The following is a 56,244-nucleotide window of genomic DNA, read 5'->3' as shown; positions in this document are numbered from 1 at the left end:
CAACCAACGATGTGCGCTTTATCCGGAAGGAAGACTACGAGGCCCACGAAACCCGTGTGTGCATCGGTGAGGGGCGGGCCCTTGACGATCCGCGCCGTTCGAAGAACTACAGCGAAGAGCAATACCTCAAGACTGCCGAAGAAATGGCCGAGTTGTTCAGCGACTTGCCCGAGGCGCTGGAAAATACCGTCGAAATTGCCAAGCGTTGCAATATTGACGTGAAGTTGGGCAAACACTCTTTGCCCAACTTCCCGATTCCCGATGGCATGACCATCGATGAGTATTTCCGCAAGGTTTCGTTCGACGGCCTGGAAGAGCGTCTGACCGTTCTCATGCCCAAGGACACTACCGAGGATTACGAGGCCAAGCGCCAGGTCTATGTCGATCGGCTGAATTTCGAGCTGGATATCATTATCCAGATGGGATTTCCCGGTTACTTCCTGATCGTTATGGACTTTATCCAGTGGGCCAAGAGTAACGGCGTGCCGGTAGGTCCAGGTCGTGGGTCGGGTGCCGGGTCCCTGGTGGCCTATGTGCAGAAGATCACCGACCTTGACCCGCTGGAATATGACCTGCTGTTCGAACGGTTCCTCAACCCGGAACGGGTCTCGATGCCCGACTTCGACGTTGACTTCTGCATGGACGGTCGCGACCGCGTGATTGAATACGTGGCCGAGAAGTATGGCCGCAACGCGGTAAGCCAGATCATCACCTTCGGTTCCATGGCGGCGAAAGCGGTTATCCGTGACGTGGCCCGGGTGCAGGGCAAGTCCTACGGCCTGGCTGATCGCCTGTCGAAGATGATTCCCTTCGAAGTCGGCATGACCCTGGAAAAAGCCTACGAGCAGGAAGAAATCCTGCGGGAATTCATCAAGGTCGATGAAGAGGCTGCCGAAATCTGGGACATGGCCCGTAAGCTTGAAGGTGTGGTGCGTAACGTCGGTAAACACGCCGGTGGTGTGGTAATTGCCCCAACCAAGCTGACTGACTTTTCGCCGATCTATTGCGATGAAGAAGGCGGCGGCCTGGTTACCCAGTTCGACAAGGACGATGTGGAGGCCGCCGGTCTGGTGAAGTTCGACTTCCTGGGCCTGCGGACCCTGACGATCATCGATTGGGCGCTGAAAACCATCAACCGTGAACGTGCCAAGGTCGATGAAGCGCCGCTGGACATTGCCTTTATCCCGCTGGACGACAAACCGACGTACCAGTTACTGCAAAAAGCTGAAACCACCGCGGTGTTCCAGCTTGAATCCCGCGGTATGAAAGAGCTGATCAAAAAGCTCAAGCCCGACTGCCTGGAAGACTTGATCGCCCTGGTGGCCCTGTTCCGTCCGGGCCCATTGCAATCGGGCATGGTGGATGACTTCATCAACCGTAAGCACGGCCGCGCCGAGCTGGCCTATCCGCATTCCGATTACCAGTATGAAGGCCTCAAGCCGGTACTGGCACCGACCTACGGCATCATCCTGTATCAGGAACAGGTGATGCAGATTGCCCAAGTCATGGCCGGATACACTCTGGGCGGCGCGGACATGCTGCGCCGCGCCATGGGTAAGAAAAAACCCGAGGAAATGGCCAAGCAGCGTGGCGGTTTCATTGAAGGTTGCGCGACCAACAACATTGACGCTGACCTGGCCGGTAATATTTTCGACCTGGTGGAGAAATTCGCCGGTTACGGCTTTAACAAATCCCACTCCGCCGCCTACGGGCTGGTGTCGTATCAGACCGCCTGGCTGAAGGCTCACTATCCGGCGCCGTTCATGGCGGCGGTACTCTCGGCGGATATGCACAACACCGACAAGGTCGTGACCTTGATCGAAGAAGTGCGAACCATGAAGCTGCGTCTCGACGCACCGGATGTGAACGCTTCCGAGTTCAAGTTCACGGTGAACGACGAAGGCCGCATTATTTATGGCTTGGGTGCGATCAAAGGCGTGGGCGAAGGCCCGGTGGAGGCGATTACCGAGTCGCGTCAGGACGGGCCGTTCAAGGACTTGTTCGACTTCTGTGCTCGGGTTGACCTCAAACGCATCAACAAACGCACCCTCGACGGCCTGATCCGCAGCGGCGCTCTGGACCGACTGGGTCCGTACTTTCATGACGAGCCGAAGGCTTACCAAGCCAATATCGACCGTAATCGAGCGGTGTTGCTGACGGCCATGGAAGAGGCGATCAAGGCGGCAGAGCAGACTGCCCGAACCCACGACAGCGGCCACGCCGACCTGTTTGGCGGCCTGTTTGTCGAGGAAGACGCCGATGTCTACGCCAATCACCGCAAGGCCAAGGAACTGACCCTCAAGGAACGCCTGAAAGGTGAGAAGGACACTCTGGGGCTGTACCTTACCGGTCACCCGATTGACGAATACGAAGGAGAGATCCGTCGTTTTGCCCGTCAGCGCATCATTGACCTGAAGCCGGCGCGTGACACCCAGACTGTCGCCGGCATGATCATCGCCCTGCGAGTCATGAAGAACAAAAAGGGCGACAAGATGGGCTTTATCACCCTCGACGACCGCTCCGGCCGAATAGAGGCCTCGCTGTTTGCCGACGCTTTCCATTCCGCCCAGTCACTGTTGCAGACCGATGCGATGGTGGTGGTGGAAGGAGAGGTCAGCAACGACGACTTTTCCGGCGGCTTGCGCCTGCGGATCAAGCGGGTGATGAGCATGGAGGATGCGCGAACCAACCTGGCAGAAAGCCTGCGCCTGAAAGTGCGCACTGAAGCGCTCAAGGGTGATCAGCTACGCTGCCTGGGCGAGTTGCTCAAGCGCCATCGTGGTGCCTGCCCGGTAACCATGGAGTACACCGGCAGCGATGCCAAGGCCATGTTGCAGTTCGGCGAGACCTGGCGAATCGACCCGGGGGATGGCTTGATTCAGGCATTGCGTGACCAGTTCGGGCGTGACAACGTCTTCCTCCAATACCGTTGATGGTCAGGGGCATGGAAAAAGCCCTGATCTCGACTAAACATTTAATCTCGACCTTGACGCGCCTCTCCCTTAAGGTGGGCGCGAATAGACAACCGGCTGGCCAGGTACTCCTTGGCCGTCGACCCAAGACGGACGCTTATGAACCCGAATTTTCTTGATTTCGAACAGCCGATTGCTGACCTGCAAGCCAAGATCGAAGAGCTGCGCCTGGTCGGCAATGACAATTCGCTGAACATCGGCGATGAAATCTCTCGCCTGCAAGACAAGAGCAAGACGCTGACCGAAGAAATCTTCGGCAAACTGACTAGCTGGCAGATCGCGCGCCTGGCCCGCCATCCACGCCGTCCGTATACCCTGGACTACATCCAACACATCTTTACCGAGTTCGACGAACTGCACGGCGATCGTCACTTCTCCGATGACGCCGCCATCGTCGGTGGCATTGCTCGCTTGGACGACCAGCCAGTGATGGTCATCGGCCACCAGAAAGGCCGTGAAGTACGCGAGAAGGTTCGCCGCAACTTCGGCATGCCTCGTCCGGAAGGCTATCGCAAGGCCTGCCGTCTGATGGAGATGGCCGAGCGCTTCAAGATGCCGATCCTGACCTTCATCGACACCCCGGGCGCTTATCCGGGTATCGATGCTGAAGAGCGTAACCAGAGCGAAGCGATTGCCTGGAACCTGCGGGTCATGTCGCGCCTGAAAACCCCGATCATCGCCACTGTTATCGGTGAAGGCGGTTCTGGCGGTGCGCTGGCTATTGGCGTTTGCGATCAATTGAATATGCTGCAATATTCAACTTACGCGGTGATCTCGCCGGAAGGCTGTGCTTCGATCCTGTGGAAAACCGCCGACAAGGCTCCGGATGCCGCCGAGGCCATGGGGATCACCGCTGATCGCCTCAAGGGCCTGGGCATTGTGGATAAAGTGATCGCCGAACCACTGGGCGGTGCCCACCGCGACCCGGCTGCGGTTGCCGCGACCATTCGTGCAGAGCTCGGCTCGCAACTGGCAACGCTCAAGAAGCTCGACAACGAGGCGCTGCTGACCCGTCGTTACGAGCGCCTGATGAGCTACGGTCTCTGATCAAATGAGCATTCCCACGCTCTGCGTGGGAATGCTGTTTAGGACGCTCTGCGTCCCGCTGGTGACGCAGGGCGTGGAAACGATCAGGTTCAGGGTGTTGTGATGAAACCAGCTCTGTCCGCCAAACTTCTGCAATCCTTGGCCTCCTGGCGCAATGCCCCGGCTTGGCATATCGCATTCTCCGGTGGCCTCGACTCCACTGTCTTGCTGCACCTCCTCGCTACCCTGGCCAAAACCGAATCGCTCCCGCCACTGAGTGCTGTCCATGTTCATCATGGCCTCCAGGTTGCGGCTGACGTTTGGCCGGCTCATTGCCAGGCAGTCTGCGATAGCCTGGGTGTGCGACTACAGATCATGCGCGTTCAGGTCCAGCCTGGCGCCAGCGTTGAGCGTGCAGCCCGTGAGGCGCGCTACCAGGCGTTTATTGAACTCGCCGGGCCTGGGAGCGTACTGCTGACGGGTCAGCACCGTGATGATCAAGCCGAAACCCTGCTGTTTCGTTTGCTGCGTGGGGCCGGGGTGCGGGGACTGGCTGCCATGCCCGTCCACCGTTCGCTGGGGGAGGGCCGTCTGGTACGGCCGCTGCTGGATGTCTCTCGTGCCGAATTGGAGGCCTACGCCCGCGAGCAGCAACTGGCCTGGATCGAAGACCCGTCAAACGCCGACCCGCGTTTTTCGCGTAATTACCTGCGCGGGCACGTGTTGCCGCTGCTGACCAACCGCTGGCCCCAGGCCGTCAATACCCTGGCCCGTACTGCCGAACATCTGAGTGAGGCCCAGGGCTTGCTTGATGAGTTGGCGCAGATGGACCTGCTGGCCGCCAGCGCGCCGTCGGCGTTTCCCTGGCTGTCACTGCCGTCATTGTCCCTGGCTCCGCTCTGTGCGCTCTCAGAGGCTCGCCAGCGTAACGCTTTGCGGTACTGGCTGACATCACTGACGCGTTTGCCTGATAGCAACCACTGGGCCGGTTGGAACGCATTGCGTGATGCCAAGTGCGATGCACAGCCATTGTGGCCCCTGGCTGACGGCCAACTGCACCGTTGCGCTGATCGAATTTGGTGGCTGCCGATGGCATGGTCGGACTTTTCCGACACGCCGCAGGGCTGGCTGCATCCGGAAAACCCACTACAGTTACCCAGCAATGGGCATGTGTATTTCACTGGTCAGGCCCCTAAGGGTGCCTTGAGCATCCGCTACCGTCAGGGCGGTGAAATCATGGAAGTGCCAGGTCGAGGTCGCCGCGATCTCAAGCGGTTGCTTAATGAAAGCGGCTTGCCAGGCGTGGTCCGTGGCAGATTGCCGCTGCTGTATCAGGGGCAGCAATTGCTGGCGGTGCCCAACCTGCCGGGGCTGGCGGTCGAGGCCCATGGCGATTGGCAATTACATTGGATGCCGCCAACCTGCGATCAAGGTTTGAGCTGATAGCGCCTTTCCGGTAGACTACGCTCCCTTCTTGATACAACTTCTGTGGATTCGCCTGAATCGCAGCAGTTGCCGATTACCAAGCAGTCTTTGCTGGGCGATTCCAAAAAATGTGTAGCGATCAACGTACCGGTGTTCCATTGCTGGTCTGTCACAACGCGGCGGTTTTTTTGAAAGGTGCACTGTGATTAATGCAGGTGATCGGGGGCTTCGGCCTTCCTTCGCTTTCCCCGGCGGCTCGGACCGCTTTAACGCAGACTTCTAGGGTTTTTCATGACGCGCTACATATTCGTCACGGGCGGTGTTGTTTCTTCATTGGGGAAAGGCATTGCCTCCGCTTCATTGGCGGCCATCCTGGAGGCGCGGGGACTTAAGGTCACCATGCTCAAGCTGGACCCGTACATCAACGTTGACCCGGGCACCATGAGCCCGTTCCAGCACGGTGAAGTGTTCGTCACTCACGACGGCGCCGAGACCGACCTGGACCTGGGCCACTACGAGCGGTTCATCCGCACGACCATGACCCAGAACAACAACTTCACCACTGGCCGTGTCTACGAGCACGTGCTGCGCAAGGAGCGTCGTGGTGACTACCTGGGTGCAACCATCCAGGTGATCCCGCACATCACCGACGAGATCAAGCGCCGGATCATCAAGGGTGCCGGCGATGCCGACGTGGCCATGGTCGAGATTGGTGGCACCGTGGGTGACATCGAGTCCCAACCGTTCCTTGAAGCCATCCGTCAGTTGCGCTTCGAAGTCGGCGCCAAGCGCGCGATGTTGATGCACCTGACCCTGGTGCCGTACATCGCCACCGCGGGCGAAACCAAAACCAAGCCTACCCAGCACTCGGTCAAGGAACTGCGTTCCATCGGCCTGCAGCCGGATGTGCTGGTGTGCCGTTCCGATCACCCTATCGATATCTCCTCGCGTCGCAAGATCGCCCAGTTCACCAACGTTGAAGAGCGTGCGGTGATTGCCCTGGAAGACGCCGACACCATCTACAAGATCCCGGGCATCCTGCACTCCCAGGGCCTGGATGATTTTGTCGTCGAGCGTTTCGGCCTGCAGTGCGGCGGTGCCGATTTGTCCGAGTGGGAAGCGGTAGTCGACGCCAAGCTCAACCCTGAGCATGAAGTCACCATCGCCATGGTCGGCAAGTACATGGAGCTGCTGGATGCCTACAAGTCGCTGATCGAAGCGATGAGTCACGCCGGCATCAGCAACCGCACCAAGGTCAACCTGCGCTACATCGACTCCGAAGACATCGAGAACCAGGGCACCGCGCTGCTCGAAGGCGTTGATGCGATCCTGGTTCCGGGCGGTTTCGGCCTGCGTGGCGTGGAAGGCAAGATTACTGCCGTGCAGTACGCCCGTGAAAACAAGGTGCCATACCTGGGTATCTGCCTGGGCATGCAAGTGGCGGTCATCGAGTTCGCCCGTAACGTGCTGGGCTGGAAAGACGCCAACTCCACCGAGTTCGACCATACCAGCGGCCATCCGGTCGTGGGCCTGATCACCGAGTGGGAAGATGCCACCGGCGCCGTTGAAACCCGTACCGAAACTTCCGACCTGGGTGGCACCATGCGCCTTGGTGCGCAGGATTGCCTGCTGGAATCGGGTTCCCTGGTGCATGATTGCTATGGCAAGGACGTGATCGTCGAGCGTCACCGTCATCGCTACGAAGTGAACAACAACCTGCTGCCACAACTGATGGAAGCCGGCCTGAAAATCTCCGGTCGCTCCGGTGATGGCGCGTTGGTTGAAGTGGTCGAGTCGCCGGATCATCCATGGTTCGTCGCGTGTCAGTTCCACCCTGAGTTCACCTCGACTCCGCGCGATGGTCACCCGTTGTTCAGCGGTTTCGTCAAAGCGGCACTGACGCAACATCAGAAGAAGGCGTAAACCTGATGGCCCAGAAGATCATTCGCGTAGGCAACATCGAGATTGCCAACGACAAGCCCATGGTGCTGTTTGGCGGCATGAACGTGCTGGAAAGCCGTGACATGGCGATGCAGGTCTGTGAAGAGTACGTACGGGTCACCCAGAAATTGGGTATCCCTTACGTGTTCAAGGCCAGCTTCGACAAGGCCAACCGTTCGTCTGTGACTTCCTATCGTGGCCCGGGCCTTGAAGAAGGCATGCGGATCTTCCAGGACATCAAGCAAGCCTTCGGCGTGCCGATCATCACCGACGTCCACGAGCCTGAACAGGCGAGTGTGGTCGCCGAGGTGTGCGACATTATCCAGTTGCCGGCTTTCCTGTCGCGCCAGACCGACCTCGTGGTCGCCATGGCCAAGACCGGCGCAGTGATCAACATCAAGAAAGCCCAGTTCCTCGCACCCCAGGAAATGAAACATATCCTGAGCAAGTGCGTGGAAGCGGGTAACGACCAGTTGATCCTCTGCGAGCGTGGTTCGAGCTTCGGCTACAACAACCTGGTGGTGGACATGCTCGGTTTTGGCATCATGAAACAGTTCGAATACCCGGTGTTCTTCGACGTGACCCACGCGCTGCAAATGCCCGGTGGTCGCTCCGATTCCGCTGGCGGCCGCCGTGCCCAGGTCACTGACTTGGCCAAGGCCGGCATCAGCCAATCCCTGGCCGGCCTGTTCCTGGAAGCTCACCCGGATCCGGACAACGCCAAATGCGACGGTCCATGCGCCTTGCGCCTGGACAAGCTGGAGCCATTTCTGGCCCAGCTCAAGCAATTGGACGAACTGGTCAAGAGTTTTCCGACGGTAGAGACCGCGTAACCGCCGTTTCTCCGGTAAAGTATCCCACGCTAAATGCTCAGGCCCTCGGGCCTGAGCCTTGTCGCCTGCAAGCCTGCCCCGTTGTTCCACCCTTGCGGTCGGTCAAAAAATTTCCTACAGCTGCGTCGTTTTCGTCAACTTTGGAGTGTTTACAACAATGGCAAAAATCGTCGACATCAAAGGTCGTGAAGTTCTCGACTCCCGTGGCAACCCCACCGTCGAAGCCGACGTGCTTCTCGATAACGGCATCATCGGCAGCGCCTGCGCGCCGTCCGGTGCTTCCACCGGTTCGCGCGAAGCGCTGGAGTTGCGTGATGGCGACAAGAGCCGTTACTTGGGCAAGGGCGTACTCAAGGCTGTAGCCAACATCAACGGTCCAATCCGTGACCTGCTGCTGGGCAAGGATCCCCTGGACCAGAAAGCCCTCGATCACGCGATGATCAAGCTCGATGGTACTGAAAACAAAGGTAGCCTGGGCGCCAACGCCATCCTCGCTGTGTCCTTGGCTGCTGCCAAGGCTGCTGCACAGGACCAGGACCTGCCGCTGTATGCGCACATTGCCAACCTGAACGGCACGCCGGGTGTCTACTCGATGCCAGTTCCGATGATGAATATCATCAACGGCGGCGAGCACGCCGATAACAACGTCGACATCCAGGAATTCATGGTGCAGCCCGTTGGCGCCAAGACCTTCTCTGAAGGCCTGCGCATGGGTACCGAGATTTTCCATCACCTCAAAGCCGTACTGAAGGCTCGTGGCCTGAGCACTGCGGTCGGTGACGAAGGTGGTTTCGCACCGAACCTGGCGTCCAACGAAGATGCACTGAAAGTCATCTCCGAAGCGGTGGCCAACGCTGGCTACAAGCTGGGCACCGACGTGACCCTGGCCCTGGACTGCGCGGCCAGCGAATTCTACGAAGATGGCAAGTACAACCTGTCCGGCGAAGGGCAAGTGTTCACCGCCGAAGGTTTTGCTGACTACCTCAAAGGCTTGAGCGAGCGCTACCCGATCATCTCCATTGAAGATGGCCTGGACGAGTCCGACTGGGACGGTTGGAAAATCCTCACCGACAAGATCGGCGAGAAGGTCCAATTGGTAGGCGACGACCTGTTCGTGACCAACACCAAGATCCTGAAAGAAGGCATCGATAAAAAGATCGCCAACTCGATCCTGATCAAGTTCAACCAGATCGGTACCCTGACCGAAACCCTGGAGGCCATCCAGATGGCCAAGGCTGCGGGCTACACCGCCGTGATCTCCCACCGCTCCGGCGAAACCGAAGACTCCACCATTGCCGATCTGGCCGTGGGTACGTCGGCGGGCCAGATCAAGACCGGTTCCCTGTGTCGCTCCGACCGGGTGTCCAAGTACAACCAATTGCTGCGTATCGAAGAGCAATTGGGCGGTAAAGCCACATACAACGGTCGCAGTGAGTTTCGCGGCTGATCGTTAAATGGTAAAAAGTCAGCATTCTGTGTCGGAAAAATCACTGGAAGGTGAATTTTCGCACTAATCTGATGCCTATCAAGCACAAGCCTGGTTTTTCCAGGCTTCGTGCTATCAGTTGCTGCAAAAGTCTTTGCACGGCTGTCTTTTTTCACTGGATACCCGATATTCGATGCGCAGTCCCAATTGGTTGTTCCTCGTCTTGCTCTTGCTGCTGGCTGGCCTGCAGTACCGCCTATGGGTGGGAAGTGGCAGCCTGGCGCAGGTGAAGGACCTGACCCAGCAAATTGCCGAGCAGCACGCTGAAAACGAGCGTCTGCTGGAGCGCAACCACGTGCTCTATGCCGAAGTGCTTGAGCTGAAAAAGGGCACGGAGACCGTGGAAGAGCGGGCTCGTCATGAGTTGGGCATGGTCAAGGAGGGTGAAACCCTCTACCAGTTGGCCCAATGAGCAGCAGCTTGCCGGCCTTCTGGGCCGTGATTCCTGCTGCGGGCGTGGGTGCCCGCATGGCGGCAGACCGTCCCAAGCAATACCTGCAACTGGGCGGGCGCACTATTCTTGAACACAGCCTTGGCTGTTTTCTCGACCACCCCAGCCTCAAGGGGTTGGTGGTCAGTCTTGCCGTTGATGATCCCTATTGGCCGACCCTGGAGTGTGCTGGCGATCCGCGTATCCAGCGGGTGAGCGGTGGCGACGAGCGTTCTGGCTCAGTACTCAGTGCACTGCTGCACTTGCATCAGCAGGGCGCGAGTGACGAAGACTGGGTGCTGGTGCACGATGCGGCACGACCCAACCTGAGTCGCGATGACCTGGACACGTTACTGGCGGAACTGGCGGATGACCCGGTGGGTGGTTTGCTGGCTGTTCCGGCCCGGGACACCCTCAAGCGGGCCGACAAGCGCGGACGAGTGGTCGAGACCGTCGATCGCAGCCTGATCTGGCAGGCCTATACCCCACAGATGTTCCGTCTGGGCGCTTTGCATCGAGCGTTGGCCGACAGCCTGGTGGCCGATGTGCTGATCACCGATGAAGCTTCCGCCATGGAGTGGTCTGGCCAGGCGCCACGCCTGATCGAGGGGCGATCGGACAATATCAAGGTGACCCGGCCTGAAGACCTTGAATGGCTCAGGTTGCGGTGGACGAACCGCAGGTAACCGCTGCACTCCCACGCAGAGCGTGGGAACGATCAGCCCGCTGTCTCGTACTCTGGCCGTTCGGCTAACCCATCCTTCAAAAAGTCCACCAACTTCCTGACTTTCGGCGATAAATGCCGTTGCTGTGGATACAGCGCCCAAACAGCCGTGTTCGGTGGCTGATGCGCTTCAAGCAGCGACACCAGCGCCCCGCTGTGCAAATGTTCCAGCGCGTAATAATCCGGCAGTTGGCACAACCCCACCCCTTGCAGCGCCGCATCCAATACTGCCTGCCCACTGTTGCAGCGCCAGTTTCCTTGCACCCGTTGGGAAAACTCCCGCCCATCCTGAGCCAACTGCCAGATGTCCGAGCTGCCGATCAGGCAGTTATGCCGACTCAACTCCGACAAGCTATGTGGTCGACCATACCGTTCAAGGTAAGAGGGTGACGCACACAGGTACATGCGTCGGGGTGCCAGGCGGCTGGCGACCATCCGTGAGTCTTGCAGTCGGCCCAGGCGAATGGCCAGGTCCAGGCCTTCATGGACCAGGTCCAGTTGGCGGTTGGTCAGCTCGATGTCCACCCGCAGTTGCGGGTAAAGGCCCATGAAGCGCGTCACCAGTGGCACGATAAAGCGTTCACCATAGGCCACCGCGCAGGTCATGCGCAGCATGCCTTTGGGCTCACTCGTGAGATCGCCCACTGCTCGCAGGGCTTCTTCGCGGCCATCCTGCAAGCGCTGGCAGTGCTGGAGAAAAGTCTGGCCGGCCTCGGTCAGGGTTACGCGCCGAGTACTGCGATACAGCAAGCGGGTTTGCAGTCGCTCTTCCAGGCGCGCCACCTGGCGGCTGATATGGGATGAAGAGACGCCGAGGCGCTCGGCGGCCGCGGTAAATTGACTGCACTCGGCGACGGCGACGAATTCATCGATGCCTTCCCAGCGGCTCTCCAGCATGATGATTATCCCTGTATGGCAATAAAGTTTTGCTTTTCGCTGGATTATTAATCAAACAGGCATGTTTTACACTCCCGGTCTTAGTTTTTACTCCATGGAGAAACCGGATGATCAAGTCCCGCGCTGCCGTAGCCTTTGAGGCCAAGAAACCTCTCGAAATCGTTGAAGTGGACGTCGCCCTGCCGAAGGCCGGAGAGGTGTTGTTGCGGGTGGTTGCCTCCGGCGTATGTCATACCGATGCCTACACGTTGTCGGGTGCGGACCCGGAAGGCATCTTTCCGTCGATCCTCGGCCATGAAGGCGGGGCGGTGGTTGAGGCCATTGGCGAAGGCGTGACTTCGGTGGCTGTGGGCGACCATGTAATCCCGCTGTACACCCCGGAATGCGGCAAGTGCAAATTCTGCCTGTCAGGCAAGACCAACCTCTGCCAGGCCATTCGCGCCACCCAGGGCAAGGGCCTGATGCCAGACGGCACTACTCGCTTTTCCTACAAGGGCCAGCCGATTTTCCATTACATGGGTACGTCGACCTTCTCCGAGTACACCGTGCTGCCGGAAATCTCCGTGGCCAAGATTCCTAAAGAGGCGCCGCTGGAAAAAGTCTGCTTGCTGGGTTGTGGCGTCACCACCGGCATCGGTGCGGTGATCAACACCGCCAAGGTCAAGCCGGGAGATACCGTGGCGATCTTCGGCCTGGGTGGCATCGGCTTGTCGGCAGTGATCGGTGCGGTGAAAGCCAAGGCAGGGCGCATTATTGCGATCGACATCAACCCGGCCAAGTTCGAGATCGCCAGGCAGTTGGGGGCTACCGACTGCATCAATCCGAAAGACTACGATCGCCCGATCCAGGACGTGATCGTTGATCTGACCGATGGCGGTGTGGACTTTTCCTTTGAGTGCATCGGTAACGTCCAACTGATGCGTGCAGCGCTCGAGTGCTGCCACAAAGGCTGGGGCGAGTCGGTGATCATCGGCGTCGCCGGTGCCGGACAGGAAATCTCTACCCGTCCGTTCCAACTGGTCACCGGCCGCGTCTGGCGCGGTTCGGCGTTCGGTGGCGTGCGTGGTCGCAGCGAGTTGCCAAGCTACGTGGAAATGGCCCAAACCGGAGAAATTCCGCTGGATACTTTCATCACCCACACCATGGGCCTGGAAGATATCAACAAGGCGTTTGACCTGATGCATGAAGGCAAGAGCATTCGTACCGTCATTCATTTTTGAAGCAGCGGCAAGTTGCAAGCTACAAGCGGCAAGAGGATGCGCATTCCACTCTTGTCGCTTGTAGCTTGCAGCGTGTAGCTGGGAGCATTCCCATGACCCTGGAAAATATTTCCTGCCAGAAGAGTTTTGGCGGTTGGCATAAACGCTATAAGCACCACTCCGATACCTTGGGCTGTGACATGACGTTTGCCGTATACCTGCCGCCGCAAGCGGAGCAGGGCGGTAAGCTGCCGGTGGTGTACTGGCTGTCGGGGCTGACCTGTACCGACGAGAACTTCATGCAGAAGGCTGGCGCGCAGCGTATCGCTGCTGAGCTGGGGCTGATCATCGTGGCGCCGGACACCAGTCCCCGTGGGCCGGGTGTATCGGATGACCCGGAAAATGCCTATGACTTCGGCCTGGGCGCCGGCTTCTATCTGAATGCCACCCAGGAACCCTGGGCCAAGCACTATCGGATGCATGACTACGTGGTGCAGGAATTGCCGGCGTTGGTTGAGGCACATTTCCCGGCATCGGATAAACGCGGTATCAGCGGCCACTCCATGGGCGGCCACGGTGCGTTGGTGTGCGCCTTGCGCAACCCTGGGCGCTACCAGTCGGTGTCAGCGTTTTCGCCGATCAACAACCCGATGGATTGCCCGTGGGGTCAGAAAGCCTTCTCCGGCTACCTGGGCGAAGAGCGCTCGAAGTGGCGTGAATGGGATGCCTGCGTGCTGATCAGCGAAGCCTCGGAAAAGCTGCCGTTGTTGGTGGATCAGGGCGACCGCGACGATTTCCTTGCGGTGCAACTCAAGCCTGAGGCCCTGAGGCAAGCCGCTAAGGCGGCCGACCATCCGCTCGAACTGCGCCTGCAACCGGGCTATGACCACAGCTACTTCTTTATCGCCAGCTTCATCGAAGATCATTTGCGACATCATGGACGCGCTTTGCTCGGTTAATGTCCGGCAAAAGTAGGTAGAATCACGCCCTGAATTAAATCGGGGCGTTTTTTTATGCGTATTGGCCACGGCTACGATGTGCACCGTTTCGCTGAAGGCGATTTCATCACCCTGGGTGGCGTGCGGATCGCGCATCACCATGGGTTGCTGGCTCATTCCGACGGCGACGTTGTCTTGCATGCCTTGAGCGATGCCTTGCTCGGCGCGGCGGCGCTGGGTGATATCGGCAAGCACTTTCCGGACACCGACCCTACCTTCAAGGGCGCGGACAGTCGTGTGTTGCTGCGTCATGTGGTCGGACTGATCCATGCCAAGGGCTGGAAAATCGCCAATGTCGATAACACCATCGTGGCCCAGGCACCGAAAATGGCCCCGCATATCGAATCGATGCGCGGGCTGATCGCTGCGGATCTTCAAATTGAGTTGGATCAAGTGAACGTAAAAGCTACCACCACCGAAAAGCTCGGATTTGCCGGTCGCGAAGAGGGTATTGCCGTGCACTCCGTTGCTTTGTTGCTGCGCGCATGAATGATCTGCAACTGTTGGGCCCACGTGCCTATGGCGATGCTTTGGGCAGCGCGGTACTCAAGGCCACGGCCGAAGATTTCCAGGTTGACGAGGTTCTGGATATTCCGTTGTCCGGCGAAGGTGAGCATCTGTGGCTATGGGTGGAGAAGCGCGGCCTGAACACCGAAGAGGCGGCGCGGCGTATCGCCAAGGCCGCCGGTGTGCCGTTGCGCACCGTCAGCTATGCCGGGCTCAAGGATCGCCAGGCGCTGACCCGTCAGTGGTTCAGTGTGCAATTGCCGGGCAAGGCCGATCCTGACCTGAGTGCTGCGCAAAACGACACCCTGAAGATTCTGAAAGTCGTCCGTCATAAGCGCAAGCTGCAACGTGGCGCGCATTCGGCCAACGGTTTCACCCTGCGTCTGACCCAGTTTGCCGGGAACACCGCCGCCATCGAGGCTCGCCTGCAACTGATTGCCAAACAGGGCATCCCCAACTATTTCGGTGCCCAGCGTTTCGGCCACAACGGCGGTAATGTCATCGATGCCCGTGACTGGGCAGCCCGCAAGGCCTTGCCAGAGCAGCGCAACGTGCGTTCGCGTCTGCTGTCCACCGCCCGTAGCTTGCTGTTCAACAAGGTCCTGGCGGCCCGGGTGGCGGACGGCTCCTGGCAACGCGCCCAGGTCGGCGATTTGTTGGCGTTTACCGACAGTCGCAGCTTTTTTCCGGCGGGGGAGGCTGAGTGCAGCGACCCGCGATTGGCTATCCTGGATTTGCATCCTACTGGCCCGCAGTGGGGGGAAGGCGATTCTCCGACCTCGGGGGCCACACAGGCTTTGGAGCAGGCGGTCGCCGCCAGTGAAGTGGACCTGCGAGATTGGCTGGTCAATGCCGGCATGAGCCACGAACGTCGCATTCTGCGACTGCCCATTAGCGGGTTGACGTGGCATTATCCCTCGCTGGACATTCTGCAATTGGAATTCGTCCTGCCGGCCGGATGCTTCGCCACTGTCTTGGTGCGCGAGCTTGTAGATCTGGTGCCGGTGGGGCAGACGGACAGCCCATGCGTATTCTGATATCAAACGACGACGGGGTCACCGCCCCCGGTCTTGCCGCGCTTTATGCTGCGCTGGCGGATTACGCCGAGTGCGTGGTAATTGCCCCGGACCAGGACAAAAGTGGCGCAAGCAGTTCGCTGACGCTCGACCGTCCGCTGCATCCGCAGACTTTGGCCAACGGCTTTATCAGCCTGAATGGCACCCCAACCGATTGCGTGCACCTGGCGATTAACAGCCTGCTGGAGCATGAGCCGGATCTTGTGGTTTCCGGTATCAACCTGGGCGCCAACCTGGGGGATGATGTGTTGTATTCCGGCACGGTAGCGGCAGCTCTCGAGGGCCGATTCCTGGGGCGAACCTCGTTCGCCTTTTCGCTTGCCTCCCGTCAACTGGACAACCTGCCGACGGCGGCCTATTTCGCCCGCAAGCTGGTACAGGCCCATGAATTCCTGGACCTGGCGCCGCGAACGGTGCTCAACGTCAATATTCCCAACCTGCCCCTGGATCATATTCGCGGGATCCAACTGACCCGCCTGGGTCATCGCGCTCGTGCTGCCGCTCCGCTGAAGGTGGTCGATCCCCGTGGCAAGGAAGGCTATTGGATCGCGGCGGCGGGCGACGCCGAAGACGGTGGCGAGGGCACTGACTTTCATGCGGTGATGCAAGGTTATGTTTCGATTACTCCGTTGCAACTTGATCGCACCTTCAGTGATGCCTTCAGTGGTCTCGATGGCTGGCTGGAGGGGCTGCGCTGATGGCTCGTGAACAAGACGACCTGCTGCGCCGGGGCATCGGGATGACCTCCCAACGCACCCGCGAGCGTTTGATTCAACGACTTTACGAAGAGGGCTTGTCCAACGCCCAGGTGTTGGAAGTCATTCGGCGTACTCCACGGCATCTGTTTGTCGATGAAGCCCTGGCGCACCGAGCTTATGAAGACACGGCCTTGCCGATCGGCCACAACCAGACCATTTCCCAGCCTTATATGGTGGCACGGATGAGCGAGTTGCTGCTGGCGGCTGGTCCTCTGGACAAGGTGCTGGAAATTGGCACCGGCTCCGGTTACCAGACTGCCGTGCTCTCGCAACTGGTAGAGCGGGTGTTCTCGGTGGAGCGGATCAAGGTATTGCAAGACCGGGCCAAGGAACGCTTGGTGGAGTTGAACCTGCGTAATGTGGTATTCCGCTGGGGCGATGGTTGGGAAGGCTGGCCGGCATTGGCGCCTTACAACGGTATTATCGTGACCGCTGTTGCGACCGATGTACCTCAGGCGCTGTTGGATCAGCTTGCACTGGGCGGGCGCCTGGTGATTCCAGTAGGGGCCGGTGAGGTACAACAGTTGATGTTGATCATTCGCGAAGAAGAAGGCTTCTCTCGGCATGTATTGGGTGCTGTGCGTTTCGTCCCGCTACTTAATGGCCCGCTGGCCTGATCATTTATTGGCGTGTACTGAATTCTATTGCCGGGTATGTGTCTTACAGCGAAGTCTATTGAGTCAACATCTTTGATAAGGGCGGTTAAGCACGATGAGGGTCGTGTTTCCGGTAAAAGCCTGACTGCCCGTTATACTTGCAACATATTTCAAGCCTGATCCAGGCGTTCATGTTCAGCCACCACAAAGGGAGCGGCGGGTGAGTCTCACGGTCATTGCACAGCGTATGAGTAAAACAAGCATTCAGCGACTGGTGATTGGCCTTGTCTTGGGTTCCTTATTGACGGCTTGCTCCAGCTCGCCCGGCGGCGGCGCGCGAGTGGTTGATCGCAATAATGCGGCACCCAAAAGGCCGACAGTCACCACGGGGCAATATGTGGTGCGCAAGGGCGATACATTGTTCTCGATTGCCTTTCGTTATGGCTGGGATTACAAGGCACTGGCGGCGCGTAACAACATTCCTGTGCCTTATACGATCCATCCGGGGCAGACCATTCGCTTCGATGGGCGTAGCGGCTCAGCACCGACGGCGATCGTCAAGTATTCGGGTTCTTCACCGTCTTCTTCGAGCAAAACCACCCTCATTACCCGGCCTGCTGGCAGCGCCGCGCCTGCGCGCGTGAGCAAGCCGGCACCTGCGCCCCTGCCGCCTGCGGGGCCTGCACCCAAGGGTTGGGGGTGGCCTTCAAATGGCATTCTTATTGGGAAATTCTCTTCAAACGGTAGTTTGAATAAAGGCATTGATATCGCCGGAGATTTGGGACAGCCTGTTTTAGCTGCGTCTAATGGGACAGTGGTGTACGCCGGGAGTGGTTTGCGGGGCTACGGCGAGCTGATCATCATCAAGCACAGCGATACCTACGTCAGTGCCTACGGTCATAACCGCAGGCTGTTGGTTCGGGAGGGGCAGCAGGTCAAAGTCGGACAGACAATTGCCGAAATGGGGTCGACTGGTACAGACCGGGTGAAGCTTCACTTTGAGATTCGCCGCCAAGGTAAACCCGTTGATCCACTGCAATTCCTTCCCCGGCGTTGAAATGTTTCCAGCCTGTTCCCTCACGTAGAAGGAACAGGCTCCAGCGTTGCCAAGGATAAAGGCGCCGCTTGAGCTTGAGGTCGAACTCACCAAAGGACTATAACAATGGCTCTCAGTAAAGAAGCGCCGGAGTTTGACATCGACGATGAGGTTCTCCTTATGGAGACCGGTGTCGGTATGGACTCGATGTCGAATAATGAAGGACCTGCTACACCTTCAGTTCGTACCAAATCCAAGAACTCCACTGCGTTAAAACAGCATAAATACATTGATTACACGCGGGCGCTCGATGTGACCCAGTTGTACCTCAATGAAATCGGTTTCTCTCCATTACTGACTCCCGAAGAAGAAGTCCATTTTGCTCGCTTGTCGCAAAAGGGTGATCCGGCCGGGCGCAAGCGCATGATTGAAAGTAACTTGCGGCTGGTGGTGAAAATCGCCCGGCGCTACGTCAATCGTGGGCTGTCCCTGTTGGACCTGATCGAGGAAGGCAATCTCGGCTTGATCCGTGCGGTGGAGAAGTTCGACCCGGAACGGGGGTTCCGCTTTTCGACTTATGCTACCTGGTGGATTCGTCAGACCATCGAACGGGCGATCATGAATCAGACCCGTACGATCCGGTTGCCAATCCATGTGGTCAAGGAGCTCAACGTCTACCTGCGGGCGGCGCGTGAGCTGACACAGAAACTCGATCATGAACCTTCGCCTGAAGAGATCGCCAACCTGCTGGAAAAACCGGTAGGAGAGGTCAAGCGCATGCTTGGTCTCAATGAGCGGGTGTCTTCGGTCGACGTCTCGCTGGGTCCTGATTCGGATAAAACCCTGCTGGATACTCTGACTGATGATCGTACTACGGACCCTTGTGAGCTGTTGCAGGACGTCGACTTGTCCCAAAGCATCGATCAATGGCTTTCAGAACTGACGGACAAGCAGCGTGAGGTAGTGATACGCCGCTTCGGACTGCGTGGCCATGAAAGTAGCACCCTTGAGGATGTCGGCCTGGAAATCGGCCTGACCCGTGAGCGTGTGCGGCAGATCCAGGTAGAGGGGCTCAAGCGCTTGCGCGAGATCCTGGAGAAGAATGGCTTGTCGAGTGAGTCGTTGTTTCAGTAACGATCTATAACGCAGCTATGAAGGCGCCTGGTACGGGCGCTTTGCTGTGAGCCTATCGTTTCCACGCAGGGCGTGGGAACGATACCACGGTATTTCATCTGGCTATTTCCCAAACCGCAGGCATTAAAAAACCCCGCTTTTAAGGGCGGGGTTTTTTGACTGGATCAGTACAAGTTAGATAACTTGAACTTCTTCAGCTTGCATGCCTTTCTGACCGCGGGTAGCGATGAAAGAAACCTGTTGGCCTTCTTTCAGGCTTTTGAAGCCGTCGGATTGGATAGCTTTGAAGTGAACGAACAGGTCGTCACCGGATTGTGGAGTGATGAAGCCGAAGCCTTTTTCATCGTTGAACCACTTAACGGTACCAGTTTGGCGATTAGACATGGTGTAACTCCTTGGACAAAGTTAACTGCGACTCAGGAAAAGCCCTGGCCGAGACTGAGTGCAAAGAGCAGGAAAAATTCTTGGAGATGGTTGGATCGAAATTCAACATATCGTGTAGAGATTCTCAGTGACACAAGCAGCACAGTGGCGCCACCTTAACCCTTTTTCCGGGACGTGCCAATGATATTTCCGAAGGTTTCTCTATTTTCGTGACTGACGGCAACCTGATACCGCATCGGGAGCCAGTAATTAAAGGTGCGCTCCACACAGTGTGGGCGGCATGGTATCAAGAAAAAAAACCGGCCCTTTGAACCACGGCTCCGGCCCCGGTAAGATGCCCAACAGAATTTTTCCACCTCGCTATTCAGGACACCCGCCATGAGCATCAAATCGGACAAGTGGATTCGCCGCATGGCGCAAGAGCACGGCATGATTGAGCCCTTCGTAGAGCGCCAGATGCGCGGCGAGGGCGCCGACCGCCTGATTTCGTTCGGGGTTTCCAGCTACGGTTACGACGTACGTTGCGCCGATGAGTTCAAAGTCTTCACCAACATCAATTCGGCCACCGTCGATCCGAAAAACTTCGACGAAAAAAGCTTCGTCGACGTCCAGAGCGACGTTTGTATCATCCCGCCAAACTCCTTTGCCTTGGCGCGCACTGTCGAATTCTTCCGTATTCCGCGCAATGTCTTGACCATCTGCCTGGGCAAGAGCACCTATGCGCGTTGCGGCATTATCGTCAACGTGACGCCCCTTGAGCCCGAGTGGGAAGGTCATGTGACCCTGGAGTTCTCCAACACCACCACCTTGCCGGCAAAGATCTATGCCAACGAAGGCGTGGCACAGATGTTGTTCTTCGAGTCCGATGAAGAGTGTGAAGTCTCCTATAAAGACCGAGGGGGCAAGTACCAGGGCCAGCGCGGCGTCACCTTGCCACGCACCTGATCCAAGCCTCTTGCACGCTAAGGGAATTTGTCAGCGGGCAGAGACTCTATTGGGTGTACTGCCTCGGATTGTGAAAAAACGATCCGGGCCACGCTTGAGGAGTCTTTTATGAAGCTCGATCCGCGAATCAGCGCCGAACTTGCCCGGCTTGAACCCAACCAGGTTGGCGTTCTAGCCTGGTCCTTGATGGCTGATCCTGCGTTTGCCGGGGGTATTCCCGGCCAGCCAGGTCCTGATGACCCTTGGCCTACCGAGCCTGAAGAGCCAGGTGAGCCCACCCTTCCAGACGAGCCGCCTCCTGTTCCGATGGCTTGATTTTCCGTATCGGGCCCATCATGCAGGGTGTCTTCTGCAGTCTGGGAGCAGGATCTGTGGGTCGTATTGCTTGAACACTCCAAAGAACAAACTGCTGGATGCCTGGACTTGTCGGGTACTTCTCGGCGCCCCGGGATAATCCCACGCAAAGCGTGGGATCGATCGCTGGGGGTTATTTGCCGGGCACCAGGGTCAACCTTGTCTTCCCGTATACCTTGTCAAAGTTCTGCTGTTGCATCGGGAAACTCAGGTATTGCGCCTTGAGCCAAGGATCTATGCCGTTCGCGTAGTTTGGGCTGGCCGGGTTGCCGGAGTGACCAATACCGTTTTGGCCCATCATCGGCTCCACCTGGCTGAAGTCGACAATCATTCGCAGGGCTGGCACCTGGGTGGTTTCGAAGTCCTGGCCCCAGCGGTACGGCGAGCTGTTCAGGGTGCTGTGATCACCACCCGCCGCCAGTGGCCCGCGCACAATCTGGCCGTTGGCGTCTTTCCAGGTGTAGCTGTGGAGCTTGCCCCACTGCCAGGCTTTGTGATCCGTACCTAATTGGCTGTCGCCCGCAGTAATCGCGGCGGCCAGGCTGTGGGCAAGAATCGTTGGTTTGTCTTCAGTTTGCGGGGTGCGCAGGTCATCCCAGAACGGGCTTTCTTCGCGTCCCAGCAGGTGATCGGCCTGGGCCGAGTACGACAGGCTGGCATTGCCGACAAAGGCATTCCAGGTGGCACTGGTTTGCGGGCCGAGTTCGTCGAGGAAGATCTGCTTGGCACTTTCCTGCAGGAAGAGCTCGTAAATTGCCGCATCGCTGGAGGTTGGTGCCAGGCGCCCGTCGAACGCCATCAAGCGATTGAAGGCTTTCTGAGCCTTGCTCCGTTCGGCGGCGGGCAAGGCATCGATGGCCTGTTTCAGAGGCTGGGCCATGCCTGGGGCCTTGAGCATGGACTTGAGCTTGGCGGCAAAGGGAGTGGTCTGGTCGTACTGCATGGCGATCAGGCTGCGGGTATCGTGTTTGCCGGCGCCGGCCAGTTGCGCCAGGCGCTCACTGCGCTCCGGGGCATCCCAGGAGTTGGACAACTGCATGCCATAACCACGGGGGGCAGTGCGTTGGTTGGCGGTGCCGAGCCAGCCCTGGGCCGGGTCCTGGTCATAGGGATGCAGCATTGCGTCGGCGTAACCGTCCCAGTCAAAGCGTGCATCCCAGCCCGGCGATGGCAGCAGGCCTTCGCCTTCGCGACGATTGGGGAAGCGGCCGGTGACTTGCCAGCCAATATTGCTGGCGTCGGCGAAGATCATGTTCAGGGCGATGGCGCGGATTTCCCGGGTAGCGTCCGACGCCTTGCCAGCGCTCTGGGCCCGGGACAGATCGAAGAACGCATCCAGGCTCTTGTCGTCCTTGAAGCTCGCGGCCTGTAAGGCGAGACCGTAGCCGCTATTCAGGGATTGAGCACTGTTAAGCAAGGCGCCGTGGCGGGTTTCATACATCACCTCGCGAATCGGCCGTTGACCTTTGGCAAAGAAGGTTTCGTTGCGGGCCACTGCTGGCAGCCATTTCCCGTTGTTCTCGTAGTACAAGGCACTGCCTTGGCGCCTGACTTTTTCCAGAAACAGGTCCTGGGTATCGCCTTTGACTGCGCTCATGCTCCAGGCCACTTTACCGTTGAAACCGGAGAGTAAGATTGGCATGCCGGCCACCGAGACGCCGGCGGCCTGGTATTTCGGGGCTCGAATCTGCACGTAGTTCCACGGTGATGGGGCTTGAGGCTTGGCCGACAGGTCATTGGCCAGCAGGCTTTTACCGCTGCGACTGCGTTGTGGAGCGATCGCCCAGTTGCTGGAAGTGCTCACTGCGAGGTTATTGAGGGTGCTTGCTTGTTGGCTGACCGCGTTCAGTACGCTCAGGCCGGCAATCTGACTCAGATTTACACCCTTGAGTTTGTCGGTCTCGCCCAGGGGCAGCGGCTCGTCCGGGGTGCTTGGGGTCAACCAGGCGAGTTTGTCGGCACCGATTTTTTGCGCCAGCACGAGCGATGATAATTCCTCCTGTACGTTGGCCGACTCGCTGAAACTCAGCAGGCAGAACAACAGCGCTGAATCTTCTGGTTTCCAGTATTCCGGCTTGTAGCCGGTCTGGGCCAGGTCCGGCGGCAGCTTGTCGCGGTAGCGGAACAGGTAGGCGTTGACCCCGCGGGCATAGACTTCAAAGAAGCGCTTGAGGCGTGGCGACGAGGCGGTGTACAGCTCGCCGGCGCTTTTTTTCAGGTTGACCGCGCGCATGAAACGGTCGACATCCAGCGCCTGCGGCCCGGACATTTCCGCCAACCGGCCTTGGGCCAGCAGGCGCAGGGTGACCATTTGGTTGATGCGATCGCTGGCGTGTACATAACCGAGGGTGAACAGTGCGTCATGGAAGGTGCTGCTTTCAATCAGGGGCATACCCTGGCTGTTGCGGCGCACGGAAACGTTTTGCGCCAAGCCCTTGAGCGGCTGTACCCCGGAAACCGGGGGCAGGGTGTCCTGGGTATTCAGTGACTGGCAACCCGCCAGGCCCAAGGCACTGGCTACTGCCGCGGCAACGCCGAACCGGGGGAAAAAGTGTGAGAGGGCTGGCGAGGCCATGGCAAAGCTCCTGCGGGGTAGCGTCAGTAAAGGCGCTACGTTAGTGAGCGTGGCGAAACGGCGCAAGCGGGAGGGGATGGTTATTTTTTGGATTTGAACATTCCCACGCAGCGAGTGGGAATGATCGGTGTATGTCAGGCCTTCGGTGGATTCACTTTCGCCACCAGTTCATACGCCCGCACCGTCGCCGGGCGTTCCTTTATGTGGTTGAACCAGCGCTGCACATGTGGGAAGTCTTCAAGTTTCTGACTTTGCCACTTGTGGGAAACGACCCACGGGTAGATCGCCATGTCGGCGATGCTGTATTCCTCGCCCGCTATAAAGGAACGGTCCGCCAGGCGCCGATCCAGCACACCATACAAGCGGGCGGTTTCGTCGACATACCGCTTGATGGCGTAGGGGATCTTTTCCGGGGCGAACTGACTGAAGTGGTGATTCTGCCCCGCCATCGGCCCTAACCCCCCCATTTGCCAGAACAGCCACTGCAGGACTTCCTGACGAGGACGCAGGTCTTGGGGAATGAACTTGCCAGTCTTTTGCGCCAGGTAGAGCAGGATTGCACCGGACTCAAAGAGAGGAATCGGCGCGCCGCCGTCGCTCGGGTTTTGATCGACGATGGCCGGAATGCGATTATTGGGCGCTATTTTCAGGAAGTCAGGCTTGAACTGGTCGCCCTGGCCAATGTTGATCGGATGCACCTCATAAGGCAGGCCGGCTTCCTCCAGGAACAACGAAACCTTGTGACCGTTGGGGGTGGTCCAGTAGTACAGATCGATCATGACGCTCTCCAAAAGTGGTAACGCTTGAGCGGATAGCAAACAGATGCGTGGACTGTTTTACTCCCGATGACTTGCCTGTAGGAATAGGTGATGTTCAAGTATCGAAAATTCAACAAAACATTTGGATCTATCGATATGGAGATTCGAGCCCGCGCCGCCCTGATCATTATTGATCAGCAAAAAGGTATTCATCACCCCAGGCTGGGGCGGCGCAATAACCCCCATGCCGAAGAGCGCATGTTGGCGTTGTTGGCTTATTGGCGGCTTACTGGTCGACCGGTTATCCATGTTCAGCACTTGTCCCGCTCGCCAGACTCGGTGTTCTGGCCTGAACAATCAGGTGTGGCGTTCCAGGATGCGTTTGTTCCGCAGGCGGGGGAGCAGTTGATTCAGAAGCGGGTGCCGGATGCGTTTTGCGGTACGACGCTGGAAGTGAGTTTGCGCGCAGCCAATATCGGGCAACTGATGTTGGTGGGGGTGGCGACGAACAACTCGGTGGAATCCACCGCTCGTACCGCCGGTAACCTGGGATTTGAGACCTGGGTGATCGAAGATGCCTGCTATACCTTTGATAAAGCGGATTTCTTTGGCCAGTTGCGCTCCGCCGAGGCGGTGCACGCGATGTCCCTGGGTAACCTGCACGGTGAATACGCGACGGTTATCTCTTCCGGGCAACTGTTGGCTTAACGGGGCTTGTTGCTTTGAGCACAATCCCGGTGGCGGGCGTGTTGTGGCGAGGGAGCAAGTTCCCCCGCCGCAGAGTCATCAAGCGCCGTGGCACTTCTTGAATTTTTTCGCACTGCCGCACGGGCATGGATCATTGCGACCTACGTCTTTCAAGGTATTGCGCACCGGCTCCTGGTGAGCGTGGCCGCAGTTCGGGCCGTGGACATGGCCGTGGTCGTGATCATGGTGATCGTGGTTGCAATCAGGACCATGAACATGAGGTTGTTGAGTCATTTATGTCGCTCCGGGATAAAGTCGCCGGGGATTATCTCGCCATTACGTAGCACGTGCACGTCGTTACCGATGAATAATCCGGTTTTCAGCTCACCTTCCAGGCGGTACGGGATGGGTTGGCTCGGTTTTTTCAGCATCGCGACCACCTCACGCACCTGAGGCCACAGGTTGGTGCGTACCGATACCTTGAAAAAGGCATGGCTGCGGGGTGCAACGGTGAGCCACTCGTTGGACTCGCCTTCGGTCAGCAGCAGATCGTCCAGGGTGATCTTGTAAATCAGGCCGCGTACCGTCAGGTCGGCGTCGTCGCGGTTATCGACGCGAAAGTACAGTTTGAATTTCTGCTCCAGCAGCTTGGCCCGGACCACCTCTATCTTGACCAGATGCACCTGGGGTGGTGGCGCACCGTCTTCGAACCAAGAGGCGCAGCCGGTCAGGCCAAGGGTCAATGCCAGCATCAAACTGTAAATCCGTAGCATGGCGTTAATCCCTGTGGCCCTGTAGAAGCGAGCTTGCTCGCGAAGGTCGTCAACGATGACGCTTACAGCCTGACACACAACGGCGCTCTCAGGTTTTTCGCGAGCTGGCTCGCTCCTACAAGTGGGCTCGCCTGCAGTCAGAGGTAGCTTGCGCAACACTTCTTGAATTTTTGCCCGCTGCCACACAAGCAGACGTCGTTACGTCCAGCCGTCACCTCCACCGTCGGATCGATGAAGTACCAACGTTCGTGATTCTGTACGAAGGATGAACGTTCCCTGTGGCTGTGTTCACCCATGCTGTCATGCCAGCGGGCAGTGAAGGTAACGAAGGCGTGTTCGGGTTGCCCACCGAACACCTCTGAACTTTCCACCTCCAGGCCCAGCCATGTGCTTTGGGCACTCCAGGTACTAATGGCTTCCTGGTCCAGGCCAGCCTGTTGCGCTGGCAGGGTAGTGGCTACCAGATAGTCCACCAGGCCCAGCACATAGGCGCTGTAGCGCGAGCGCATCAGTACGGTGGCGCAAGGTGCGGGGTGGCCGGCGTGATAATGGCCACAGCAGGCATCCAGTAGGTTGCCACTGCCGCAGGGACAAATGGATGTGCTCATCGGGTCACCACCAATACTTTCCAAAGTTTTCCGGGTTGGCCCAGAAGCGGGCATTCAGCCAGTCCGGCACCTGTTTATAGTCAAGCAGATCATAGGTAAACAGCGTCAGAACCTGCTCATCACGCTGGAACCGCTCGCCGGCTTGCAGGGCCAGGGAGAAAAAGTCCGTTTCCTTCCAGTCGCAGGCACCCAGGTCCACCAGCACCGCAATGCGGCTGGCATTAAGGTTACGAATGCCGCCGAGCAAGGTCAGGCCTTGCGGTTTTGGCAGGTGCTCCAGGCAGTCGACCACCAGCGCCAGGTCAAAACGTTGCGCTGCCAACTCCGCCGGCAAGGGCCCGGGCGGGGCGACAGACACCTGGGTGTCGGGATGCGCCGCTTGAAAGGCATCCAGCGCCGGGAGTTGGTGGGCACTCAACAGCAACAGGCGCTTGGGCTGATGCAGATCCAGCAAGGCAGCCAGGGCTTGCTGGGGCGTACGAGAAGAAATACCAACGCTCATCAGAGATCCTCACATCAGGACCGTAGAGACTAACGCGGCTGAGCGTGCGGGCCTAGAGCGGGCGGCTGAGAAAAGTCCGGAATGCACCGTTATCCTCAATGAATACGGGGGTGTGGCGTACTAGCGCAGATGAAAAGAGCCGTCTTTACTCCATCCATCGGCTCCCGGCCGATTCCCTCAGGAGAAATCAGATGAGCATCATGCGGACAGCTCTACCCTTGGTTCTGCTAACCGGAGTATTGACAGGTTGCGCAGGCTTGCAAAAAACCGACTGGCCCACCTGTGCCGCCCTTGGCGGTGTGACTGGCGCCGCCCTCGGCGCTACCGAAAGCTCTGCATGGGCTGGCGGTGGCGCGTTGTTGATTGGTGGTATGGCTGGCGCTTATTGCTGGGTCCATGGCGACGGTGATGAAGACGGCGATGGTGTGCCGGACAGCCGCGACAAGTGCCCTGGCACCCCCCAAGGCGTACAGGTTGATGCCAATGGCTGCCCACCGGCACCGACTGCGGTGGTCGAGGAAGTGGTGGTGGTTAATGAAGAAACCATCGTGATTCGCGACGTCCACTTCCAGTTTGACTCGGCCAGGCTCACGGCGGCAGACAAAACCAAACTCGACGTCATCGCTACTCGTCTGAAAACAGAGGCCCCGGGCGCGCAGTTGCGTGTCAGCGGCCATACTGACAGCGTCGGCAAAGACGCCTACAACCAGGCCCTCTCGGAAAAACGCGCCCATTCGGTGACGGATTACCTGGTGGGTGCCGGGGTGCCGCGCAGCAGTTTCGTCTCGATAGCGGGGGCCGGTGAAAGCCATCCGGTGGCTGACAACAAAACAGCCGAAGGTCGTACCTTGAACCGTCGGGTGGAAATCCAGATCAACCGCTGAAAAATCCATCGCCCCTGTGGGATCCACAGGGGCATTCCTGGCTCTTGTGGCGCTTGCCCTTCATCAAGTTTTTTATCCTTTACTGGCAAATCGCTTGTAGAAGTCGTTACTGTGCGCCCAAAGAATAATGTGCCAGGGGAGTGCGCGCGATGAGGGTGTTTTGGGGGTTGGGGAAGTTTCTGACGCTGCTGTTCTGGGGCGTGGTGGTGATCAATCTGTTCAAGCCGCTGATCAATCCGTTTCACCTGTTGGTCAATCTGGCGGGCAGTTTGTTGCTGCTGACTCATTTGCTAGAGCTGCTGTTATTCAACGCCAGCGTGAAGAACCGTGTCCATCCCTGGCGTGACCGCTTGCAGATTCTGCTAGTAGGCATGTTCCACTTGCAGGGCCTTGCGGGGCCCGCGCGCGCGACTGATCAAACGAAGGCGGCCAATCATGCATAAGGTTTGTCTGTTGACCCTGTTGGTCAGCCCCCTGGCCATGGCCCAGAGCGTCAGTGTCGAGACTCACTCTTTAATGCGCCTGCCCACCAGCAGCAGCGTATTGCAATTGGAGCGGCTGGAAGTGGCGGATTATGGCACTTTGCTGATTCCTTCCAAGGTCACCCAGGTCAATGTCGATGAATTGCACCTGGGCCGCGAAGCCCGGATTGCCATCGTGCCCGGTGGCACCGGGCTGCAGATGCAGGTACGCCATGCACAGCTGGATCATGGCAGCCAAATTACCTCACGCGGAGCCCCCGGTACCCACGAAAAACCGGCCAAGCCAGGGCGTGACCTGACGTTGCGCATCCAATCCTTGAATGCCGGTGAGCTGTCGGTGGACGCCCGTGGCGGCGCCGGGGCCCAAGGTTATGCTGGCCTTGACGGTGCCAATGGCGAAGATCCGGGTTGCACCTGGGGCTCGGCCGGGCGTGGCGCCAATGGTGACAATGGCGGTGATGGATTGTCGGGTGCGGCGGGCGCGCAAGTACGGCTCGAGCTGCCTCGGGATTATCCGGGCGAGCAGATCAAGGTCTGGGTGGGCGGTGGTGCCGGTGGCTTGGCGGGCACGGCTGGCAAACCTGGAAAGGGCGGGCAGTCCAAGGGCTGCCTGGTTTACCGCGCCGCTGGCGGCGAGAAGGGCCGGCCTGGGCTGGAAGGGCAGCCGGGTGTGGCGGGGCCTGCGGGTTCAGTGACCGTTCAGCCGTTGTAGGAGAGGGGCCGCTTTAAGGCATAAGCTGCAAGCTTCAAGCAAGAAGCTTGCAGCTGCCGCTCTCTGCTAAAACATCGGTCGTGCCGACGCCACGGCCACCAGCACCAACCCGACAATCAGGTTGATTCCCACCAACTTGCGGATTTGCCCCAGCGCAACAGCACCGGCCGGCCAGTCCTCGGCCGCCACTGCGGTGCGCAGTTCCGGTAGCTTCAGCGCCTGGATGCGGATAAACAGTGCGGTCATCACCACATACAAGCCCATCATGATTTGCACATAACGTGGCGCGGTCTCAAACCCGTTGAAGCGCAGTTGCAGCAGGCCGACGCCACTGATCGGCAAGACCAGCACGGCCACCCAGATCCACACGAAAAAACGTTGAAACACATTCACCCACAATTTCAGTCGGGCAGGGCCCTCAAGCGCAGCCATGGCGGCCGGCCGCAGGATCATCCAGGAGAAAAACATACCGCCGACCCAGATCAGGGCGGCCAATACATGCACGGTGTAAGTGAGGCTAAAGACGGTCATTGAGGTACTCCGTTCTGCGCGGGATTAATTAGCGGGGTATGATAGCGGCCGATCCGAACCACTGAAAATTTATCCAGCGTTTTTTGCGCCCGACTATCCATGATCAGCACTGAACTCAAAACCACGATCCAGGGCGCCTACACGCGTTTTCTCGAAGCCAAGAGCTTGAAACCGCGGTATGGCCAGCGCCTGATGATCGCCGAAGTGGCCAAGGTCCTCGGGGATATCGACACCGACGACGAAGGCCGGCGCAGTGGCGACCCTGCGGTCGTGGCCGTCGAGGCTGGCACCGGCACCGGTAAAACCGTGGCTTACAGCCTGGCCGTGATTCCCACTGCCAAGGCTGCCGGTAAGCGGCTGGTGATTGCCACCGCCACCGTCGCCCTGCAGGAGCAGATCGTCTACAAAGACCTGCCGGACCTGATGCGCAACAGCGGCCTGAGCTTCACCTTCGCCCTGGCCAAGGGGCGTGGTCGCTATATGTGCCTGTCCAAGCTCGACGTACTGTTGCAGGAAGGTCACGCGCAAACCGCCACTGCCCAGTTGTTCGAAGAAGAAGGCTTCAAGATCGAAGTGGATGAGGCCAGTCAGAAGCTGTTTACCAGCATGATTGAAAAGCTGGCCGGCAATAAATGGGACGGTGATCGCGACAGTTGGCCCAATGCCCTGGAAGATGCCGATTGGGCACGCCTGACCACCGATCACAGCCAGTGCACCAACCGCCATTGCCCCAACTTCGGCCAGTGCGCCTTCTACAAGGCCCGTGAGGGCATGGGCAAGGTCGACGTTATTGTCACCAACCATGACATGGTTTTGGCAGACCTGGCCCTGGGTGGGGGCGCCGTGCTGCCGGACCCGCGCGACACCCTTTACGTGTTCGACGAAGGTCACCACCTGCCGGACAAGGCCATCGGCCACTTTGCCCATTACACCCGCCTGCGCTCCACTGCCGATTGGCTGGAAACCACCGCCAAGAATCTCACCAAGCTGCTGGCCCAGCACCCGCTGCCCGGCGACCTCGGTAAGTTCATCGAGCAGGTCCCGGAGCTGGCGCGTGAGATCAAGACCCAGCAACAGTTCATGTTCAGCGCTTGTGAGCAAGTGGCGGACTTCAAGCCCGGCGAAGACGTGGAGGGGCGTGAGCGTCCGCGTCATCGTTTTGTCGGCGGGATGATCCCCGAGCATATGCGGGAAATGGGTATTGAACTGAAGAAGGGCTTTTCCCGCTTGACCGACCTGTTCACCCGCCTCACCGATCTGCTCAAGGAAGGCATGGATGGCGAGGTCAATATCGGCATCGCCAGCAATCAGGCTGAAGAGTGGTACCCGCTGTTTGGCAGCCTGTTGTCTCGCTCCCAGGGCAACTGGGAACTGTGGACGGCCTTTACCGCCGAAGACCCGGAAGACAACCCGCCCATGGCACGCTGGCTGACTTTGTCGGAAAGCGGTGCGCTGTTCGATATCGAGGTCAATGCCAGCCCGATCCTGGCGGCGGAAATGCTGCGGCGCAACCTGTGGAATGTGGCCTACGGTGCCCTGGTCACCTCGGCGACGCTGACGGCACTGGGTACTTTCGAGCGCTTTCGCATGCGTGCCGGACTGCCGAAAAAGGCGGTCACCGCTGTGGTGCCGAGCCCGTTCCATCACGCTGATGCCGGCGTGCTACGGGTACCGGACCTCAAGGCCGACCCACGGGACGCGCCGGCACACACGGCGGCGATCATCCGTGACCTGCCGTCATTGGTGGAAGGATCCAAAGGCACCCTGGTGCTGTTCTCATCACGCAAGCAGATGCAGGACGTGTTTGACGGCCTGGACCGCGACTGGCGCAAGCAGGTGTTTATCCAGGGCAACCTGTCGAAACAGGAAACCCTGAACAAGCACAAGGCGCGAGTTGATGGCGGTGACTCCAGTGTGCTGTTCGGCTTGGCAAGTTTCGCCGAAGGTGTGGACCTACCCGGAGCCTACTGTGAGCACGTGGTGATCGCCAAGATCCCGTTCTCGGTGCCGGATGACCCCGTAGAAGCGGCATTGGCCGAATGGATCGAAGCCCGGGGCGGTAATCCGTTCATGGAAATCTCGGTGCCAGACGCGTCCTTGAAGCTGGTCCAGGCCTGTGGTCGCCTGCTGCGTACCGAGCAAGATCGCGGCACCATCACGTTGCTCGACCGCCGTTTGGTCACCCAGCGCTATGGCAAAGCCATCCTTAACGCGCTACCGCCGTTCCGCCGCGAAATATCTTGAACCACAGTGGGCGAAATCGCCCGCTGCGTGGTCTATCTCACTGTTACTGATTCAAGTCGTCAGGCCATTCATCGGCCGCTTGGGAGAACCTTGTTCGTATGATTCGCACGCTGCCCGTTCTTTGTGCCCTGTTGTTCGCCGCGCCGTTGCTGGCCGCGCCTGTCGGGCAGCAAACGCTGTTCAACTTTGTCCGGCCTACCGACGTGGTCAACGTGGCGACCCGGGACGCCAGTTTGCCGCAATACAATGCTGAGCAAACCCCGGAAGGCGAAGTGCTGCGCCGAATCACCTTCAACCCGGCGGCAGAACCGAGCCTGGTGCTCAGCCCGCATAGCGGCGCATGGGACTGGTCCCAGTCCAGTGCCATGAGCTTGCGTATCCAGAGTGCGATGGATTGGGCGCTGACTCTCTACGTCAAGGTCCAGAGCAACGATGGCAAGACCCTGGTCAGCCGCATCGACCTGCCGGCAGGCCCTGCCCAGACCCTGCTGATTCCACTGCACGCCAACTCCCCAATCAGCCAGGGCATGAAGGCGGGCCCGCCGATGCCGATGATGGTGGATGGCCAGCGCGTGCTGCTGGGCAGCAGTGCAGGAGAAATTGATCTCAGCAAGGTGGTGTCGGTCACGCTGTCGATGATCAAACCCAATGCTGCCCAAAGCATCCTGTTGGAACGATTCGGCGTGCAGGACAGCGAACCGGTTTTCAAGGCCGCCTATAGCGACCTGGTGGATGCCTATGGGCAGTCCACGCGGGGCAAATGGCCGGAGAAAGTCAGCAGTGACGAGCAGTTGAAAGTCGTCGCGGCCAAGGAACAGCAAGAACTCAAGGGTTGGCTCACCGAGCATGATCGTTCTTCCCTGGACACGTTTGGCGGATGGAATAAAGGCCCGGCCTTTGAAGCCAGTGGTTTTTTCCGTACCGAGAAGCGCGATGGCCGCTGGTACCTGGTGACCCCGCAAGGTCATCCGTTCTATTCCCTGGGGGTTAACACCGTCGCCCCGGATAACAACCAGACCTACGTGACGGGGCGCGAATGGATGTTTACCGCGCTGCCCAAGGCCGGTGAGCCGTTCGACAAGTACTACGGCAATGGCGACAACCGGGGCGGCAACGGTGCCGACCAAGGGCGCGGCTTCTATGGCGGCCGCTGGTACGACTTCTATGGCGCCAACTTGCAGCGCACCTACGGCCAGCCCTGTGTGCCGGCCACGCACAAGGCCGAGGATACAAAAACCGACCCCGTTGCGCCTTGCCCGCCAGAGGGTTTTGACCAGCAACGTTGGGTCGGCCACACCCTGGATCGCCTGCAAGCCTGGGGCTTCAATACCGTTGGCAACTGGAGTGCTCCCGAGCTGGGAACGGCAGACCGCGTGGCTTACACCTTGCCGTTGTCGATCGTCGGCGATTACGCCAGCATCAGCACCGGCACTGATTGGTGGGGAGGTATGCCCGACCCGTTTGACCCACGCTTTGCCATGGCTACCGAACGTGCAGTGGCTATTGCTGCCCGCGACCATCGTGACGACCCGTGGCTGATCGGCTTTTTTGCCGATAATGAATTGGCCTGGGCCGGTCCGGGAGACGACGCGAAGTCCCGTTACGCCCTGGCCTACGGCACCTTGCGCATGACCACTGACGTACCGGCCAAGAGGGCTTTTCTCAAGCAACTACGGGACAAGTATCGCAACCAGGAAGGCCTGTCGCGGGCCTGGGGCATTGACTTGCCCGCTTGGGAACTGATGGAAGACCCGGGTTTTGTACCGCCGATGCCAAGCCCAGAGCACCCGGAAATCGAAGCGGACTTCAAGTATTTCCAGAAGACCTTCGCCGATGCTTACTTCAAGACCATCTCCGATGCGCTGAAATGGCACGCTCCCAACCAACTGTTACTGGGTGGGCGCTATGCCGTGAGCACCCCGGAAGCGGTGGTGTCCTGTGCGCAGTATTGCGACGTCTTGAGCTTCAACATGTACACCCTCAAGCCTCAGGACGGTTATGACTTCGCCGCCTTGCGGGCACTGGATAAGCCGGTGCTGATCACCGAATTCAACTTTGGCTCGAACGACCGTGGCCCGTTCTGGGGGGGTGTGACGCAATTGGCCCGGGAAGAAGACCGGGGGCCCGCGTACGCCAACTTCCTCAAGCAGGCCATGGCTGAGCCGTCGATTGTCGGTGTGCATTGGTTTCAGTATCTCGATCAGCCTGTCACGGGGCGGCTGCTGGACGGTGAAAATGGCCACTTCGGCTTGGTGGGCATCACCGACGTACCCTTCCAGGGTTTCATCGAGAGCGTACGCAAAAGCAACCTGGCGGCGATCGATCAGTTGGGCAAACAGGCCGCAAAAGCCAAGGTGAGCAGCGTCAGCCGCGCCGGTGAAGGCGGTAAGCCTGGCCATGAAGGCAAGGGCGCAGGGCCAGGGGCTGGGCATGCCGGCGGGCATTCGGGGAATGGGCATTGATTCAACGCGTACGGGTTTCCAAATCCCACAATCGCTGGAACAATGCTCGCCACTTTTATGCAGGACTTTTTCGAGGGGGCTTAGGTGCAGATTCAGGGTCATTACGAGCTTAAGTTCGAAGCGGTGCGTGAAGCCTTTGCCGCGCTGTTCGATGACCCTCAGGAGCGCGGCGCCGCGTTGTGCATCCAGATAGGCGGAGAAACGGTCGTCGACCTTTGGGCCGGTACTGCCGACAAGGATGGTGCCGAAGCCTGGCACAGCGACACGATTGCCAATCTGTTCTCCTGCACCAAGACCTTTACTGCCGTCACGGCGCTGCAACTGGTCGCTGAAGGCAAATTGCAACTCGATGCGCCGGTCGCCAAGTGTTGGCCGGAATTCGCCGCAGCCGGCAAAGAGTCCATCACCCTGCGCCATCTGCTTTGCCATCAGGCTGGGTTGCCAGCGCTGCGCGAGACGCTCCCCGCCGAAGCCCTTTACGACTGGCAGTTGATGGTCGATACCCTGGCCGCCGAAGCGCCGTGGTGGGCATTGGGCGAAGGTCATGGCTATGCCGCGATTACCTATGGCTGGTTGGTAGGAGAATTGCTGCGCCGGGCTGACGGTCGCGGACCGGGGGAGTCCATTGTGGCCCGGGTTGCTCGGCCATTGGGGCTGGACTTTCACGTCGGGTTGGCAGATGAAGAATTTTATCGAGTTGCGCATATTGCCCGGGGTAAGGGCAATATGGGCGATGAGGCGGCCCAGCGTTTATTGCAAGTAACAATGCGTGAACCCACGGCCATGACTACTCGGGCATTTACCAATCCACCGTCTATTCTAACCAGCACTAATAAACCTGAGTGGCGCCGCATGGAGCAGCCAGCGGCAAATGGTCACGGTAATGCCCGTAGCCTGGCGGGTTTTTATAGTGGTTTGCTGGACGGTAGTTTGCTGGAGGCCGATATGCTCGAAGAGTTGACCCGTGAACACAGTATGGGCGTGGATAAAACTTTATTGACTCAAACCCGGTTTGGCTTGGGCTGCATGTTGGATCAACCCCAGGTACCGAATGCGACTTTCGGCCTTGGCTCCAGGGCCTTCGGGCATCCGGGCGCTGGCGGTTCGGTAGGTTTTGCCGATCCAGAACATGATGTAGCCTTCGGTTTTGTGACTAATACTCTAGGGCCTTATGTATTGATGGACCCAAGAGCGCAAAAGTTAGTAAGAATATTGGCCGGTTGTCTGTAAATAGCTTGCGGTTGGGCATTTTTTTGTTACAAAGGCCTCTACAAAACGTTGGTAAAAAGACGTTCAGCGAAATGTTGTAACTTTAATGCTCTAGAAGCGTCTGTTTAACGGGTCATCCTGGCCCTATGGTTTTTCTCTCATTTTGTGGATATCTCATGTTATCGAACAAGTCCTTGGCATTGGCGCTATGCCTCACTCTTACCGGTTGTGCGCAAACTCCACAGAGTGATACGGAAGGTGGGCATTGGTGGGCATTCGGTACTGATAAGACGGCTTCCAAGGATGAATCAGCCGTAGTGGCAGCCACATCGGATGCCAAGACTTCGGTCGCGGCCAACGTTGACGCGCCTGCCCCGGTTACCACGGCAGATACCGGCTCCAACTGGTGGCCTTTTTTCTCGAAAAGCGCCGATGAAAAGGCCGCCGATGCCAAGGCTGACCTGAAGGCCGACCTCAAGGCTGCCACCCCGGCATCGACCGCAGCACCCGCCGTGGCCAAGGCTGATACCGAGACCCATTGGTGGTGGCCGTTCGAAAGCAAGCCAGCGTTTTTGTCCAAGGTCGACGTAACCAACGTCCCGATGCCTGATCCGAAAATTACTCAAGCCTGGCTGGACGACTACGAGCCGCGCCTGCGCACAGCCATCGAGGGCAGCAGCCTGCAACTGGAACGTCGTGACAACGTTCTGGTGGTGATCGCCCCGGTTGAGGGTTTCTACAACCCGAAGCGCCCAGCCATGTTGCTGCCAGTGACCCTTGGTCCTTTTACCCGAGTAGCCAAGGCGGTTGAAAGCGATCCCAAGACCGCTGTTCTGGTTCTGGGCCACGTCGATGCCACCGGCACTGCGCCGCAGAGCCAGGCCTTGACCAAGGAGCGTGCGCAATCCATTGCTTCGATCTTCAGCCTCAGTGGTTTGAAACAGGATCGCTTGATGCTGCGTGGCATGGGTGACCTGATGCCTCGTGCCGCCAACGACAGCAAGCAGGGCCGTGCCTTGAACCGCCGTATGGAAATCATGTTCACCCAGCGCACCACCATGCTGGCGCTGCTCAGCAAGTACAACTCGCCTAACCCGCCGAAAGCTGAAATGGTTGCTGCACAAGACGTTCCCGCACCAATTGCCCCGGCTGCGAAAAAAGCCACTCCAGCAAAAGCAAAAAAGGCACCGGCGAAGAAAGCTAGCAAATCCGTTGCTAAAAAAGCTCCGGCCAAGGCTGCTAAAAAAGCCCCAGCCAAGCCGGCCGCAAAAAAAGTGACACCGGCCAAGGCTGCAGCGCCAGTGGCGTCGAACGACCAGGCAAAAAACTGATCCGTTGAGCAAGAAGGATAGAGCCGCATGACCCAGGCACTGGCCGATATGCGCCGTGATTACACACGGGACGGTTTGAGCGAGGCCCAAGCCCCGGCCGAACCGTTTGCCTTGTTCCACCAGTGGTTCAATGATGCGGTGAAAACCGAGCAGCCACCGGTGGAGGCCAATGCCATGACTCTGGCCACGGTCGACCAGGACGGTCGTCCGCACTGCCGGATCCTGCTGCTCAAGGGGCTGGATACACAAGGCTTTACTTTCTTCACCAATTATCAAAGCGCCAAAGGCGCGCAGCTCGCTGCGCAGCCCTTTGCCGCCATGACCTTCTTCTGGCCGACTCTGGAACGCCAGGTGCGAATTGAAGGCCGAGTGGTCAAGGTCACCCCGCAGGAATCGGACGCTTACTATCAGGTCCGCCCCCTGGGTAGTCGTCTGGGCGCCTGGGCCTCACCTCAGAGTCGGGTAATCAAGGACCGCGAAGAATTGCAGGATTTGCTCAAGGCTACCGAGCAGCGTTTCAGCGATACCCAGCCAGGCTGTCCCGAGCATTGGGGCGGTTATCGTCTGCTGCCTGAGCGCATCGAGTTCTGGCAGGGTCGTGCGAGCCGTCTGCATGACCGCTTGAACTATCGCATGCAAGGTGCCGATTGGGTTCGTGAGCGTCTAGCGCCCTGAGTAGCCGCTGGCGCAGCCTGCGATCGGCTGCGCAGCAGTCGCCTGGATCTTGAACCGCTGAAGGTCCTTCGGCCCTTATCGCAGCCTCGTGCCTCGACAGCGGCTACAGGGACCGATCCGATCACCAATCACCAATCACCAATCACCAATCACCGATCACCAATCTCCTGTAGCCGCTGGCGCAGCCTGCGATCGGCTGCGCAGCAGTCGCCTGGATCTTGAACCGCTGAAGGTCCTTCGGCCCTTATCGCAGCCTCGTGCCTCGACAGCGGCTACAGGGACCGATCCAATCACCAATCACCTGTAGCCGCTGGCGCAGCCTGCGATCGGCTGCGCAGCAGTCGTTTGGATCTTGAGACCGCTGAAGGTCCTTCGGCCCTTATCGCAGCCTCGTACCTCGACAGCGGCTACAGGGACCGATCCGATCACCAATCACCAATCACCAATCACCAATCACCAATCACCAATCACCTGTAGCCGCTGGCGCAGCCTGCGATCGGCTGCGCAGCAGTCGCCTGGATCTTGAGACCGCTGTAGGTCCTTCGGCCCTGGAGGCACTACCGTTCGTCGGGTTTCTCGGTACAGGCAGCCTGTACTAGGGCTGAATAAAAACAATTTTATGCCGCGCATGCCGTGACAGGCGTCAAGCTGCGGAGTTTAATGAATACCTGTCCTTTGGAGTTGATGCCATGCGTAAGTCTGTTTTACTGGTTGCCTGCTTTACCACTCTGTCATTACTGCTGGGTGGCTGCGCCTCGAGTCTGACGGGCGACTCTTATTCCCGTGACGAAGCACGTCGTGTGCAGACTGTACGCATGGGCACCATCGAATCCTTGCGTCCCGTGAAGATCGAAGGCACCAAGACCCCAATCGGCGGTGCTGCTGGCGCTGTGATCGGTGGTGTTGGCGGCAGCGCCATCGGCGGCGGTCGTGGCAGCATCGTCACCGCTGTCATCGGTGCCGTAGCCGGCGGCTTGTTGGGCTCGGCCACCGAAGAAGGTCTCACCCGTACCCAAGGTGTCGAAATCACTGTTCGCGAAGACGACGGCAGCATGCGTGCCTATGTCCAGGCCGTTCAGGAAAACGAAATCTTCCGCATCGGCGACCGCGTGCGCATCATGACGGTCGATGGTACAAGCCGCGTTACGCGGTAAGCGGTAAGGCAGTACAAAAAGACAACCCCAACCGGGTGACCGGTTGGGGTTTTTTGTTGGAGAAATTTTTCTCGACAGCCGGGAACACGACGTTACTGGAGGCGCAGGAGGAGGGGGGGTAAGAGGGATTTGTGAGGCACTGTGGAATTGGCCGAAAGGCCGAGTACTCCGGTGTGGAGGGGATTACGACTGAATTACCGCCTGCTTGCGACTGGCTATTGCCGTCACCGTATACCCGATCAATGCCGCCAATATCGACCCGGTCAAAATACCCATGCGGTCCATACCCGCGTATTCGCTGCTTCCCGGTACGAACGCCAGGGAGCCGACAAACAGGCTCATGGTGAAACCGATGCCACACAGGATCGCGACACCCAGCACCTGGCCCCAGTTGGAGCCGCTGGGCAGGGCCGCCAGGCCGGTTTTCACCGCGAGCCAGGTCAGGCCGAGGACGCCGATAGTCTTGCCCACCAGCAGGCCTGCAGCAATGCCCAACGGCACATGGTGGGTGAAGCTTTCCAGGTTGACCCCGGCCAGGGATACGCCGGCGTTGGCGAAAGCGAACAACGGCAGGATGCCATAGGCCACCCAGGGGTGCAGGGCGTGCTCCAGGTTCAGCAGTGGCGAAGGCTCGGCGTTTTTGGTCCGCAGCGGAATGCAGAACGCCAGGGTGACGCCCGCCAGTGTGGCGTGGACGCCGCTCTTGAGCACGCACACCCATAGGATCAGGCCGATGATCATATAAGGCCCGAGTTTGACCACTCCCAGGCGATTCATCGCAATCAAGGCAATCAGGCAGGCACCCGCGCCGGCCAATGAGGCTCCGGACAGGTCGCTGGAATAGAAGATGGCGATGACAATGATTGCACCGAGGTCATCAATGATGGCCAGGGTCATCAGAAACAACTTCAGCGACACCGGTACCCGCTTGCCAAGAAGGGCCAGAACGCCCAGGGCAAAGGCGATGTCAGTGGCCATGGGGATTGCCCAGCCGCCGAGGGCCGCCGGGTTGTCCTTGTTCAACGCCCAGTAGATCAACGCGGGAACCACCATGCCACCGATAGCCGCGGCCCCCGGCAGCACCACTTGCGAGGGCTTGGACAGGTGGCCGTCGAGCAACTCGCGCTTGACCTCCAGGCCGATCAATAGGAAGAACATGGCCATCAGGCCATCGTTGATCCATAACAGCGCTGGCTTGGCGATTTTCAACGCGCCAATTTGTGCCACCACCGGCACTTCGAGAAAGCCGGAATACAGATGTGACAACGGCGAATTGTTGATGATCAACGCCAGGGCGGCGGCAGCGATCAATAACAGACCGCTGGCGGCTTCCAGCTGGAAGAAGCGAGTGACAGTACTACGCAGAGGCAAGGTACGCTCTCCAATCAAGGTTCAATAGGTGGGTACCCTAACCCGTACCGTTAGTTGTTAAAACAAAAGTTATATTCTTATTTGTTATAAGAGAGGCGGGAAGTTGTCGTTACGCCAAAGCCTGGTAATTGTGTGACCAATTGAGTCCGGACTGTACCTGTGTTGAGTGTGGGAAACATCCTAAGATCAAGTCTGAAAACCTAAGAGAAGCCAAAAATGAGCAACAACCGACCTTGGGCCCGCGAAGCCATTCGCATTATTGAAGCGGACTTCCAGCGCAGTGCCGACACTCACCTGATCCCTTTGGCGCTGCCGGGCTTGCCGGGTATCGAGTTGTACTTCAAGGATGAGTCGAGTCATCCCACCGGCAGCCTCAAGCATCGGTTGGCTCGTTCGTTGTTTCTCTATGCATTGTGTAATGGTTGGCTCAAACCTGGTGCGCCGGTGATCGAGGCATCCAGCGGGTCTACCGCGATTTCCGAGGCGTACTTTGCCCGCCTGCTGGGTCTGCCGTTTATTGCGGTGATGCCGGCGACTACATCCCAGGAGAAGATTGCCCAGATCGCCTTCTACGGTGGCAAGAGTCATTTGGTGCAGGATCCGACGCAAATTTATGCCGAGTCCGAACGGTTGGCCCGGGAAAGCGGCGGTCATTTCATGGACCAGTTCACCTACGCTGAACGCGCCACCGACTGGCGTGCGAACAACAATATTGCCGAGTCGATCTTCCAGCAGTTGCGCTTCGAGCGATATCCGGAGCCGAGCTGGTTGATTTCCAGCCCGGGTACCGGGGGCACCACGGCGACTCTGGGGCGCTATGTGCGTTATCGCCAGCATTGCACGCGAGTATTGTGTGCCGATGCCGAGCGTTCGGTGTTCTTTGACTATTACCAGACTGGGGATGCGACGCTGCGCCTGGATTGTGGTTCGCGAATCGAAGGCATTGGCCGGCCACGGGTTGAAGCGTCGTTTTTGCCCAAGGTCATCGATGCCATGGTCAAGGTGCCGGATGCCTTGTCACTGGCGGCGATGCACTATCTGGCGCAGCGCCTGGGCCGGCGCGTGGGTGGTTCCAGCGGGACCAACCTGATAGGGGCGCTGATGGCCGCGCAGCAGATGAAGGCGACCGGGGAGACGGGGTCGATCGTGGCGATCTTGTGCGATGGTGGCGAGCGGTATGCCACCACGTATTACGACCCAGCATGGCTGGCAGCGCAAGGGTATGAGTTGGAGGACTTGATGGCCGCGGTTGCGGCCAGTGTCGAGCGGGGAGAGGCGCTGCCGGACAGCGTATTGCGCGCCAATATTTGAGAAGTCGCTAGCTGCAAGCGACAAGAAAAAGCCGATGCTGTATCTGCTTCTAACTTGTGGCTTGAAGCTTGAATTTCAGCCTTCGCTGGCCAATATATCCCGCGCCACTGCTTCGGCAATCCGAACACCGTCGACACCTGCTGACAGAATCCCACCGGCATACCCGGCACCTTCACCGGCCGGGAACAGCCCTTGCACATTCAAACTCTGCATCGATTCGTTACGCGTAATGCGCAGTGGCGATGACGTGCGGGTTTCGATCCCGGTCAGTACTGCATCGTGCAGCGAATAACCCTTGATCTGCTTCTCGAACGCCGGCAAGGCTTCGCGGATGGCTTCGATGGCGAAATCGGGCAAGGCCAGGGCCAGGTCGCCCATGGATACTCCTGGTTTGTAGGACGGTTCGACAGTGCCGATGGCAGTGGAAGGTTTGCCGGCAATGAAGTCGCCCACCAGTTGAGCCGGGGCCTCGTAATTGCTGCCGCCGAGGATAAAGGCGTGGGACTCAAGACGCTCCTGCAACTCGATCCCGGCCAGTGGGCCGCCCGGATAATCCACTTCAGGGGTGATGCCTACCACGATCCCGGAGTTGGCATTGCGTTCGTTACGGGAGTATTGGCTCATGCCGTTGGTCACGACGCGGTTTGGCTCGGATGTCGCTGCGACAACCGTGCCGCCCGGGCACATACAGAAGCTGTAGACCGAGCGCCCATTCTTGGCGTGGTGCACCAGTTTGTAGTCGGCGGCGCCCAGTTTCGGGTGCCCGGCATACTTGCCCAGGCGTGCGGCGTCGATCAGCGATTGCGGGTGCTCGATCCGAAAGCCCACCGAGAATGGCTTGGCTTCCATATACACTCCGCGGCCGTGGAGCATGCGGAACGTGTCGCGAGCGCTGTGGCCGAGGGCGAGGATTACGTGCCTGGACATAATCTGTTCGCCGCCATCGATGACCACGCCATTCAACTGGCCGTCCTCGATCAGTACGTCAGTCACCCGTTGCTCAAAACGCACTTCACCGCCCAGGGCGATGATCTGCTGGCGCATGTTTTCCACTACGCCGGTCAGTCGGAACGTACCGATGTGCGGCTTGCTGACGTAGAGGATTTCTTCCGGGGCGCCCGCCTTTACGAATTCGTGCAGGACCTTGCGCCCGTGAAACTGCGGGTCCTTGATCTGGCTGTAGAGCTTGCCGTCGGAAAACGTCCCGGCACCACCTTCGCCGAACTGCACGTTGGATTCCGGGTTGAGCACGCTTTTACGCCACAGGCCCCAGGTGTCCTTGGTGCGTTGGCGCACTTCCTTGCCGCGCTCGAGGATGATTGGCTTGAAGCCCATCTGTGCCAGCAGCAAACCGGCGAAAATCCCGCAAGGACCGAAGCCGACCACGATCGGGCGTTCAGTCAGCCCTTGCGGCGCCTGGCCCACCACCTTGTAGCTGATGTCCGGCGCCGGGTTGACGTTACGATCATCGACAAACTTGAGCAACAGGGCCGCTTCGCCTTTCACGTTCAGGTCGACGGTATAAATGAAGCACAGCTCTGATGATTTTTTGCGGGCGTCGTAGCTGCGTTTGAACAGGGTGAAATCGAGCAGGTCATCACTGGCGATGCCCAGGCGCTGCACGATGGCGGGCCGCAGGTCTTCTTCGGGATGGTCGATGGGCAGCTTGAGTTCGGTGATTCGTAACATGACAGGATCCGGTATGCGGCGTTGGTTGCGGCCGGCGGTTTTGCAAACCGGTGATTATAAGCCCCAATAGCGGTTTCCCGTCATGTTAAAACAGCCCAGGACTGAATCAGTCGTCCCGGGAGCCGCCGAACGCCGCACAACCACGTTGCACCTGGCCGTTGACTCGCAGCTCGGCGCTCATGTGTTGCAGGCTGCCGCTGACATTGTCGACACACCGTTGTGGGGCGACCCACAGTTCAATGTGTTGGTTGTTGGCTTCGGTCATGAGGTTGAAACGGCCATCGCCCAACTGCTCTTCCACATAGGGCACCGCCAGTGGCGGCTGGCCTTCACGCTCCAGAACCATGCCCTTGGCGGTGATGTTCATGGCCCAGGCGGGTTTGTGACCATTGGCGCGTAGGATCATGCGCTTGAAATCGGGGTCATCGCAGGCCGAGGTCGAGCGTTCGAGTCGATAGAGTTGTTGCAGGTCAACCTGGCCCTGGGTACCGCTGGCAACGCCGGAAAACTTGCCACGCAAGTCGGCAAACAGGGCCCCTTGCTGGCCAGCCAGGGAGGCCGCTTCCTGGAGGATGCTGGTGCCGCCGGTGTCGTTGACCACATAGTTGCGTGGGTCATTGCAAGGTTGGAACAGCAACTTGTTACCGATGGCTGTCAGCTCCCCTTGCATACGGGTCAGGCTCGCGAAGGAGGGCTTGGCCGGCTCCTTTTCGAACATCTGGCAGGCAGAGAAAAGAGGGAGCAGGGCAATCAGCACTAGGGAACGGGCGGCACGCATGATCGGGTCTCCTGATAAGTGCCGCCACGTTACGCAGGCTGGCGGTGCATCACAAGTCTGGGACATGAGTTGCGTCAATATCGCCAGATTTCAGCCTACGTTATAGGCTTGACCAGTTTGTAAGCCTTCCACGCTTTTCGCATAGGCCAGTGCCACATCCGCTGCCGGAACCGGTTTGAAACCACGGAAATACGCTGCATAGCTGCCCATGGCCTCCAGCAGGACGGTCGGGCTGACCGAGTTGATGCGCAGGCCCCGTGGCAACTCAATTGCCGCCGCTTTCACGAAGGCATCCAGGGCACCGTTGACCAGCGCAGCCGAGGCACCAGTACGAATCGGATCGCGGTTGAGAATGCCGCTGGTAAAGGTGAACGATGCCCCATCGTTGGCAAACTCCCGGCCGATCAGCAGTAAGTTGACCTGGCCCATCAGCTTGTCTTGCAGGCCCAAGTCGAAGTCGGCTGCACTCATGTCTGCCAGGGGCATGAAATTGACGCTGCCGGCCGCGCAGACCAGGGCGTCGAATTTGCCGGTTTGCTCGAACAATTTGCGGATTGACGTGCTGTTGCTGATGTCGACCTGAAAGTCGCCGCTTTTGCGACCGATGGTGATGACCTCATGGCGTTGGGACAGTTCTGCCTTGACCGCCGAACCCACGGTGCCGCTGGCGCCAATCAATAGAATTTTCATCGTGTTTTCCTCCAGATGCGTAGGTGAGTGCTCAGTCTAGAGTTGTTTTTCGATGGTATAAGCGCGCTAATTGGAAACCTTTGGTTCTTATATGGAAACAATCCATGAGCGAAATGGATGACCTCGCAGCCTTTGCCGTGTTGATCGAAGCCGGCAGTTTTACCGTGGCGGCCCAGCAACTCGGGTGCAGCAAGGGGCAACTGTCCAAGCGCATCAGCCAGTTGGAGAGTCGGTTCGCAGTGGTGTTGCTGCACCGGACCACCCGCCGCCTGAGCCTGACGGCTGCTGGCGCAGCGCTGTTGCCTCAGGCCCAGGCGTTGGTGGTGCAGGTCGAGCGGGCGCGTCAGGCACTGGCCAGGCTCAAGGATGACTTGGCCGGTCCGGTGCGTATGACGGTTCCGGTGTCCTTGGGAGAAACCTTCTTCGATGGGTTACTGCTGGAGTTTTCCCGGCAGTACCCACAGGTGCAGATCGAGTTGGAGCTCAACAACAGCTATCGCGATCTGGCTCGAGACGGCTTCGACCTGGCGGTGCGTTCGGAGGTGGCTAACGATGAGCGGTTGGTGGCCAAGCCATTGCTGGCCTGGCACGAAATGACCTGCGCGAGCCCCGCCTATCTGGAGCAATACGGTGAACCCCTGACGCCTGCTGAACTGGCGGCACACAATTGCTTGCTCAACAGCCATTACAGCGGCCGCGAAGAGTGGTTGTATCACCAACAACATGACCTGCTGCGGGTGCGTGTTTCCGGAATCTTCGCGTCCAATCACTACACTTTGTTGAAAAAAGCCGCCCTGGCCGGTGCCGGTATCGCGCGGCTGCCGTCCTACGTGTTGCAGACGGCGTTGGCTGACGGCAGTTTGCGCTGGCTCCTGCGCGACTATCAGACCCGCAGCATGCCGATGTACTTGGTCCACCCCTATCAGGGTGGCCTGCCCCGCCGTACCCAAGTACTGTCGGATTATCTGGTGCATTGGTTCAAGCGTAGCGGCGAAGCATTGGATCGGCTTTAGCGGTAGCGCCGGGCAATCAATTGATCAATCGACAGGCGTCCGGGCCCGTTGGCCATCAATAGCAGCAGCAAGGCACTCCAGGTGCCATGGGTAGGGTAGGCGTCCGGGTAGATAAATAGCTGAATGGTCAGCGTCATCCCCAACAGAGCCAACGCTGAGAAGCGTGTGGCGAAGCCCACCAGAATCAGCAGCGGGAACACGTGCTCGGCGAAGGCCGCCATATGGGCAGCCACTTCCGGTGATAACAACGGCACGCGATATTCGCTGCGAAATAGCGGCAGGGTGGAGCTGGCCAAGTGTGGTACCCCCGGTTGGAAGGTGCCACTGATCAGGTCTACGGCAAAGCCCTCGACCTTGGTTTGACCGGATTTCCAGAACACCGCTGCAATGGAGAAGCGTGCGATGAAGGCGATCAGGCTGTAGGGGATTTTTTCGAACAGATAGATGATCTGCTGGACCAGGCGTGGCAGGGCAGGCTTCATGGCGATACCTTTTGTTTTGTGTGCAAATGAGTGATGGCGCCGTGGCTGACCAGCAAGGCCAGGCATTGGTGCAGGTCAAATTCGGCGGTTGAGTCGAGGGCGTAGGCCACGGCTATATCTAATGGCCAGTCATTGTTCAGGCTCTTGATAAACGCCACCGTGCCGCTGTCGATGGCGAACACCTTGACCTGCAGGCCATTGCGCAGAATCAGGGCGTTTTGGGCATGCCGGAGAGGAAGAGCAGCCAAGGGGGCTTCTGTCTGGTGTGCCGCCCATAACGCCACCACGGCGTAGGCCGAACTCAGGGTTGCGACGGACGGATGCAAACGCAGGCGCAACTCGCCCTGCTGTTGCAGGTCGGCGATGGCGAGTGACTGATCCGGTGGCAACGCATCCGCCGCGTGATAGGCCTTCACCCTCAGGCGCTCCAGTCGTGCTACATCGGCCAGGTACGGTACGCTGGTGGCGGGGGCAAAGCCTTGGATAAAGTCGGCGAAATCACGGCCATACTCATTGATCAGCGGGCTGTCAGGTGGGAATGCCTGGACATAAAGCCCCGCCATGGCCCGGAAAAACACTTCGCCCACCAGTTGCATCGTCACTGGATACCCAGCGGCCAGCGCGTTGATCAACGAACTGTGAACGTTATTGCGATAGACCGCGAAACGACTGGCCGGATCAGCACCGTTGCTGCTGAACAGGCCTTCGGGGCAGTGCTCGTCGGGTGCCAGCAGAGCATTGGCAAACACCGTTTGGCGGCTCATGGGCACGCCTCCAGCAAGTGTTGGTCGGCCCGGCGAGCTTCGGCATGCAGCGCGCTGAAGGCTGGCACCTGGTTGTCTCGTTCAATCAGCGTGGCAATCGGGCCGGTCCGTTCCAGAACTCGCTGGTATAGGAGCCATACGGCGTTGTCGATGGGCGCACCATGGTCGTCGATCAGTAAGCGATCATTGAGGCTGTCAGTGTCTTCGGCAAAGCCTGCCAAATGAATTTCACCCACCGCGTGCAGTGGCAAGGCATCGATATAACCCATGGGGTCACGCTGATGGTTGATGCAGGAGATGTACGCGTTGTTGACGTCCAGCAGCAAGCCGCATCCGGTACGGCGGATGATTTCGCTGATGAAGCTCGTTTCGTCCAGAGTGGAATGCTGGAACTGCAGGTAGGTCGAGGGATTTTCCAGCAGCATTGGCCGCTTGAGAGCGGTTTGCACCTGATCAATATGCGCGCACACCCGATTCAGGGTTTCGCGGTCATAGGCGAGGGGCAGCAAGTCATTGAGAAACACCGGGCCGTGGCTGGACCAGGCCAGGTGTTCGGAAAAGGCGTGGGGTTGATAACGTTCGATCAGTGCGCCAAGGCGTGCCAGGTGATCGAGGCTCAACGGATCTTCGCCGCCGATGGACAGGCCGACACCGTGCAGTGACAGGGGGTATCGTTCGCGGATCAACCTCAGGTAGTGATGAAAAGGCCCGCCTGCCACCATGTAGTTTTCGGCGTGGACTTCAAAGAAGCCGATGTCAGGCAGGGTCTTGAGTACTTCATTGAAGTGCTCGTTTTTCAGCCCCAGCCCGGCCCGGCAGGGAAGGCCGGGCGCCTGGGTCTGGGAGGCCGACGCCTTGGCGACAGAGTGCAGGGATGAAAGCGTCATCATCAGTACTCAGGCGAAGGGCGGTTTCAGGATTTTGCGCTGAAGGTTGCTTCCTGGCCGAAACCCGTGGGCGAAGTGGAGCTTGGGGTCTTGAGGCAGGTACCGGCTGGAACCAGTTTCCAGGCATTGGCCTGATCCTTGGTTTTCGAGGTGCCTGCGCAGGATGTACCGGCACCGGCGGCGCAATCGTTCTTGCCGGCCTCGGCAATGCCGAAGCACTTTTGCATGTCGTCGGCAGCGTGGGCGCTGGTGGTCAGTGCGGACAGGCTCATGGCAGAACCCAGGGCCAAGACCAAGGTGGCGGCAGACAGGGAGCGGGTGGTAGCAGTCATGATGTTTCTCCAGCAGTGAGGTTGAGTAAGGAAGCGTTAGTGCTTGCTTACACCACTAGAGAAAGGGGGAGGGGAGTCGTTACACACGCATCAGAAAATAATTCGAATACCTATCAGAATACCTCTCCAGAAAAATCTGTAGCCGCTGTCGAGGCACGAGGCTGCGATAAGGGCCGAAGGACCTTCAACAATTTCAAGGCCCAAACGACTGCTACGCAGCCGATCGTAGGCTACGCCAGCGGCTACAGGTGATCGGTGATCGACGGGCTTCTGTAGCCGCTGTCGAGGCACGAGGCTGCGATAAGGGCCGTAGGACCTTCAACAGTTTCAAGGCCCAAACGACTGCTACGCAGCCGATCGCAGGCTGCGCCAGCGGCTACAGGAGATCGGCGCGGTCTTTGTAGCCGCTGTCGAGGTACGAGGCTGCGATAAGGGCCGTAGGACCTTCAACAATCTCAAGGCCCAGACGACTGCTACGCAGCCGATCGTAGGCTGCGCCAGCGGCTACAGAGTTTTTGGGTCAGCCTCCCAGGTACGCCTCACGCACTTTTGGATCGGTTAGCAATTGTTCACCAGTACCCTGCATCACTACCCGGCCATTTTCCAGCACGTAGGCACGATCGGCGATTTTCAGCGCTTGGTTGGCGTTCTGTTCCACCAGGAACACAGTGACACCGTCCTTGCGCAGTTGCTCGATGATGTCGAAGATCTGCTGGATGATGATCGGCGCCAGGCCCAGGGATGGCTCGTCCAATAACAACAGCTTGGGCTTGCTCATCAGTGCCCGGCCAATGGCGAGCATTTGCTGTTCGCCGCCGGACATGGTGCCGCCGCGCTGGTTGAAGCGTTCCTTGAGTCGCGGAAACAGGTGCAGCACCTTATCCATCTGTTCCTGGTAATCGCCCTTGTCCGTGAAGAACCCGCCCATGGCCAGGTTCTCCTCCACGGTAAGGCGGGCAAATACCCGACGGCCCTCGGGCACTACGGCAATACTCTTGCGCATGATTTGCGAGCAGTGTTGGCCCACCAGTTCTTCACCCATGTAGCGCACGCTACCGCTGTGCGCCTGGGGTGAACCGCACAGGGTCATCAGCAAGGTGGACTTGCCCGCACCGTTGGCACCGATCAGCGTGACGATCTCGCCCTGACGCACTTCGACATTGACGTCGTGCAGGGCCTGGATCTTGCCGTAGAAAGTGGAAACGTTTTCGAATTGCAGCATTTTACGCTTCCCCCAAATAGGCTTTGATCACTTCCGGATTATCGCGGATCTGTTCCGGCGTTCCGTCGGCCAGTGGCGTGCCCTGGTTGATCACCACGATATGGTCGGAAATGCTCATGACCAGTTTCATGTCGTGCTCGATCAGCAACACGGTGACGTTGTGTTCTTCGCGCAGCATACCGATCAACGCCTTGAGGTCTTCGGTTTCCCTGGGATTCAGGCCTGCGGCCGGTTCGTCGAGCATGAGGATCCGTGGGCGGGTCATCATGCAGCGGGCGATTTCCAAGCGACGTTGCTGGCCGTAAGCCAGAGTGCCAGCCGGGCGGTTGGCAAACTCGGTCAGGTTGACCTTATCCAGCCAATACGCGGCATATTCCATGGCCTCGCGCTCGCTTTTACGGAACCCCGGCGTCTTGAACAGGCCTGCGAAGAAGTTGGTGTTCAGGTGACGGTGCTGGGCGATCAACAGGTTCTCGATCGCAGTCATGTCTTTGAACAACCGCACGTTCTGGAAGGTGCGCACCACGCCCTTGCGGGCAATATCGTGGCCGGCAAGGCCCTGGATCGGTTGGCCGTCCAGCAGGATGTTGCCACCGCTGGGCTTGTAGAAACCGGTCAGGCAGTTGAACACTGTGGTCTTGCCGGCGCCGTTAGGACCAATGAGCGCCACGACCTGTTTTTCTTTCACGGTCAGGGCCACGCCATTGACCGCCAGCAAGCCGCCGAAGCGCATGCTCAGGTTTTCAACCTTGAGGATCTCGCGGCTCATTTGCGTAGCTCCATGTGTGGACGCTGCATGGGCAGCAAGCCTTGAGGGCGCCAGATCATCATCAGCACCATCATGGCGCCGAACATCAACATGCGGTACTCACTAAACTCGCGCATCATTTCCGGTAGCAGGATCATCACGATCGCCGCCAGGATCACACCCAACTGCGAACCCATGCCACCCAATACCACGATGGCGAGGATGATCGCCGACTCGATGAAAGTGAACGATTCCGGAGTCACCAGGCCTTGGCGCGCCGCAAAGAAGCTGCCGGCAAAACCGGCGAACGCAGCGCCGAGAGTGAAGGCCGAGAGCTTGATCACGGTCGGATTGAGGCCCAATGCACGGCAGGCGATTTCATCCTCACGCAGCGCTTCCCAGGCGCGCCCGATAGGCATGCGCAGCAAGCGGTTGATCACGAACAGCGCTGCCAGGGCCAGCAGTAGCGCAACCAGATAGAGAAAGATCACTTTGTTGATAGAGCTGTAGGGCAGGCCGAAATATTCGTGGAAGGTCTGCATGCCTTCGGCAGCAGTACGGTCGAACGACAGCCCAAAGAAGGTCGGCTTGGGAATGCTGCTGATACCGTTGGGGCCACCGGTGATGTCCGTCAGGTTACGTAGGAACAGGCGGATAATTTCACCGAAGCCCAGGGTCACGATCGCCAAGTAGTCACCTCGCAGGCGCAACACCGGGAAGCCCAGCAGGAAGCCGAACGTGGCCGCCATCAGGCCTGCCAGTGGCAGGCAGATCCAGAAGCTCCAGCCCAGGTAATGCGACAGCAACGCGTAGGTGTAGGCACCCACGGCGTAGAAGCCCACATACCCCAGGTCCAGCAGGCCGGCGAGGCCGACCACGATGTTCAGGCCCAGGCCCAGTAACACGTAGATCAGGATCAGGGTGGCGATGTCAACCGCGCCACGGGAACCGAAGAACGGCCAGATCAGCGCGGCCACGATCAGGCCGATGATGATGTAGCGTTGGGTGCGCGGCAGGGTCAGGAATTGGCTGACCTTGGGCGATACCAACGGGCCACGGTTGGATTTGAACAGGGCGCCGACTTGCTGGGTGAGCAGCACGCGCAGGAACATCAGCACCGAGCACAGGGCGATGATGCTCAGGGTCACGGGGCCGGTGCCATGCACTTCAAGGTGGATGCCGACAATGCTCAGTTTGAGCCCCAGTACCGGGAAGGCCACGGCCCACACCAGCAAGGCGCTGAACAGCGCCTGTTTAAGATATTTGCTCATACTTTCTCAACCTCCGGACGGCCCAGAATGCCGGTCGGCCGGAACAACAGCACCAGAACCAAAAGACCGAATGCCACCACGTCCTTGTATTGGTCGCCGAAGATATCGGCACCAAAGGCTTCGGCCACTCCCAGCACCAGCCCTCCGAGCATCGCGCCCGGAATACTGCCGATGCCGCCCAATACTGCCGCGGTAAAGGCCTTCAGGCCCACCAGGAAACCGGCGTTGGGGTTGATCACGCCATATTGCATGCTCAGCAACACGGCCGCGACGGCCGCCAGTGCAGCACCGATGACGAAGGTCAAGGCGATGATGTTGTTGGTGTTGATCCCCAACAGGTTGGCCATCTTGATGTCTTCGGCGCAGGCCCGGCAGGCGCGCCCCAGACGGGAGCGAGAGATGAACAGGGTCAGGCCCAGCATGGCCACCAGGGTGACGATGAAGACCAGGATCTGCATATAGGAGATCAGGACTTCTTCCGCGCCGCCTGGGCCGAAGGAGATGCTTCCCGGGATCAGGTTGGGAATGGATTTGTCCTTGGAGTCCTGGGACAGCAATACGGTGTTCTGCAGGAAAATCGACATACCGATGGCGGAAATCAGTGGGATCAAACGGTTGCTGCCGCGCAAGGGGCGGTAGGCGACGCGTTCGATACTGTAACCATAGGCACTGGTCACGACGATCGACGCGATGAATGCGGCGGTCATCAACAGCGGCAGTGAGTGGATACCCATCATGGCCAGCCCGGCAAGGGCAATGAAGGCCACATAGGAACCAATCATGTAGACCTCGCCATGGGCGAAGTTAATCATTCCAATGATGCCATAAACCATTGTGTAGCCAATGGCTATCAAGGCATAAGTGCTGCCAATGGTCAGCCCATTAACCAGCTGTTGGAAAAAATGATAGATCTCAGGCATTACAGCGCTCCTAAAAACCCGATACGCATTTCACTGGTGGAGTCATGTTCCGGCCCGATGCTGTGTTCTGTGACCACATTTACACCGAGCGTTTGCCAGCGAACCGCTGGTGACGGTTTTAAGATTTTCAGGTGAACCAGCTCCCGGATCGCGGGGGCCTGGTCCATAAACCTCGTAAAACAAAGCCCACTGCTTGCACAGTGGGCTTGTTATCCAGTAACGCCTGGCTTACTGAGGGGAAACTTCGGTTTTTGGTTTGCCGAAGTGCCATTCGTAGACGACGAACTTGAAGTCCTTCAGGTCGCCCTTCTCGTCGAAGCTCAGCTCGCCAGTCGGGGTCTTGAAGGTACCTTTGTGGATGGCAGCGGCCACTTTATCGGTGTCTTCGCTTTTCGCGGCAGTGATACCACCGGCGATCACTTCAACGGCAGCGTAGGCCGGGAACACGAATGGACCGCTTGGGTCCTGCTTCTTGGCTGCGAAAGCGTCGACGATGGCTTTGTTAGCCGGGTCTTGGTCGAAGGATTTCGGCAGGGTCACCAGCAGGCCTTCGGAAGCGCCCTGGGCGATTTGCGAGATGGAGTCGTTGCCGACGCCTTCAGGGCCCATGAACTTGGCGTTCAGGCCTTTTTCCTTGGCTTGGCGCAGGATCAGGCCCAGCTCTGGGTGGTAGCCGCCGTAGTAGACAAAGTCGACGTTGGCTTGTTTGAGCTTTTGGATGACCGAGGAAAAATCTTTGTCACCTGCGTTCAGGCCTTCGAAGACGGCCACTTTCACGCCTTTGTCTTCCAGGGTTTTCTTCACGGCGGAGGCGATGCCTTCACCGTATTGCTGCTTGTCGTGCAATACGGCTACGACCTTCGGCTTGACGTGATCGGCGATGTAGTTGCCGGCCGCCGGACCCTGGGCGCTGTCCAGGCCGATGGTGCGGAAAATCATCTTGTAGCCACGGGAGGTGATCTCCGGGCTGGTGGCCGCCGGGGTAATCATGATGACGCCTTCGTCTTCATAAATATCGGACGCTGGCTGAGTGGAGCTGGAGCAGAGGTGACCGACTACGAACTTGACGCCGTCGTTGACCACTTTGTTGGCGACGTTAACGGCTTGTTTAGGATCGCAAGCGTCGTCGTATTCCTTGGCTTCGAGCATCTTGCCGTCAATACCGCCTTTGGCGTTGATGTCCTCGATAGCTTGTTTGGCACCCATGAACTGCATGTCGCCGTACTGGGTTACCGGGCCGGTTTTAGGGCCGGCGATGCCAATCTTGATGGTGTCAGCTGCGAACGAATGGCTGGCAACCCCGGCCAGGACCATAGCGGCAAACAGTTTGGAAATCTGCTTAGTAGCCTTATTCATAGTGCTCCACTCTTACTGTTGTATTTTTTATAGTTCTAGCGGCCTTGTGAGCTGCTGAACCGGATCAGATATCTCGGATATCCCCGGAGGCGGCCTGGCAACTGTACCGGTACAGTGTAGAGCGCCGGTTCGTCGATTGAAAAGCTGGCTTTTGGGGACAAACGCTGGGTATGTCGCTTAAATGAAAGAAAAAGTCAGAATTGCGGCGCGGTTGTGCCAGTGTTTCAGGCAATCCTTGGTTTTCCTGGCACTTTCGATCGGAACCTCATTTGCAACTGGGTTTTTCTACCTGGGGCTCGACGGTATGATTACGCCGATTTTTTTCCTCAGGTGAATTCCCATGACGCAAGAACCTAGCACCCTCTATGCCAAGCTGCTCGGTGAAACCGCCGAAATCTCCTGGAAGGAGCTTGAGCCGTTCTTTGCCAAGGGCGCCCTATTGTGGGTCGGCGGCGGCCTGGATTTGATCGAGGCCGCCCAGGGGATGGCCGAGGATAATCGCGGCAAAGTCGCTGCCTGGCTGGCCGCCGGGAGCCTTGGCGAAGTGTCTGCGACGCGGGCATTGGACCTGCTGGAGCGTGATCCGAGCTTGTGGGCGGTGGTGGTTTCCCCGTGGATTCTGATCCAGGAAAGGGCGCCCGCCGAAACCAAGGAGCCATAATGGTGCGTTCTTTTGCCGGCAATAAGTGTGTAGCGGAGTAACCGCTTTCACGGTGATGGCATCTTGCCGTGAAGAAAGATCACAGCCGAGGGTGACGTAAGCGTCATGGGAACAGTTTTGCGGGTGGCGGAATGCCGGTGCAATTGTTTCTGGGTATTAAGCTGATCGTTCCCAGACTTTACGTTGGCACTTAAAGGTGTGACGTAGAGCGTCACAAGATGCATTCCCACGCAAAGCGTGGGAACGATCAATAGATCGGCCAGCTCACCGCGGCCCATTTCAAGTACGTATTTTTATGGCGTGAAACCCTGTGTTGGATGAGTGAAATTACGCCCTATCAGCTTTACGAATCATTACAGACAACCAGGTCATGGCTGGCTAGATTGCAGGTTCCGGGCAGGATGCGTCGGGCATCGTAGCTCTATAACAATAAAAGAGACGGACCCATGCAGAACTCGACCCAAGCGGCGAATGCCTGGCGCATTCTTTTCCTGTTGTTCCTGGCCAACCTGTTCAACTTCTTCGATCGCACCATTCCGGCGATTATCATCGAACCGATCCGTATGGAGTGGCACCTCAGCGACTTCCAGTTGGGCATCATCGGCACGGCCTTTACTATCGTCTACGCCATTGCCGGCTTGCCCTTGGGGCGCATGGCCGATACTGGTTCGCGCAGCAAGTTGATGGGCTGGGGCCTGGCAGCCTGGAGCGGGTTGACGGCGGTCAATGGCATGGTCGGCAGCTTCTGGACTTTCCTGCTGGTGCGCATGGGCATCGGTATCGGTGAAGCCAGCTATGCGCCGGCGGCCAACTCGTTGATTGGCGATCTGTTCCCGGCCCACCGTCGAGCCAGGGCCATGGGGATTTTTATGCTGGGCCTGCCCTTGGGCCTGTTGCTGGCGTTCTTTACCATTGGTGCGATGGTCAAGGCGTTCGACAGCTGGCGGGCACCGTTCTTTATCGCCGCGGTGCCAGGGTTGATCCTCGCGGTGTTCATGTTTTTTATCAAGGAGCCCAAGCGCGGCGCAGCGGAAGCCGTACAAGTGTCCCAGGAGCGGGTGGACCGACCGATTCGCCGGGTGCTGGCGGTTCCCACCTTTCTTTGGCTGGTATTGGCCGGCCTGTGCTTCAACTTTGCGACCTATGCGTGTAACTCGTTCCTGGTGCCGATGTTGCAGCGCTATTTTCTGATGCCGTTGCAGGATGCGGCCGTGGCAACCGGGGTAATTGTCGGGGTCACGGGCCTGGTAGGCCTGACTCTGGGGGGCTGGATTGCCGACAAGATCCATCAACGAATCGCCAATGGCCGGCTGTTGTTCGCGGCCTTCAGTCTGATCATTTCCACTGTTACCACCGCCTGGGCGCTGTATGCCGGTCGGGTCGAGATTGGGGTGTTTGTCGCGCTATTCAGTGTTGGCTGGTTGTTTGCCTACAATTTTTATACCTGCGTCTACACCGCGATCCAGGATGTGGTGGAGCCACGCTTGCGGGCTACGGCCATGGCCCTGTTTTTTGCCGGGCTGTATTTGTTGGGGGGCGGGCTGGGGCCGGTGGTGGTGGGCGGGTTGTCTGATCATTTCGCTCATTCTGCGATGTATGCTGCCGGTGCCGAACAGATGAGCGAGGCTTTTAAAGCTGTGGGGCTGCATGACGCTATGTTCCTGATTCCGGTGGCACTGTTCTTGACCATGCTGTTTCTGTTCCAGGCGTCGCGGTGTTTTGTGAAGGATGCCGAGCGGATGAAGGAAGGGTTGGTGGCGGTGCAGGTACCGGCTGCTGCTGTCACCGCCTGAACCGTACGATAAGGTCCGAAGGACCTTCAGCGATTTCAAGGTCCCAGGCGACTGCTACGCAGCCGATCGCAGGCTGCGCCAGCGGCTACAGGAAATCGGTGATCGACAGTCCCTTGTAGCCGCTGTCGAGGTACGAGGCTGCGATAAGGGCCGAAGGACCTTCGGCGATCTCAAGACCCAAACGACTGCTGCGCAGCCGATCGCAGGCTGCGCCAGCGGCTACAAGTGATCAGTGGTCGACGGTCCCTGTAGCCGCTGTCGAGGCACGAGGCTGCGATAAGGGCCGCAGGACCTTCAGCGATCTCAAGACCCAAACGACTGCTACGCAGCCGATCGCAGGCTGCGCCAGCGGCTACAGGAAATCGGTGATCGACGGTTCCTTGTAGCCGCTGTCGAGGTACGAGGCTGCGATAAGGGCCGCAGGACCTTCAGCAATCTCAAGGCCCAAACGACTGCTACGCAGCCGATCGCAGGCTGCGCCAGCGGCTACAGGTGATCGCTGATCGACGGTCCTTGTAGCCGCTGTCGAGGCACGAGGCTGCGATAAGGGCCGCAGGACCTTCAGCAATCTCAAGACCCAAACGACTGCTGCGCAGCCGATCGCAGGCTGCGCCAGCGGCTACAAGTGATCAGTGGTCGACGGTTCCT

General features: G+C 58.7%; 54 protein-coding genes (1 of these 54 only partly in view). 32 read left to right on the top strand and 22 right to left on the bottom strand.

Annotated features, from left to right (window positions below):
• The 8 genes from dnaE to ispD form a co-directional block, all read left to right on the top strand.
• Positions 1–2,933: the 3' portion of a DNA polymerase III subunit alpha gene (dnaE, locus tag GIR22_RS14395; protein ID WP_154743978.1), read on the top strand. It extends 589 nt beyond the left edge of the window; the window shows 2,933 of its 3,522 coding nt (coding positions 590–3,522); its start codon lies off the left edge, out of view; its stop codon occupies positions 2,931–2,933.
• A 138-nt stretch (positions 2,934–3,071) separates the two neighbouring features.
• Complete coding sequence (locus tag GIR22_RS14390; protein ID WP_154743977.1) at positions 3,072–4,019, top strand: acetyl-CoA carboxylase carboxyltransferase subunit alpha; 948 nt, start codon at positions 3,072–3,074, stop codon at positions 4,017–4,019.
• Positions 4,020–4,121: 102 nt separating this feature from the next.
• Positions 4,122–5,441 (top strand): tRNA lysidine(34) synthetase TilS, encoded by a 1,320-nt coding sequence (tilS, locus tag GIR22_RS14385; RefSeq protein ID WP_154743976.1) that lies wholly within the window; start codon positions 4,122–4,124, stop codon positions 5,439–5,441.
• Positions 5,442–5,714: 273 nt separating this feature from the next.
• On the top strand, positions 5,715–7,346 hold the full coding sequence (pyrG, locus tag GIR22_RS14380) for a CTP synthase (RefSeq protein ID WP_154743975.1): 1,632 nt from the start codon (positions 5,715–5,717) through the stop codon (positions 7,344–7,346).
• A gap of 5 nt (positions 7,347–7,351) precedes the next feature.
• Positions 7,352–8,197 (top strand): 3-deoxy-8-phosphooctulonate synthase, encoded by an 846-nt coding sequence (gene kdsA, locus GIR22_RS14375; protein ID WP_154743974.1) that lies wholly within the window; start codon positions 7,352–7,354, stop codon positions 8,195–8,197.
• Between the two features lie 157 nt (positions 8,198–8,354).
• Entirely contained in the window at positions 8,355–9,644 is a 1,290-nt protein-coding gene (eno, locus tag GIR22_RS14370) for a phosphopyruvate hydratase (RefSeq protein WP_154743973.1), read from the top strand.
• 172 nt (positions 9,645–9,816) lie between these two features.
• The gene (ftsB, locus tag GIR22_RS14365; protein ID WP_154743972.1) at positions 9,817–10,095 is read left to right on the top strand and encodes a cell division protein FtsB; all 279 of its coding nucleotides are present in this window, start codon (positions 9,817–9,819) and stop codon (positions 10,093–10,095) included.
• A complete protein-coding gene (ispD, locus tag GIR22_RS14360) occupies positions 10,092–10,799 on the top strand; it encodes a 2-C-methyl-D-erythritol 4-phosphate cytidylyltransferase (protein WP_154743971.1) in 708 nt (235 codons plus the stop codon). Before ftsB ends, ispD begins: the two co-directional genes overlap by 4 nt.
• Positions 10,800–10,831: 32 nt before the next feature.
• Here the strand turns inward: ispD and GIR22_RS14355 are convergent, their stop codons facing one another.
• Positions 10,832–11,734, bottom strand: coding sequence for a LysR substrate-binding domain-containing protein (locus GIR22_RS14355; protein WP_154743970.1), 903 nt, complete (start codon positions 11,732–11,734; stop codon positions 10,832–10,834).
• A gap of 107 nt (positions 11,735–11,841) precedes the next feature.
• On the opposite strand from GIR22_RS14355, the gene GIR22_RS14350 reads away from it, so the two are divergent.
• The 8 genes from GIR22_RS14350 (at position 11,842) to rpoS (ending at position 19,038) form a co-directional block, all read left to right on the top strand.
• Complete coding sequence (locus tag GIR22_RS14350) at positions 11,842–12,954, top strand: S-(hydroxymethyl)glutathione dehydrogenase/class III alcohol dehydrogenase (protein WP_154743969.1); 1,113 nt, start codon at positions 11,842–11,844, stop codon at positions 12,952–12,954.
• Positions 12,955–13,046: 92 nt separating this feature from the next.
• The gene (fghA, locus tag GIR22_RS14345) at positions 13,047–13,892 is read left to right on the top strand and encodes an S-formylglutathione hydrolase (RefSeq protein WP_154743968.1); all 846 of its coding nucleotides are present in this window, start codon (positions 13,047–13,049) and stop codon (positions 13,890–13,892) included.
• Between the two features lie 54 nt (positions 13,893–13,946).
• Complete coding sequence (gene ispF / locus GIR22_RS14340) at positions 13,947–14,420, top strand: 2-C-methyl-D-erythritol 2,4-cyclodiphosphate synthase (RefSeq protein WP_154743967.1); 474 nt, start codon at positions 13,947–13,949, stop codon at positions 14,418–14,420.
• Entirely contained in the window at positions 14,417–15,475 is a 1,059-nt protein-coding gene (gene truD / locus GIR22_RS14335) for a tRNA pseudouridine(13) synthase TruD (protein ID WP_154743966.1), read from the top strand. Before ispF ends, truD begins: the two co-directional genes overlap by 4 nt.
• On the top strand, positions 15,463–16,212 hold the full coding sequence (surE, locus tag GIR22_RS14330; RefSeq protein WP_154743965.1) for a 5'/3'-nucleotidase SurE: 750 nt from the start codon (positions 15,463–15,465) through the stop codon (positions 16,210–16,212). The genes truD and surE overlap by 13 nt, the downstream gene beginning before the upstream one ends.
• Positions 16,213–16,253: 41 nt before the next feature.
• Positions 16,254–16,889 carry a protein-L-isoaspartate(D-aspartate) O-methyltransferase gene (locus GIR22_RS14325; protein WP_178122260.1) on the top strand — a complete coding sequence of 212 codons (636 nt, stop codon included), beginning with the start codon at positions 16,254–16,256 and terminating at the stop codon, positions 16,887–16,889.
• Between the two features lie 199 nt (positions 16,890–17,088).
• Positions 17,089–17,925, top strand: a complete 837-nt coding sequence (locus tag GIR22_RS14320) for a peptidoglycan DD-metalloendopeptidase family protein (RefSeq protein WP_178122252.1) — start codon at positions 17,089–17,091, stop codon at positions 17,923–17,925.
• 105 nt (positions 17,926–18,030) lie between these two features.
• Positions 18,031–19,038, top strand: a complete 1,008-nt coding sequence (rpoS, locus tag GIR22_RS14315; protein ID WP_154743963.1) for an RNA polymerase sigma factor RpoS — start codon at positions 18,031–18,033, stop codon at positions 19,036–19,038.
• Positions 19,039–19,212: 174 nt separating this feature from the next.
• Here rpoS and GIR22_RS14310 read toward each other — a convergent pair whose 3' ends face one another.
• Positions 19,213–19,422, bottom strand: a complete 210-nt coding sequence (locus tag GIR22_RS14310) for a cold-shock protein (RefSeq protein ID WP_002554837.1) — start codon at positions 19,420–19,422, stop codon at positions 19,213–19,215.
• 378 nt (positions 19,423–19,800) lie between these two features.
• On the opposite strand from GIR22_RS14310, the gene dcd reads away from it, so the two are divergent.
• Positions 19,801–20,367 (top strand): dCTP deaminase, encoded by a 567-nt coding sequence (dcd, locus tag GIR22_RS14305; protein ID WP_154743962.1) that lies wholly within the window; start codon positions 19,801–19,803, stop codon positions 20,365–20,367.
• Positions 20,368–20,475: 108 nt separating this feature from the next.
• The gene (locus tag GIR22_RS14300; RefSeq protein WP_154743961.1) at positions 20,476–20,682 is read left to right on the top strand and encodes a hypothetical protein; all 207 of its coding nucleotides are present in this window, start codon (positions 20,476–20,478) and stop codon (positions 20,680–20,682) included.
• A 172-nt stretch (positions 20,683–20,854) separates the two neighbouring features.
• Here GIR22_RS14300 and GIR22_RS14295 read toward each other — a convergent pair whose 3' ends face one another.
• Together GIR22_RS14295 and GIR22_RS14290 are read right to left on the bottom strand one after the other, a co-directional pair.
• Complete coding sequence (locus GIR22_RS14295) at positions 20,855–23,296, bottom strand: penicillin acylase family protein (protein ID WP_154743960.1); 2,442 nt, start codon at positions 23,294–23,296, stop codon at positions 20,855–20,857.
• Between the two features lie 134 nt (positions 23,297–23,430).
• Complete coding sequence (locus GIR22_RS14290; RefSeq protein ID WP_154743959.1) at positions 23,431–24,075, bottom strand: glutathione binding-like protein; 645 nt, start codon at positions 24,073–24,075, stop codon at positions 23,431–23,433.
• Between the two features lie 135 nt (positions 24,076–24,210).
• Between GIR22_RS14290 and GIR22_RS14285 the strand changes: the two genes are divergently transcribed.
• Positions 24,211–24,762 carry a cysteine hydrolase family protein gene (locus tag GIR22_RS14285; protein WP_154743958.1) on the top strand — a complete coding sequence of 184 codons (552 nt, stop codon included), beginning with the start codon at positions 24,211–24,213 and terminating at the stop codon, positions 24,760–24,762.
• Positions 24,763–24,840: 78 nt separating this feature from the next.
• Here the strand turns inward: GIR22_RS14285 and GIR22_RS14280 are convergent, their stop codons facing one another.
• From GIR22_RS14280 to GIR22_RS14265, 4 genes are all read right to left on the bottom strand, one after another.
• Complete coding sequence (locus GIR22_RS14280) at positions 24,841–25,035, bottom strand: SEC-C metal-binding domain-containing protein (RefSeq protein WP_154743957.1); 195 nt, start codon at positions 25,033–25,035, stop codon at positions 24,841–24,843.
• Complete coding sequence (locus tag GIR22_RS14275; RefSeq protein ID WP_154743956.1) at positions 25,032–25,514, bottom strand: LEA/WHy family protein; 483 nt, start codon at positions 25,512–25,514, stop codon at positions 25,032–25,034. The genes GIR22_RS14280 and GIR22_RS14275 overlap by 4 nt, the downstream gene beginning before the upstream one ends.
• A 137-nt stretch (positions 25,515–25,651) precedes the next feature.
• On the bottom strand, positions 25,652–26,122 hold the full coding sequence (locus GIR22_RS14270) for a YchJ family protein (RefSeq protein ID WP_154743955.1): 471 nt from the start codon (positions 26,120–26,122) through the stop codon (positions 25,652–25,654).
• Between the two features lie 4 nt (positions 26,123–26,126).
• A complete protein-coding gene (locus GIR22_RS14265) occupies positions 26,127–26,624 on the bottom strand; it encodes a DUF6231 family protein (protein WP_154743954.1) in 498 nt (165 codons plus the stop codon).
• A 191-nt stretch (positions 26,625–26,815) separates the two neighbouring features.
• Here GIR22_RS14265 and GIR22_RS14260 point away from each other — a divergent pair, with 191 nt between their 5' ends.
• From GIR22_RS14260 to GIR22_RS14250, 3 genes are all read left to right on the top strand, one after another.
• On the top strand, positions 26,816–27,508 hold the full coding sequence (locus GIR22_RS14260) for a PA1041 family peptidoglycan-binding anchor lipoprotein (RefSeq protein ID WP_154743953.1): 693 nt from the start codon (positions 26,816–26,818) through the stop codon (positions 27,506–27,508).
• Positions 27,509–27,657: 149 nt separating this feature from the next.
• Positions 27,658–27,951, top strand: coding sequence for a DUF1145 domain-containing protein (locus GIR22_RS14255; protein ID WP_154743952.1), 294 nt, complete (start codon positions 27,658–27,660; stop codon positions 27,949–27,951).
• Complete coding sequence (locus GIR22_RS14250; RefSeq protein WP_154743951.1) at positions 27,944–28,702, top strand: collagen-like protein; 759 nt, start codon at positions 27,944–27,946, stop codon at positions 28,700–28,702. The genes GIR22_RS14255 and GIR22_RS14250 overlap by 8 nt, the downstream gene beginning before the upstream one ends.
• 66 nt (positions 28,703–28,768) lie before the next feature.
• Here the strand turns inward: GIR22_RS14250 and GIR22_RS14245 are convergent, their stop codons facing one another.
• Positions 28,769–29,233: a CopD family protein gene (locus GIR22_RS14245; protein ID WP_154743950.1), complete on the bottom strand. Its 465-nt coding sequence runs from the start codon at positions 29,231–29,233 to the stop codon at positions 28,769–28,771.
• 99 nt (positions 29,234–29,332) lie between these two features.
• Here GIR22_RS14245 and dinG point away from each other — a divergent pair, with 99 nt between their 5' ends.
• The 6 genes from dinG to GIR22_RS14215 all read left to right on the top strand — a co-directional run bounded on the left by dinG (position 29,333) and on the right by GIR22_RS14215 (position 38,308).
• On the top strand, positions 29,333–31,477 hold the full coding sequence (dinG, locus tag GIR22_RS14240) for an ATP-dependent DNA helicase DinG (protein WP_154743949.1): 2,145 nt from the start codon (positions 29,333–29,335) through the stop codon (positions 31,475–31,477).
• Between the two features lie 98 nt (positions 31,478–31,575).
• Positions 31,576–33,939, top strand: coding sequence for a beta-galactosidase (locus tag GIR22_RS14235; RefSeq protein WP_154743948.1), 2,364 nt, complete (start codon positions 31,576–31,578; stop codon positions 33,937–33,939).
• 84 nt (positions 33,940–34,023) lie between these two features.
• On the top strand, positions 34,024–35,169 hold the full coding sequence (locus tag GIR22_RS14230; protein WP_178122251.1) for a serine hydrolase: 1,146 nt from the start codon (positions 34,024–34,026) through the stop codon (positions 35,167–35,169).
• 155 nt (positions 35,170–35,324) lie between these two features.
• Positions 35,325–36,479 carry an OmpA family protein gene (locus tag GIR22_RS14225; protein ID WP_154743947.1) on the top strand — a complete coding sequence of 385 codons (1,155 nt, stop codon included), beginning with the start codon at positions 35,325–35,327 and terminating at the stop codon, positions 36,477–36,479.
• A 27-nt stretch (positions 36,480–36,506) separates the two neighbouring features.
• Positions 36,507–37,154 (top strand): pyridoxamine 5'-phosphate oxidase, encoded by a 648-nt coding sequence (pdxH, locus tag GIR22_RS14220; RefSeq protein ID WP_154743946.1) that lies wholly within the window; start codon positions 36,507–36,509, stop codon positions 37,152–37,154.
• 689 nt (positions 37,155–37,843) lie between these two features.
• Positions 37,844–38,308: an outer membrane lipoprotein gene (locus GIR22_RS14215; protein WP_003189251.1), complete on the top strand. Its 465-nt coding sequence runs from the start codon at positions 37,844–37,846 to the stop codon at positions 38,306–38,308.
• Between the two features lie 183 nt (positions 38,309–38,491).
• On the opposite strand, the gene nhaA is transcribed toward GIR22_RS14215, so the two are convergent.
• A complete protein-coding gene (gene nhaA, locus GIR22_RS14210; protein WP_154743945.1) occupies positions 38,492–39,679 on the bottom strand; it encodes a Na+/H+ antiporter NhaA in 1,188 nt (395 codons plus the stop codon).
• A 216-nt stretch (positions 39,680–39,895) separates the two neighbouring features.
• On the opposite strand from nhaA, the gene GIR22_RS14205 reads away from it, so the two are divergent.
• Positions 39,896–40,990, top strand: coding sequence for a PLP-dependent cysteine synthase family protein (locus GIR22_RS14205; protein WP_154743944.1), 1,095 nt, complete (start codon positions 39,896–39,898; stop codon positions 40,988–40,990).
• A gap of 75 nt (positions 40,991–41,065) precedes the next feature.
• Here GIR22_RS14205 and GIR22_RS14200 read toward each other — a convergent pair whose 3' ends face one another.
• The 3 genes from GIR22_RS14200 to GIR22_RS14190 form a co-directional block, all read right to left on the bottom strand.
• Positions 41,066–42,679: an NAD(P)/FAD-dependent oxidoreductase gene (locus GIR22_RS14200; protein ID WP_154743943.1), complete on the bottom strand. Its 1,614-nt coding sequence runs from the start codon at positions 42,677–42,679 to the stop codon at positions 41,066–41,068.
• A gap of 106 nt (positions 42,680–42,785) precedes the next feature.
• Positions 42,786–43,457, bottom strand: a complete 672-nt coding sequence (locus tag GIR22_RS14195) for a COG3650 family protein (protein WP_154743942.1) — start codon at positions 43,455–43,457, stop codon at positions 42,786–42,788.
• 90 nt (positions 43,458–43,547) lie between these two features.
• A complete protein-coding gene (locus GIR22_RS14190) occupies positions 43,548–44,147 on the bottom strand; it encodes a short chain dehydrogenase (protein ID WP_154743941.1) in 600 nt (199 codons plus the stop codon).
• Between the two features lie 104 nt (positions 44,148–44,251).
• Here GIR22_RS14190 and GIR22_RS14185 point away from each other — a divergent pair, with 104 nt between their 5' ends.
• A complete protein-coding gene (locus GIR22_RS14185) occupies positions 44,252–45,160 on the top strand; it encodes a LysR family transcriptional regulator (protein ID WP_154743940.1) in 909 nt (302 codons plus the stop codon).
• Here GIR22_RS14185 and GIR22_RS14180 read toward each other — a convergent pair.
• The 9 genes from GIR22_RS14180 to GIR22_RS14140 form a co-directional block, all read right to left on the bottom strand.
• On the bottom strand, positions 45,157–45,642 hold the full coding sequence (locus tag GIR22_RS14180) for a DoxX family protein (RefSeq protein WP_154743939.1): 486 nt from the start codon (positions 45,640–45,642) through the stop codon (positions 45,157–45,159). The genes GIR22_RS14185 and GIR22_RS14180 overlap by 4 nt on opposite strands.
• The gene (locus GIR22_RS14175; protein WP_154743938.1) at positions 45,639–46,406 is read right to left on the bottom strand and encodes an HvfC/BufC N-terminal domain-containing protein; all 768 of its coding nucleotides are present in this window, start codon (positions 46,404–46,406) and stop codon (positions 45,639–45,641) included. The genes GIR22_RS14180 and GIR22_RS14175 overlap by 4 nt, the downstream gene beginning before the upstream one ends.
• The gene (gene bufB, locus GIR22_RS14170) at positions 46,403–47,296 is read right to left on the bottom strand and encodes an MNIO family bufferin maturase (protein WP_154743937.1); all 894 of its coding nucleotides are present in this window, start codon (positions 47,294–47,296) and stop codon (positions 46,403–46,405) included. Before bufB ends, GIR22_RS14175 begins: the two co-directional genes overlap by 4 nt.
• Before the next feature lie 23 nt (positions 47,297–47,319).
• Positions 47,320–47,625: a BufA1 family periplasmic bufferin-type metallophore gene (locus GIR22_RS14165; protein ID WP_154743936.1), complete on the bottom strand. Its 306-nt coding sequence runs from the start codon at positions 47,623–47,625 to the stop codon at positions 47,320–47,322.
• A gap of 520 nt (positions 47,626–48,145) precedes the next feature.
• A complete protein-coding gene (locus GIR22_RS14160) occupies positions 48,146–48,847 on the bottom strand; it encodes an ABC transporter ATP-binding protein (RefSeq protein WP_154743935.1) in 702 nt (233 codons plus the stop codon).
• Between the two features lies 1 nt (position 48,848).
• Positions 48,849–49,616: a high-affinity branched-chain amino acid ABC transporter ATP-binding protein LivG gene (gene livG / locus GIR22_RS14155; protein ID WP_154743934.1), complete on the bottom strand. Its 768-nt coding sequence runs from the start codon at positions 49,614–49,616 to the stop codon at positions 48,849–48,851.
• Positions 49,613–50,866 (bottom strand): high-affinity branched-chain amino acid ABC transporter permease LivM, encoded by a 1,254-nt coding sequence (locus GIR22_RS14150; protein ID WP_154743933.1) that lies wholly within the window; start codon positions 50,864–50,866, stop codon positions 49,613–49,615. The genes livG and GIR22_RS14150 overlap by 4 nt, the downstream gene beginning before the upstream one ends.
• On the bottom strand, positions 50,863–51,786 hold the full coding sequence (gene livH, locus GIR22_RS14145; protein WP_123714945.1) for a high-affinity branched-chain amino acid ABC transporter permease LivH: 924 nt from the start codon (positions 51,784–51,786) through the stop codon (positions 50,863–50,865). Before livH ends, GIR22_RS14150 begins: the two co-directional genes overlap by 4 nt.
• Before the next feature lie 228 nt (positions 51,787–52,014).
• Positions 52,015–53,142: a branched-chain amino acid ABC transporter substrate-binding protein gene (locus tag GIR22_RS14140; RefSeq protein WP_154743932.1), complete on the bottom strand. Its 1,128-nt coding sequence runs from the start codon at positions 53,140–53,142 to the stop codon at positions 52,015–52,017.
• Positions 53,143–53,482: 340 nt separating this feature from the next.
• On the opposite strand from GIR22_RS14140, the gene GIR22_RS14135 reads away from it, so the two are divergent.
• The gene (locus GIR22_RS14135) at positions 53,483–53,803 is read left to right on the top strand and encodes a DUF2288 domain-containing protein (RefSeq protein WP_154743931.1); all 321 of its coding nucleotides are present in this window, start codon (positions 53,483–53,485) and stop codon (positions 53,801–53,803) included.
• Positions 53,804–54,249: 446 nt separating this feature from the next.
• On the top strand, positions 54,250–55,596 hold the full coding sequence (locus GIR22_RS14130) for a spinster family MFS transporter (RefSeq protein WP_154743930.1): 1,347 nt from the start codon (positions 54,250–54,252) through the stop codon (positions 55,594–55,596).
• The last annotated feature ends 648 nt before the right edge of the window (positions 55,597–56,244 follow it).

Source organism: Pseudomonas karstica (assembly GCF_009707515.1).
Lineage (GTDB): Bacteria > Pseudomonadota > Gammaproteobacteria > Pseudomonadales > Pseudomonadaceae > Aquipseudomonas > Aquipseudomonas karstica.
Note: the sequence above shows the minus strand (reverse complement) of the source record. Positions and strands in the feature narration are given on the sequence as shown.

Coding starts and splice junctions, on each gene's coding strand:
- surE (WP_154743965.1), top strand. CDS start 15,463: ATGCGTATTCTGATATCAAACGACGACGGGGTCACCGCCCCCGGTCTT.
- GIR22_RS14190 (WP_154743941.1), bottom strand. CDS start 44,147: ATGAAAATTCTATTGATTGGCGCCAGCGGCACCGTGGGTTCGGCGGTC.
- GIR22_RS14150 (WP_154743933.1), bottom strand. CDS start 50,866: ATGAGCAAATATCTTAAACAGGCGCTGTTCAGCGCCTTGCTGGTGTGG.
- GIR22_RS14130 (WP_154743930.1), top strand. CDS start 54,250: ATGCAGAACTCGACCCAAGCGGCGAATGCCTGGCGCATTCTTTTCCTG.
- eno (WP_154743973.1), top strand. CDS start 8,355: ATGGCAAAAATCGTCGACATCAAAGGTCGTGAAGTTCTCGACTCCCGT.
- pdxH (WP_154743946.1), top strand. CDS start 36,507: ATGACCCAGGCACTGGCCGATATGCGCCGTGATTACACACGGGACGGT.
- GIR22_RS14350 (WP_154743969.1), top strand. CDS start 11,842: ATGATCAAGTCCCGCGCTGCCGTAGCCTTTGAGGCCAAGAAACCTCTC.
- fghA (WP_154743968.1), top strand. CDS start 13,047: ATGACCCTGGAAAATATTTCCTGCCAGAAGAGTTTTGGCGGTTGGCAT.
- ispD (WP_154743971.1), top strand. CDS start 10,092: ATGAGCAGCAGCTTGCCGGCCTTCTGGGCCGTGATTCCTGCTGCGGGC.
- livG (WP_154743934.1), bottom strand. CDS start 49,616: ATGAGCCGCGAGATCCTCAAGGTTGAAAACCTGAGCATGCGCTTCGGC.
- GIR22_RS14270 (WP_154743955.1), bottom strand. CDS start 26,122: ATGAGCACATCCATTTGTCCCTGCGGCAGTGGCAACCTACTGGATGCC.
- GIR22_RS14290 (WP_154743959.1), bottom strand. CDS start 24,075: ATGATCGATCTGTACTACTGGACCACCCCCAACGGTCACAAGGTTTCG.
- GIR22_RS14250 (WP_154743951.1), top strand. CDS start 27,944: ATGCATAAGGTTTGTCTGTTGACCCTGTTGGTCAGCCCCCTGGCCATG.
- GIR22_RS14390 (WP_154743977.1), top strand. CDS start 3,072: ATGAACCCGAATTTTCTTGATTTCGAACAGCCGATTGCTGACCTGCAA.
- GIR22_RS14180 (WP_154743939.1), bottom strand. CDS start 45,642: ATGAAGCCTGCCCTGCCACGCCTGGTCCAGCAGATCATCTATCTGTTC.
- kdsA (WP_154743974.1), top strand. CDS start 7,352: ATGGCCCAGAAGATCATTCGCGTAGGCAACATCGAGATTGCCAACGAC.
- dcd (WP_154743962.1), top strand. CDS start 19,801: ATGAGCATCAAATCGGACAAGTGGATTCGCCGCATGGCGCAAGAGCAC.
- GIR22_RS14310 (WP_002554837.1), bottom strand. CDS start 19,422: ATGTCTAATCGCCAAACTGGTACCGTTAAGTGGTTCAACGATGAAAAA.
- ispF (WP_154743967.1), top strand. CDS start 13,947: ATGCGTATTGGCCACGGCTACGATGTGCACCGTTTCGCTGAAGGCGAT.
- GIR22_RS14285 (WP_154743958.1), top strand. CDS start 24,211: ATGGAGATTCGAGCCCGCGCCGCCCTGATCATTATTGATCAGCAAAAA.
- dinG (WP_154743949.1), top strand. CDS start 29,333: ATGATCAGCACTGAACTCAAAACCACGATCCAGGGCGCCTACACGCGT.
- GIR22_RS14140 (WP_154743932.1), bottom strand. CDS start 53,142: ATGAATAAGGCTACTAAGCAGATTTCCAAACTGTTTGCCGCTATGGTC.
- GIR22_RS14275 (WP_154743956.1), bottom strand. CDS start 25,514: ATGCTACGGATTTACAGTTTGATGCTGGCATTGACCCTTGGCCTGACC.
- GIR22_RS14235 (WP_154743948.1), top strand. CDS start 31,576: ATGATTCGCACGCTGCCCGTTCTTTGTGCCCTGTTGTTCGCCGCGCCG.
- pyrG (WP_154743975.1), top strand. CDS start 5,715: ATGACGCGCTACATATTCGTCACGGGCGGTGTTGTTTCTTCATTGGGG.
- GIR22_RS14135 (WP_154743931.1), top strand. CDS start 53,483: ATGACGCAAGAACCTAGCACCCTCTATGCCAAGCTGCTCGGTGAAACC.
- GIR22_RS14185 (WP_154743940.1), top strand. CDS start 44,252: ATGAGCGAAATGGATGACCTCGCAGCCTTTGCCGTGTTGATCGAAGCC.
- GIR22_RS14355 (WP_154743970.1), bottom strand. CDS start 11,734: ATGCTGGAGAGCCGCTGGGAAGGCATCGATGAATTCGTCGCCGTCGCC.
- GIR22_RS14260 (WP_154743953.1), top strand. CDS start 26,816: ATGAGCATCATGCGGACAGCTCTACCCTTGGTTCTGCTAACCGGAGTA.
- GIR22_RS14160 (WP_154743935.1), bottom strand. CDS start 48,847: ATGCTGCAATTCGAAAACGTTTCCACTTTCTACGGCAAGATCCAGGCC.
- GIR22_RS14245 (WP_154743950.1), bottom strand. CDS start 29,233: ATGACCGTCTTTAGCCTCACTTACACCGTGCATGTATTGGCCGCCCTG.
- GIR22_RS14195 (WP_154743942.1), bottom strand. CDS start 43,457: ATGCGTGCCGCCCGTTCCCTAGTGCTGATTGCCCTGCTCCCTCTTTTC.
- truD (WP_154743966.1), top strand. CDS start 14,417: ATGAATGATCTGCAACTGTTGGGCCCACGTGCCTATGGCGATGCTTTG.
- GIR22_RS14200 (WP_154743943.1), bottom strand. CDS start 42,679: ATGTTACGAATCACCGAACTCAAGCTGCCCATCGACCATCCCGAAGAA.
- GIR22_RS14295 (WP_154743960.1), bottom strand. CDS start 23,296: ATGGCCTCGCCAGCCCTCTCACACTTTTTCCCCCGGTTCGGCGTTGCC.
- GIR22_RS14165 (WP_154743936.1), bottom strand. CDS start 47,625: ATGACTGCTACCACCCGCTCCCTGTCTGCCGCCACCTTGGTCTTGGCC.
- GIR22_RS14175 (WP_154743938.1), bottom strand. CDS start 46,406: ATGAGCCGCCAAACGGTGTTTGCCAATGCTCTGCTGGCACCCGACGAG.
- GIR22_RS14300 (WP_154743961.1), top strand. CDS start 20,476: ATGAAGCTCGATCCGCGAATCAGCGCCGAACTTGCCCGGCTTGAACCC.
- livH (WP_123714945.1), bottom strand. CDS start 51,786: ATGCCTGAGATCTATCATTTTTTCCAACAGCTGGTTAATGGGCTGACC.
- GIR22_RS14265 (WP_154743954.1), bottom strand. CDS start 26,624: ATGAGCGTTGGTATTTCTTCTCGTACGCCCCAGCAAGCCCTGGCTGCC.
- GIR22_RS14325 (WP_178122260.1), top strand. CDS start 16,254: ATGACCTCCCAACGCACCCGCGAGCGTTTGATTCAACGACTTTACGAA.
- GIR22_RS14225 (WP_154743947.1), top strand. CDS start 35,325: ATGTTATCGAACAAGTCCTTGGCATTGGCGCTATGCCTCACTCTTACC.
- GIR22_RS14215 (WP_003189251.1), top strand. CDS start 37,844: ATGCGTAAGTCTGTTTTACTGGTTGCCTGCTTTACCACTCTGTCATTA.
- bufB (WP_154743937.1), bottom strand. CDS start 47,296: ATGATGACGCTTTCATCCCTGCACTCTGTCGCCAAGGCGTCGGCCTCC.
- GIR22_RS14255 (WP_154743952.1), top strand. CDS start 27,658: ATGAGGGTGTTTTGGGGGTTGGGGAAGTTTCTGACGCTGCTGTTCTGG.
- rpoS (WP_154743963.1), top strand. CDS start 18,031: ATGGCTCTCAGTAAAGAAGCGCCGGAGTTTGACATCGACGATGAGGTT.
- GIR22_RS14205 (WP_154743944.1), top strand. CDS start 39,896: ATGAGCAACAACCGACCTTGGGCCCGCGAAGCCATTCGCATTATTGAA.
- tilS (WP_154743976.1), top strand. CDS start 4,122: ATGAAACCAGCTCTGTCCGCCAAACTTCTGCAATCCTTGGCCTCCTGG.
- GIR22_RS14280 (WP_154743957.1), bottom strand. CDS start 25,035: ATGACTCAACAACCTCATGTTCATGGTCCTGATTGCAACCACGATCAC.
- ftsB (WP_154743972.1), top strand. CDS start 9,817: ATGCGCAGTCCCAATTGGTTGTTCCTCGTCTTGCTCTTGCTGCTGGCT.